This window comes from Nonomuraea sp. NPDC051941, from assembly GCF_044593615.1.
In genome coordinates, this window is record NZ_JBIUCF010000021.1 from 168,646 (window position 1) to 217,428 (window position 48,783).

The following is a 48,783-nucleotide window of genomic DNA, read 5'->3' on the forward strand; positions in this document are numbered from 1 at the left end:
CGTCCCGCTCATCGCGGCGGCCCAGCTGGGGGTGCCGCTGGTGGACGGCGACGGCACGGGGCGGGTGTTCCCGCTGCTGGAGCAGACGACGTACGCGCTGGGCGGGATGAGCCCGGCGCCCCTGGCGCTGGCGGGCGGATCGGGCGAGCTGGTGCTGCTGGAGACGGCCGGTGACCGGGTGGAGGAGCTGATGCGCCCCGTCGTGCTGTCGGTCGGCGGGTGGGCGGTGGCGGCCTGCTACCCGATGGCGGCCGGCGACCTGGCGCGGGTGCTCGTGCCCGGGACGGTGAGCCTGCTGCTGCGGGCGGGCGAGCCCGGCGCGCCCCGCTCGACCGCGGCGCCGTTCGGCGTGCGGACCCTGTGCAGGGGACGGATCCTGACGGTGGAGGGCAGCACCGGGCACGGCGCCGACGTGTCGCTGCCGTCGTTGCCGTCGAGCATCGTGGTGCAGGAGACGGAGGGGCTGCGCCGGCTGGTACGGCTGGAGGCCCACAACGAGATCGTGCTCGCCCTGGCCGACGGGGCCGCGGTGGCGATGACGCCGGACCAGATCTGCATGATCTCCACGGCCGACGGGATGGTCGTGGACGTCGACAAGGCGGTGCCCGGCCTGGAGGTGGACGTCATGGTCGTGAAGGCCGCACCGGTGTGGCACACGGATCGGGGGCAGCGGCTGGGCGGGCTGCAGGCGTTCGGGATCCCGCTGTGACGGGGCCGCGGGCGGGGTGGGAGGCGCCGGTCACGGTGGCCGAGCTGGTCAACGCCGGACCGCTGGCCGGGGCCAGGATGTACGGCTCGGGCGAGAACCCCGTGCACCAGGTGCGGATCGTGGACGAGCTGTCGGTGTTCGGGACGGTGGCGCCGCACACGGCGGTGGTCCTCATCGGGACGGCGGCCAGCGGCGGGTGGGCCGTCGAGATGGCCACCCGCCGGGCGTGGGAGCAGGCGGCGGCGTGCGTGATCGCGCCGGCGGGCGGGCTGAGCGAGGGTTCCGGCGAGGTGCTGGCGGAACGGCTCGGCGTCACGCTGATCTTCGTGGACGAGGATCCGCTCATCGTCGCGGTCCGGGTCGCCTCGGCCGCCGCCCGCCCCGAGGCGGCCCGCACCCAGCTCGTGGCCCGCTGCGCCACCCGCCTGGCCGAGGCCGGGCCCTCGGCCCGCCGCGTGCTGGGCGTCCTGAACGCCGAGCTGCCCGGCACCTCGGTGACCCTCATCGACCGGTACGGCCGGCACCTGGCCGGGGCCCGCGCCGTCGACCGGCCGGGCATCGCTCGCCTGAGCACGGAGGCCCAGGGCGCCGACGGCCGAGGGCGATCGGAGCCCTCTGGGGACGACGATCACGGCACGCCACCCGAAGGGGGTGCCCGGACCGGTGGTGGGGTGGGGGCGCGGTGGTCGGCCGAGGTGGAGGTGCCGGATCTGGACGGCGGCGTGCTGGGCACGCTCGTGGCCGCCGGGTCGTCCCGGTCGCCCGGATGGCCCGCGGCTGTCCGTACCGTGCTGAGGCTGGCGGTGGCCCCGCTGACCGCCTGGGCCGCGCAGGAGCGGCTGCGCGCCTCCCGCGACTTCGCCCTGCGGCGCGCCCTCGCCGAACGCCTGCTCGCCGAAGCCCAGCAGGAGCCCGGGGAGCCGGAGGAGGGCGGGGCGAGGGCGGAGGCGATCGCGCTGGGCTGGCCCGTCGAGGGCGCGCTGACCGCCTACCAGGTCCGGCCGACGGCGCAGGCGGGCGACGCCGCGCTGGCCGGGACGCTCATCGCCGCGGCCGTGGGCCAGGTGCCCGTGCTGCCGCGCGGCGAGGGCTGGGCGGGATGGTCGGAGCTGGACCCCGGCGAGCTGGCCGAACGCCTCCACCGCTGCCTGCGGACGATGCCCTGGCCGTGCGCCGCCGGGGTCGGCGCGCGGGTGGAGGGCCTGCGGTCGGTCGAGGAGTCGCTGCTGGGAGCCGAGGCGGCGGCGTTCGTGTCGGGACCGGGCACCGTGGCGCGAGCGGATCGGATGGGCCCGGCCGAGCTGCTGGGCGCGCTGCCCACCGGCGTCCTGCGCACCCCGGCCACCGTCGTGCTGCGGCCGCTGCTGGCGGTCGACAAGGACGGCACGCTGCTGGAGACGCTGGCCGCGGTCCTGGACGAGGGCGGCGCCTTGAAGGCGGCCGAGCGGCTGGGCGTGCACCGCAACACGATCACGACCCGTCTGGAGCGCATCAAGGCCGCGGGCTTCGACCTGGACGACGCCGCCACCCGCCTGGCTCTGCAACTCGCCTGCCACGTCCTCCTCCGCTGAGCCCGCCGACCGCCCTTCCGACGGGCGCGCCGACCGGGCGGGATGCACTGGCGGGGGCCTCCTCCTGTGCGGGCCGCACATGCGGGCGGCGTCCCCGTCGGCGTACGGTGCAGCGCATGAGCTATCGCGTCGCCATGGACATCGGCGGCACCTTCACCGACGTCGTCTGCTACGACGAACGCAGCGGGACGGTCACCGCCTCGAAGGCGCCCACCACTCCGGGAGACCTGGCCGAGGGGGTGTTCGCCGCGCTGGGCCGGGTCGTCGAGGATCCGGCCGAGATCTCGTTCTTCGTGCACGGCACCACGCAGGGGCTCAACGCGCTGCTGGAGCGCAAGGGCGCCCGCGTGCTGCTGCTGGCAGGTCAGGGCGGCCGGGACGTCTACCAGATCGCCAGGGGCAACCGCGACCGCATGTTCGACCTGCGTTACCGCAAGCCCGCGCCGCTGGTCCCGCGCCAGGACGTCATGGAGGCCGGCGGCCGGCTCGACTACCTGGGACGCGAACTCCAGCCGCTCGACGAGGAGTCGGTGCGGGCGGCGGGGCGGCGCGCGCGGGAGGAGGGGTTCGACGCGGTGGCCGTGTGCCTGCTGTTCTCCTACGCGAACCCGGCGCACGAGCTGCGGGCCGGCGAGATCCTGCGCGCGGAGCTGGGCGACGACGTGCTGGTCGTGCTCTCCCATGAGGTGGCGCGGGAGTGGCGCGAGTACGAGCGGACCTCGTCGGCGGTGCTGGAGGCGTACACCGGGCCCGTGGTGCGCCGCTACCTGGCCAGGATCGAGCGGCGCTTCGCCGAGCGGGGGCTGGCGGTGCCGGTGCACGTGATGCAGTCGTCGGGCGGGCTGGTGAACGCCTCCTACGCGATGCGCAGGCCGTTGCAGACGCTGCTGTCCGGGCCGGTGGGCGGCACGATGGGCGGGGTCGCGGCGGCCCGGTTCATGGACAGGGAGAACGCGATCTGCATCGACATGGGCGGGACGTCGTTCGACGTGTCGCTCGTGGTGAACGGGCGGCCGGACGTCAGCGCGGAGGCCCGCATCGAGGGCTACCCGGTGCTCATGCCCATCGTGAACCTGCACACGATCGGCGCGGGCGGCGGCTCGATCGCGTACGCCGAGGCGGGCGCGCTGCGGGTCGGGCCCGAGTCGGCCGGGGCCCTGCCCGGGCCCGCCTGTTACGGCAGGGGCGGCATGCGCGCCACGGTCACCGACGCGAACGTGGCGCTCGGCCGGGTGGACCCGGCCTGGTTCGCGGGCGGGCTGATGACGCTGGACGTGGAGGCGGCGGGCACGGCGGTGGCCACGCTGGCCGACGAGCTGGACATGGATCCGCTGCTGCTGGCCGAGGGGATCTGCGACGTGGCCAACGCCAAGATGGCGCAGGCGATCCGTACGCTGACCGTGGAGCACGGGATCGAGCCGCGGGAGTTCGCGCTGGTGGCGTTCGGGGGCGCGGGGGCGATGCACGCCGTGTTCATCGCGCGCGAGCTGGGGATCTCCGAGGTGGTGGTGCCGCGCTTCCCGGGGGCGTTCTCGGCGTGGGGGATGCTGGAGGCCGACGTACGCCGGGATCTGACGCATCCGTACTTCCGGTCGCAGGACGCGCTCGACGGCCCCGACATGTCCCGAAATTTCGTGACCTTGGAGGAAGATGCCCTGGCGGCGCTCTCCGCCCAGGGCGTTCCCGAGGAGCGGCACCGGGTCGAGCACGCCGTGGACATGCGCTACGAGGGCCAGGACTACACGCTGACCATCCCGCTGCGCGACGCGGCCGAGCCCGCCGAACCCGGGTTCCTGGAGACGATCGCGGCCCGCTACGCCGAGGCGCACACCGGCCGCTACGGGCACGCCACCCCGGAGGCGCCGGTGGAGTTCGTCATGCTGCGCAGCACCGGGCTCGGCTCGTTCCCGCGCACCGCCGCCGCCGCGCAGGAGGCCCCCGAGGAGCAGGCGGCGTACGTACGGGATGTGATCTTCGACGGGGCCGTGCACAGCACCCCGGTGCTGCGGCGCTCCAGCCTCGACGGCGAGCTGACCGGGCCCGCGATCGTGGTCGAGGAGACCGCGACGACGGTCATCCCGCCCGGCTGCGTGGCCACCGTGGACCCCAACGGCTTTCTCATCGTGAAGGTGAACTTGTGATCGACCCCGTCACCACGGAGATCATCCGCTGCGCGCTGCTGCAGGCGGCCGAGGACATGAACACCACCCTCATCCGCAGCTCCTACACCCCCGTCATCTACGAGGCCAAGGACTGCGCGGTCGCGCTGCTCGACCGCGACCACAACGTGCTGGGCCAGTCGTCCGGGCTGCCGATCTTCCTGGGCAACCTGGAGGTGTGCACCCGCGAGACCGAGCGCCTGTACGGGCGGGAGGTCTGGCAGGAGGGCGACGTGTGGGTGCTCAACGACTCCTACATCGGCGGCACCCACCTCAACGACGTCACGGTCTACGGGCCGATCTTCGTGGACGGGGAGCCGGCCGGTTTCGCGGCGTCGCGGGCACACTGGCTGGACGTCGGCTCCAAGGACCCGGGCGGCTCCATGGACTCCACGTCGATCTTCCAGGAGGGCCTGCGGATGGGCCCGGTCAAGGTGTACGCGGGCGGCGCGCCCTGCCGCGACCTGCACGAGGTGATCGCCCGCAACGTACGCTTCCCGCACGCCACGCTCGGCGACCTGCGCGCCCAGGTGAGCTGCGCCATGACGGGCCAGCGGCGGCTGAAGGAGATCGTGTCCCGGTGGGGCCTGGACACGGTGCTGGCCGCCCGCGACGAGATCTTCGCCCAGACCGAGCGCATGGAACGCGCGGCCATCGCGGCCATCCCCGACGGCGTCTACGAGGCCTCCGGCTTCCTCGACAACGACGGCATCGACCTCGGCACCCCGCTGCCGGTCAACGTCACGGTCGCGGTGTCGGGCGAGTCGATGCACGTCGACCTGACCGACTGCGCCGACCAGGCGCTCGGCCCGGTCAACTGCGGCGCGGCCCAGGCCGTGGCCGCCGTCCGCGTCGGCTACAAGCTGCTGGTCTCGGGCGACGTGCCGCTGAACGGCGGCTCGTTCCGCCCGCTGTCGGTCGAGACCCGGCCCGGCTCCATGCTGGCCGCCGAGTCGCCCGCCGCCTGCCAGTACTACTACTCGCACCTGGGGCTGCTCATCGACCTGGTGGTCAAGGCGCTGGCGCCGGTGCTGCCGGACAAGTCGGCCGCGGCCTCGTACGGGGACTCGATGATCGTGCAGTTCACCGGCACGGACCCGCGTACCGGCAAGCTGTACGTCTCCCAGGAGGCCACGGTCGGCGGCTGGGGCGCCTGGGACGGCGGCGACGGCGAGACCTGCCTGATCAACAACGTCAACGGCGCGCTGCGGGACATGCCCATCGAGGTGCTGGAGACGTTGTTCCCGGTCCGGGTGCGCCGCTACGAGATCCGCCCCGACACCGGCGGCGCCGGTCAGTGGCGGGGCGGGAACGGGGTGGTGCGCGAGTACGAGTTCTGCGGGGACACCTCGCTGTCGCTCTGGTTCGAGCGCTCGGTCACCCCGGCCTGGGGCCTGGCGGGCGGCGAACCGGGCGCGCCGCCCCGCGTCACCCTCAACCCGGGCACCCCGGACGCCCGCGAGATGCTCAAGGTGAACGCGCTGCCGGTCACCGCGGGGGACGTGCTGCGCTGCGAGTCGGGCGGTGGCGGCGGCTACGGCCCCGCCGCCCGCCGCTCCCACGCGGCCACGGCCACCGACCTGTCCCAGGGCCTGATCACCCGCTGATCACCCGCTGGAACGTCCCGCCGTACCGGCGCTGCCCTCTGGCGCCGGTGCGGCGGGAGGGCCGTGGCCGCGCAGCCGGTCCATCTCGCGCCACTCGGGACGCAGCCCGGTCAGGCTCGTGACGAGCGCGTAGGCGATCCCGCACGCCAGCAGCACCGGCGCCAGCCCGGCCGCCGTCACCGCAGCCCCGCCCAGCAGCCCGCCCAGCGGGATGCCGGCCCACATCACCGCGCCCTGCAGCGCGCCCACCCGGCCCAGGAGGTGCCGGGGCACGCGCTCGTACGAGATCGCGCTCAGGATCGGGTTCAGGAACCCGCCGCTGAACCCGATCACCACGGACGCCGCCACCAGCCCCCATACCGGCATGTCCACGGCGAACATGAGGAACTTCGGCGGCCCGCCGAGCAGGAACGCCACGAAGAACACCGGCCTGCGCCGCATCCGGTGCGCCACCGCGGCGGCCACCAGGCTGCCCCCGACCGAGGCCAACCCGAGCACGCTGACGCTCAGCCCGAGGACGGCGGGCCCGTGGCCGGACTCCATGGCCCACACGGGCGCGAGCACCTGGCTCCAGGCCGCGTCCAGCAGGTTCGTGGCGGCGATCATGACGATCACCGCGAGCAGCAGCGGCTCGCCGCGCAGGAACGCGAAGCCCTGGCCGAACCGCCGCCAGTAGCCCTCCTCCTCTTCGTGCGCGGGGGCATCGGGCGCACGGTGTCCGAGGTCGCGCGGCAGCACCACGGCCACGACCGCCGATCCGAGCGCGAACAGGGCGGCGCTGACGCCCAGGCCGGACAGCGAGCCGAGCAGCGTCACCATCGCGCCGCCCAGCCCCGGCCCCACGGTCACGGCCAGCCGCTCCGTCACGCCCATCAGCCCGGTGGCCCGCTCCAGCGGCACCCGCCCGCGTTCGGCCGCCTCCGGAATCATGATCTCCTTGGCCAGGTCGCCCGGCCCGCGGGCCGCGCCGATCACCGCCACCAGCGCGACGATCACGCCCAGCGGCAGCAGGCCGAGCGCGTGCAGCACGACCATCGTGGCGGCGGCCGAGGCGCTCACGACGTCGGCGACCCACGAGATCCGGCGCGGCCCCGCCCGGTCCACGAGCGGCCCCGTCAGCGCCTTGACCAGCACGTACGGCGCCATCTCCGCGAACGCCACCAGCCCCGTCCACACCGCGCTGCCGGTGCTCGTCAGCACGAACCAGGGCAGCGCGATGGCCGAGACCCGCGTCCCGGTCGTCGACACGGCGATGGCCGCCAGCAGCCCGGCCATCGGCCGTAAGGACCCGCGCGGCTCCATCATGCCTCCTCAGGGTCGTCCAGTTCGGGGATGACCTGCGTCATCAGGTAGACCCGGACCGCGTCCGCCGGCGCCTCGTCGCCGTCGCGCCGGTAGCGCGCGAAGAGCTCCGTCAGGTCCGCGCGCAGCCGAAGCGCCTCCTCCGGGGTGAGGCGGAACGGGACGGCGCTGAGGTCGAGCACGCCGCGCCACGGCTGCGGCATGGTCTGCAGCTCGTTGAGCGCCTGCTGGGTGCGCAGGTTGTAGAGGGCGGCGATGGACTGCATGTACGCCAGCACCGCCTCCGGCTCCCGGTCGGACAGACCGCCCTCGTCGGTGAGCCGGGTCGTCCGGTGGACCGAGCGCCACCAGCGCTCCCGCGCGTTGCCGCGTTCGGTGTCCTCCTCCACGAACCCGGCGGCGCCGAGCCTGCGCAGGTGATAGCTGGCCGTGCCCGAGTTCACCCCCAGGCGCTCGGCCAGGCGGGTGGCGGTGGACGGGCCGTGCTTGCGCAGCAGGTCGACGAGCTGCACCCGCAGGGGGTGGGCGAGCGCGCGCAGGCCCTTGGCGTCAAGGACGACCACGCTGTCAGGGGATGGCGTCATGGCACGAAGCCTAAACCGCAAACACTTCTTCGCAAACACTTCTTCGCGAAGAAGTGTTTGCGGTTCACGAAAAAGGCCGCCGACGGCGCCAAGCCGGCGCGGTGGTCTGCGAGGGGAGGGGCCGCTAGGTGACGATCACGTCGCGCAGGAGCTTGCGGCCGCCCGGCCGGCGCCGCCACTCACGGGGGTAGCCGAGCGACACCTCCTCGAAGCGCACGCCGTCGTACCAGGTGACGCGGGGGATGTGGAGGTGGCCGTAGATCATGGCGGCGGTCGGGTGGCGCGTGTGCCAGTCCCTGGTGGCGGTCGTGCCGCACCACTGGGCGAACTCCGGGTAGCGCAGGACGTCGGTCGGCTCGCGTACCAGCGGATAGTGGTTGACGAAGACCAGCGGCACGTCGTCCAGCCCGGCCAGCCGCCGCCCGGTCAGCTCCACCCGGGCCCGGCACCACGCCTCGCGGCTCGGGTACGGGTCGGGGTGCAGGAGATACTCGTCGGTGCAGACCACGCCGGTGCTGTGCGCGTACGCGAGCGCGCTCGCCTTGGTGAGATGGCCGGCCGGCAGGAACGTGTAGTCGTAGAGCAGGAACAGGGGCACGATCCGGACCGGCCCGCCCGCTCCCTCCCACACCGGATAGTCGTCCTCCGGCGTCACCACGCCCAGATCGCGGCACATGGCGACGAGGTGGTTGTAGCGGGCCACGCCCCGCAGCTCCGGCGGGTCTCCCGGCGGGGTCCACAGCTCGTGGTTGCCCGGCACCCAGACCACCCGCTCGAACCGCGCGGCGAGCAGGCCCAGCGTCCGGGCGATGTCCTCCAGCCGTTCGCCGACGTCGCCCGCGACCAGCAGCCAGTCGCCGGGGTCGTCCGGTTTCAGCTCCTGGACGATGGCCCGGTTCTCCTCGTAGCCGACGTGCAGATCGCTGACGGCCAGCAGCCTGCTCCCGCCTTCGCTGGGCAAGGGACGTCCCTCCTTCGCGTCAGAGGACGGAGGCGTTGTCCTCTGCCACGATCATGTCATCCGTCATCCTGGGCAACATGGCCGCGACCTCGCGGGCCAGGTGCGGGTCGGCGCGGAACGCCTCCATGATCGCCAGTTTCAACGCCGCGCGGCTCGGCTCGTCGTCCGGCTTGGCGCTCGCCATCGTCTCGATCACCTGTCTGGACGCGGCGTCACCGCGGCCGAAGACCCGCTGCAGGATGCGGGTGCCGCGGGCCACGGCCGTGTCGGCGGCCAGCTCGCGGGTCTTGGCCAGCACGCCCACGCCGTAGGCGTCGATCGCCGAGGAGACGAAGGGCATGAGGTCGTTCACAGTGTCCATGAGACCCTCCCTTAGGTCCTGATGGGATGACGAGATGGTAGCTTCCGGAGTTCGTCCGGCAAGGGCATAACCTGTCGAATGTGCCTGCGCCGTACCTGACCCTCACCTCCGTCGTCGAGCACGAGACGGAGGCGAAGCGCTCCCGGTTCATCTGCGCGCTGGCGCCCGCGCGCAGCGTCGAGGAGGCGGTCGCGTTCATCGGGGAGCGGCGGCAGAAGCATCCCGGCGCCACCCACAACTGCACCGCGTACGTCGTCGGGCAGCGCGTCCAGAAGGGCGACGACGACGGCGAGCCGGGCGGCACGGCGGGCACGCCGATGGTGCAGGCCCTGGTGGGCAGGGGGTTCAGCGACGTGGTGGCGGTGGTGACCCGCTATTTCGGCGGCACCCTGCTGGGGGCGGGCGGGCTGGTGCGGGCCTACGGCTCCGCCGTGACCGAGACCCTCGACCGGGCCGAGCCGGTGCGGATGGTGCCGGCCCGCGTCGTGCGCGTCGCGGTGGCCCACGACCAGGCCGGGCGGGTGGAGAACGACCTGCGCGCCTCGCGCCACCCGGTGCGCGAGGTGACGTACGCGGGCGAGGTCACCTTCGCCGTCTCCGTGGGCGAGGACGAGGTGGCGCCGTTCGCCGACTGGGTGGCGACGCTGACGGCCGGGCGGGCGCGCGTGGACGTGGGCGAGGAGATCCACGTCCCCGGCTGATCAGCCCTCCAGCGCGTACTGCATGACCCTGAACTTGGCCTGGGCCTCGGCCAGCTCGGCCGCCGGGTCGGAGTCGCCCATGATGCCGCCGCCCGCGAACAGGCGGGCCCGGCGGCCCTGCACGAGCCCCGAGCGCAGCGCGATGCCCCACTCGCCGTCGCCGTGGGCGTCTATCCATCCGACGGGCCCGGCGTAGCCGGCCCGGTCCATGCCCTCCAGCTCGCGGATGACCTCGATCGCGGTGGGGGTGGGGGTGCCGCCGACGGCGGCCGTCGGGTGCATGGCGGCGACCACGTCGAGGACGGAGGCCCCGTCGGCCAGCCGCCCGGTGACGTGGCTGGCCAGGTGCTGGACGTTGGGCAGCACCAGCAGCTCGGGCTCGTCCGGCGTCTCCAGCGAGGCGCAGAGGGGGGCGAGCGTCTGGCGGACCGAGGCGATGGCGCACTCGTGCTCGTGCCGGTCCTTGGGCGAGGCGAACAGCGCGGCCCCGCGGGCGAGGTCGTCGGCCGGGCCGGTGCCGCGCGGGGTGGTGCCGGCCAGCACGAGCGACTCGATCTCCTGGCCCGTACGCCTGATCAGCAGCTCGGGCGTGGCCCCCACCAGCCCCGCGACCGAGAACGTGTAGCACTCGGGATAGCGCCGGGCCAGCCGGGTGAGCAGCAGGCGCACGTCGATGGGCCGCTCGGCGGTGGCGACCAGGTCGCGCGCCAGCACGACCTTCTCCAGCTCGCCCTCGCGGATGCGCTTGGCGGCCCTGGCCACGACGTGCTCCCACTCGGGGGCGCTCAGGCTGCCGTCGCCGTAGCTGATGCGGCCGGGGTCGCGGATGGGGGAGAACGTCTCCAGCGGCGCGTCGCCGATCGTGGTGAGCCAGGCGTGGCCGTCGCGGCGGGCCAGCACGGCGCGCGGGACGACGAGAACGGAGCCGTGGGCGTCCTCGTCGAAGGTGAAGCTGCCGAAGGCGACCGGGCCGGAGCCGGGGGTGCGCACGGCGTCGTCGACGTGGGCGTCGCCGAACACGGTGGCCAGCCACTGGCGGGCCCAGGCGAACCGGCCCGGCCCCGGGGGCACGGCCACCCGTGCGGCCTGACCCCAGCCGACCAGGCCCTCGCCGTTCCTGACCCAGGCGTACGGGGCGGTCCTGGGCAGGGATGCCAGCAGGTCGCCCGGGTCGCCGACAGGGGTGGTGCGAACCGGTAGCGGGCGGGTTGTTCCGAGCGCGACACTCACCCAAGACACTCTATGCGGGAACTGAACACGTTCGACTCAGACCCCCGTGAATGCGAGGTTACGGTCAACGAACCCGGATAAAACCAGACGTTGAGCTGCATTTACCCCATCCCGATCGGGTCCGGGCTGTCAAGCGGCGATATGAAGTCGGTCCTGAAATCACAGACCTGGCCCGTATGTCATGGCCGGTCGCTGATCCGCTTCCTACCTTGGGTCCATGATCGGTCGCCTGGGCTCAGTCCTCGCCGCAACGCTGCTCGTCTCCGCCACAGGTCCGGCGCAGGCCGCCGCGGCCCAGTCCGTCCCCGAGATCATGGCCGCGCTCGGCGACTCCATCTCCACCGGCTTCAACGCCTGCGGCTTCTACGTCTCCTGCATCCCGCGCTCGTGGTCCTCCGGCGACAACCCCGGGGTGAACAGCCACTACCTGCGCCTGTCGGCCATGTCTGGAACGCTCCAGCAGCACAACCTCACCTTCGCCGTCCCCGGGGCCACCAGCGCCGACCTGCTCGGCCAGGTGCGCAAGGCCGTCGAGGCCAAGGCCGACTACGTCACGATCCTGATCGGGGCCCAGGACGCGTGCGTGCGCACCGAGCAGGCCATGACGCCCGTCGAGACGTACCGGCGGCGGATGGACGCGGCGCTGGCCGAGCTGCGGGCCGGCATGCCCGCGGCCCGGGTGTTCATCGCCAGCATCCCCGACGTGCGGCGGCTGTGGCAGGTGGGCAAGACCGTCCCGCTCGCCCGCACGTTCTGGACGGCCGGCCACATCTGCCAGTCCATGCTCGCCCAGCCCACCTCGACCAAGCGCGCCGACGTCGAGCGCCGCCAGCGGGTGCGGGCGCGGGTCATGGCCTACAACCGCGCGGCGGCCCAGGCGTGCGCCAGGTTCGGGCCCGGCTGCCGCACCGACGGGGGCGCGGTGTTCGCCTTCCCGTTCACGCTCGACCACGTCAGCAAGTGGGACTACTTCCACCCGAACATGGACGGGCAGCGGATCCTGGCCGAGCAGACGTTCGGGCACGGCTTCACCTGGGAGGACCCGCGCTAGCGGCCCAGTCAACGGCACTGGGCCAGCATCATCCTCTTGTCCGCCGCGGTGACGGGCACGTTGTACTTGAGCGCGACCTGCGCGAAGCGGGTGACGTACGCGCAGCGGACGCGCCGCTGCGGCGGTAACCAACTCGCCGGGCCGGAGGCGTCCTTCTGCTCGTTGGCGTAGCCGGCCACGGGCAGCAGGTTCAGCGGGTCGTTGGCGAAGTCGAGCCGCTTGGACATCCGCCAGCGCGGCGCGCCCATGCGCCACGCGTAGTTCAGCGGCACCACGTGGTCGACCTGCACCTCGTCCGGGTTGTCCTTGTGCCAGTGAATGGTCCGGCCGGTGTAGGGGTCGCTCAGCTCCATGGAGACGACCTCGCAGCTGGAGCCCGACCGGTATTTCACGTTCCGGCCGTCGCGGGCCAGCAGGTCGTCGCGGGTGCGGCAGCCATTGCGGGCGTACGGCACCCCGCTCGCGGTGTCGGCCCAGTTGTCGCCGTACCGGGTGCGCTCGTAGCCGGTGTTGGAGCCGAGCCCCTTGACGCGCACGCGTTTGATGAGGTCGCGTGCCTTGCCCTTGTCGGCGTCCGAGATGATGGGTGCCAGACCGGGCCGCGTCCCGCTGGTGTTGCCCAGCGGGCTGGTCGCCGTGGCCGGAGAGGTCTTGGCGCCGCCGACGAAGGAAACGACGATGATGGCTCCCGCTAGAAGGGCGATGGCGTCCTTCGTGCTCAAGCAGGCCTCCGAACATCAAAGGTTGTCTAGAGAAATTCCCGGCATCCGGTGTTTTGACACGGGGAGGGTTATGTGACTGATCGTCCGATCGACCCGGACGTCGATCTCCACATCCCGGAGCAGCGCGCCGAGCTGCACTGGCCCGTGCTCGCCGCGATCGCGGCCGGGGGCGCGCTGGGCGCGCTCGCGCGTTTCGGCCTGCAGTCGGCGCTGCCGTCCGGGCCGGCGGACTTCCCCTGGGCGACCTTCCTCATCAACGTGTCCGGGTGCCTGCTGATCGGCGTGCTCATGGTGATGATCACGGAGGTGCGGAAGGCGCACCGCCTCGTGCGGCCGTTCCTGGGGGTGGGGGTGCTGGGCGGGTACACGACGTTCTCCACGTACGCGGTCGACATCCAGCGGGCGGTCGCGGCGGGGGCGCCGCTGACGGGGCTGGTCTACCTGGCGGCCACGCTGGTGGCGGCGGTGGCGGCCGTGGTGGCGGGCATGTGGCTGACCAGGCGGATCGCCGGGATGCTGGCGGGCGTGCGATGACGGTGCTGCTCATCGTCCTCGGGGCGGCGCTCGGCGCGCCGCTGCGCTATCTCGCGGACCGGGCCGTGCAGGCGCGCCACGACACGGTGTTCCCATGGGGGACGCTGACGGTGAACGTGGCCGGCTCGGCGCTGCTGGGCTTCCTGGCCGCGCTGCCCGCCGCCGGCGGGGTGATGGCGATGCTGGGCACCGGGTTCTGCGGGGCGCTGACCACGTACTCGACGTTCGGGTACGAGACGGTGCGGCTGGTGGAGGAGGGCGCGCGCTTCCACGCGGTGGCCAACGCGGCCGCCAGCGTGGTGGCCGGGCTGGGCGCGGCCTACTGCGGGGTGGCCCTGGCGCAGGCCCTGTAAATGGTTCGCGGGTGCCGCCGCCGCGATGGCAGGATGGCCCGGCAACCGTCCGCCGACGATCAGGAGCATGAGATGCGGTGCCTCGGAATCTCCCAGCGCCCCATTGGCACGAGAGTTCCCGAGGACTTCCAGCACCGTGCACATCCTGAACATCGGCATCCTCGCGCACGTAGACGCGGGCAAGACCAGCCTCACTGAGCGGCTGCTGTTCGAGACCGGGGTCATCGACCGGCTCGGCAGCGTGGACGAGGGCAGCACACAGACCGACTCCGGCGAGATCGAGCGCCGTCGCGGGATCACCATCCGCACGGCCGTCGCCTCCTTCACCCTGGGCGACCTGCGGGTCAACCTGGTCGACACACCCGGCCACGCCGACTTCGTGGCCGAGGTGGAGCGCGCGCTCGGCGTGCTCGACGGCGCCGTGCTGGTGCTGTCGGCCGTCGAGGGCGTGCAGCCGCACACCCGGGTCCTGATGAAGACCCTGCGCCGGCTGCGCCTGCCTACACTGATCTTCGTCAACAAGATCGACCGGGCCGGGGCCAGGGAGCGGGAGCTGCTGGCCGACATCCGGCGGCGGCTCTCGCCGTACTGCGTGGCCCTGAACACCGTGCGGCACCTTGGCTCCAAGGCGGCCGCCACCGCCGGCGTCGCCTCGCCCGAGGCGGCGGCCGAGGTGCTGGCCGAGCGGGACGACGGGCTGCTGGAGCTGATCGTCGAGGGCAAGACGCCCGACTTCGGCCAGGTACGCGCCGCGCTGGCGCGGCAGTGCGCCGCCGGGCAGGCGCATCCCGTGCTGTTCGGCTCGGCGCTGACCGGGCAGGGCGTCGGCGAGCTGCTCGACGCCGTCCACCTGCTGCCCGCCGTCACCCAGCCGGCCGGGGACCCGGAGGAGGCGGCGCGGGCGACGGTGTTCGCGATCGAGCGCGCCCCGTCCGGGGAGAAGGTCGCCTACCTGCGGGTACGCGCGGGTGCGCTGCGAGCGCGCGAGCACCTCGCCTTCCACCGGGGACGCCACGCCTACGACGGCAGGCTGACCGCGCTGGCCGTCGCGGGCTCCCCCGGGCGGCGGCAGGCGGTGGCCGGGGACATCGTCAAGGTCTGGGGCGTGCCCGAGATCCGCGTCGGCGACCACCTGGGGGAGCCCGGGCCCGCGCACCAGGCCCATTTCACCCCGCCCAGCCTGGAGACCGTGGTCCGGCCCCGCGTCCCCGGCCAGGAGCCGCGCTTGCACGCCGCGCTGCTCGCACTGGCCGAGCAGGACCCGCTGATCGGCACCCGCACCCTGACCGGCGGCGAGACCTCGGTCCTGCTGTACGGGGAGGTGCAGAAAGAGGTCATCGGCGAGACCCTGGCCAGAGACTTCGGCGTCGAGGCGCTCTTCGAGCCGAGCCGGCCCGTCTACTTCGAGCGCCCGTCGGGCACCGCGGAGGTCGTCGAGGAGATCCAGCGCCACGGCCGCAACGAGTTCATGGCCACCGTGGGCCTGCGCGTCGATCCGGGGCCGAAGGGCTCCGGCGTCGGCTACCGGCTGGAGGTCGATCTCGGCTCGCTGCCGCTGGCCTACCACCGGGCCATCGAGGAGAGCGTGCGCCAGGCCCTGGGTGCGGGCCCGCACGGCTGGCCGGTCACCGACGTGCTCGTCACGGTGACCAGGACCGGCTACGCCCCGCCCCTCACGGTCGCGGCCGACTTCCGCGGCCGCGCCCGGGTCGTGCTCATGCGGGCGCTGCGGCTGGCGGGCACCACCGTGTACGAGCCGTGCCACCGGTTCGAGCTGGAGGTGCCGCCGGAGACGTTCAGCGCGGTCACCGCCAGGCTCGCCGCACTGGGCGGTGAGCTCCACGACACCGGCAGGCGCGACGACACCTGGGTGCTGGAGGGTGAGATCCCGGCGGCCGCGGTGCACGAGGTCGAGCGGCGGCTGCCGGGGCTGTCGCACGGAGAAGGGGTCTGGTGGTCCGCGCCGGCGGGTGATCGACCGGTCCGGTAGGTGGTATGTCGGGTTTCCTGGCTGGATGGGTATTAAGTGGCACAGTGCACCATTCCGGTGCGCATGTCCGTACAGGGGGGAATCCCATGGCAGACACGAAGAAGAAACCCGCCGCCAAGTCCGGCAAGTCGAAGAAGCAGGCCATCAAGACCAGCAGGCAGACCAAGGAGACGAAGCGGGAGACCCGCAAGTCGCCCTCCGGCGAGGAATGACCCGGACGGGGCAGCGGTGGCCCGGCTGCCCGGGCCGACGACCAGGCGGTCGCGGGGGGAAGTTCTTGGCCGCCGATCGGGACGACCGGGCAGTTGTGGCGAAATGTCTGACCCGGGTGATGTGATCTGACAGCCGGGGGCGCGCGCCCTCGGCTGTCGGCTCGACCAGGAGTGGCTCTCATGTCCGGCTACCTGCGCTTTCCCGCCGTCTTCCAGGACGTGGTCGTCTTCGCCGCCGAGGACGACCTGTGGATGGTGTCCGCCCAGGGCGGGCGGGCCTTCCGGCTGACCGCGGGGCTCGCCGAGGCGGGCTATCCGCGCATCTCGCCGCGCGGTGACCAGCTCGCGTTCGTCGGCCGCGAGGAGGGCCCGGAAGAGGTGTACGTCATGCCGTCCGACGGCGGCGCCGCCCGCCGGGTCACCTTCCACGGCGCGCGCTGCACGGTCACCGGCTGGGACCCCGAAGGGCGCATCCTGTACGCCAGCGACGCGGCCCAGCCGTTCGAGGCCCGCAAATGGCTGCACCGCGTCGAGCCCGGCGGGGTCCCCGAGCGGCTCCCGTACGGCCCGGCCAACTCGATCGCGTACGGGCCCGAAGGCATGATCGTGCTCGGCCGCAACACCGCCGACCCGGCGCGGTGGAAGCGTTACCGCGGCGGCACCGTCGGCGACCTGTGGATCGACCCGCGCGGCGACGGCGAGTTCCGAAGGCTGATCAGGCTGCCGGGAAACCTGGCCTCGCCCTGCTGGAGCGGCGGCCGGGTGTGCTTCATCTCCGACCACGAGGGCGTCGGCAACGTCTACTCGTGCGCCCCCGATGGCCAGGACCTGCGCAAGCACACCCACCACGACGACTACTACGCGCGCAACCTGTCGGGCGACGGGCACCGGCTGGTCTACCACGCCGGCGCCGACCTCTACCTGCTCGACCCGGGCGAGCCGGCGCACCGGCTGGACGTGCAGCTGGCCAGCTCCAGGACGCAGCGCAACCGCAGGTTCGTCGACCCCGCCGACTACCTCGACGGCGCCACCCTCAGCCCCGACGGCAGCGCGCTGGCCGTCACCGCGCGCGGCAAGGCGTACGCGATGGCCGACTGGGAAGGGCCGGTCACCCAGCACGGCTCGCCCGACGGGGTCCGCTACCGGCTCCTGACCTGGCTCAACGACGGCACGCGGCTGATCGCGGCGGCCAGCGACGACCGCGACGAGGAGCGGCTGGTCGTCCTCGAAGGCCACGAGGGCGGCGGCGGCACGGAGGTGGCCAGGCTGGGGCGGATCACCGCGCTCGTCCCCGACCCGGTCCACGACCGGGTGGCCGTCGTCAACCACCGCCACGAGCTGCACCTGCTCGACCTGGCCACCGGGCGGCCGGCGCTGGTGGAGGCCAACCCGCACGGCTCGCCCGAGGACCCGGCGTGGTCGCACGACGGGCGGTGGCTGGCGTACTCGAGCCCGCTCAACGCCCAGTCCAGCGCGATCAAGCTGCACCACCCCGAGACCGGGCGGACGCTGCAGGCCACGGAGCCGGTGCTGCAGGACTCGATGCCGGCGTTCGACCCGCAGGGCCGCTACCTCTACTTCATCGGCCAGCGCACCTTCTCGCCGGTCTACGACCAGCTCCAGTTCGACCTGGGCTTCCCGCTGGGCACGCGCCCGTACGCGGTGGCGCTGCGGGCGGACGCGCCCGACCCGTTCATGCCCCTGCAACGGCCCCTGGGGGAGGACGAGGAGGACGGCGACGAGCCGGAGCCGCTGCACGTCGACGTCGACGGGCTGACGCGGCGCGTCACCCAGTTCCCGCTGCCCGAGGGCCGCTACGAGAAGGTGGCCGGGCTCAAGGGCAAGGCGCTGATCCTGACCAGCCCGCTCGAAGGCGAGAGCTCGCTGCACCTGTTCGACTTCGCCAAGGGCAAGAAGGTGCACTTCGCCGACGGCGTCACCGACTTCGAGCTGGGCCGCGACCACAAGACGCTGCTCTACCGCGCGGACTCCAGGCTGCGGGTGGTCAAGGCGAACGAGGCGCCCGAGGACGAGGAGGCGCCGGGGCGGGAGAGCGGGTGGATCGACCTGTCGCGGATCAAGGTGTCGGTCTGCCCGGAGGCGGAGTGGCGGCAGATGTTCCGGGAGGCGTGGCGGCTGCAGCTGGAGAACTTCTGGAGCGAGGACATGGCGGGCGTCGACTGGCCGGCCGTCTACGACCGCTACCGTCCGCTGGTGGAGCGGGTCACGACCCGGGGCGAGTTCTCCGACCTGCTGTGGGAGCTGCACGGCGAGCTCGCCACCAGCCACGCCTTCGAGAGCGGCGGCGAATATCGTCCCGGGCCCGACTACACGCAGGGCAAGCTGGGCGTGGACTGGGACTACCGCGACGGCGTCTACCACATCCGCTCCATCGTGACCGGTGACCCGTGGGATCCGGAGGCGACCTCGCCGCTGAACCGGCTCGGTGTCGACGTACGTACGGGCGACGCGGTCCTGGCCATCAACGGCGCGCCCATAGGCGAGGCCGCGACCCCCAACGAGCGCCTGGTCAACCAGGCCGGCGAGGAGGTCGAGCTGACGCTGCGGCGGGAGGACCAGGTGTGCACCGTCACCGTGCGCGCCATCTCCGACGAGCGGCCGGCCCGCTACCGCGACTGGGTCAACCTCAACCGCGCCGAGTGCCACCAGCGCTCCGGCGGCCGGGTGGGGTACCTGCACGTGCCCGACATGGGGCCCGACGGGTTCGGGGAGTTCCACCGCGGGCTCCTGGCCGAGTACGACCGGCAGGCGCTCGTCGTGGACGTGCGCTTCAACGGCGGCGGCAGCGTGTCGGCGCTGCTGCTGGAGAAGCTGGCCAGGCGGCGGCTCGGCTACGACTATCCGCGGTGGGGCGACCCGGAGCCGTACCCGCCGGAGTCGCCGCGCGGGCCGCTGGTGGCGATCACCAACGAGTGGGCGGGCTCCGACGGCGACATCTTCAGCCACACCTTCAAGGTGCTGAAGCTGGGGCCGCTGGTCGGCAAGCGCACCTGGGGCGGCGTCATCGGCATCTGGCCGCGCCACCAGCTCGCCGACGGCACGGTGACGACGCAGCCGGAATTCTCCTTCGCCTTCGACGACGTCGGCTGGCAGGTCGAGAACTACGGCACCGATCCCGACATCGAGGTGGACATCACCCCGCAGGACTACGCCAGGGGCGTGGACACGCAGCTCGAGCGGGCCATCGACGTCGCGCTGGAGCTGCTGGCGGAGCGTCCGCCGCACACTCCCGATCTCCGGCATCGGCCGCGCATGCAACCTTAGTGACGTTACAGGCGTCTAAGGATCATAGGTGGGGAAAGCGCATAGGGGATGAACACGTGCACTCCGCCGAAGCGAGACAATAGGCCGGTGGCGAGATTCCTCGTCACCGGCCATGTGTGTTGAGACTTCTTCCGGGTGACAAAGGGGGATCTGTCAGGTGCGCGCATTGGCACGCAAGGGCAAGTCGGCGGTGCGCCGACTGTATCGGGGGTACAACCGGCGCAAGACGCTCAACGCGCCGCCGCCTTCGACGCGGAAGGTCCGCATTCTGCTGCTGCACGCGTACGGGATGGGGGGCACGATCCGGACCGTGTTCAACCTGGCCAGCTACCTGGCCAAGGAGCACGACGTCGAGATCGTGAGCATCCTGAAGGAGGCCGAGGAGCCGTTCTTCCCCATCGACCCGCGGGTGAAGTTCCGTTTCCTCGACGACCGGCTCAACCCGAGCGCCGACCCGCTGCGCGCGATGCTGTCGAAGATGCCGAGCCGGATCATCCCCAAGGAGGAGTCGGCCTACCACCGCTTCAACCTGTGGACCGACCTCAAGCTCGCCCGCTTCATCCGCTCGCTCGACACCGGCGTGCTGATGGCCACCCGCCCCGGTCTCAACCTGGCGGTGGCCCAGTTGGCGCTGCCCAACGTCATCACGATCGGACAGGAGCACGTGGCGCTCCGCACCCAGGCCGAGCCGATGCAGGAGCTCATCAAGTGGCGCTACCGCCGCCTCGACGCCCTGGTCACGCTCACCAAGGCCGACCTGCGCGACTATCGTGAGACGTTGCCGAAGAAGCCGAAGAAGCTGACCCGCATCCCCAACGCCGTGCCGCCGATGACGGGCGGCATCTCCAAGCTGGACGCCAAGGTCGCCATCGCGGTCGGCCGGATGACGCGCATCAAGGGCTTCCACCGGCTCATCACCGCCTGGGAGACGGTCGCCGCCGCCCATCCCGACTGGACGCTGCGCATCTTCGGCGCGGGGCCGCAGGAGGAGAACCTCGCCCAGCAGATCGCGGAGGCGGGGCTGCAGGGCAAGGTCGAGCTGCCCGGACCGACCTCCGACGTGGGGGCCGAGCTGGAGAAGGCGTCCGTCTTCGTGCTCAGCTCGCGTCACGAGGGCTTCCCGATGACGATCCTGGAGGCGATGGGCAAGGGGCTGGCGATCGTCAGCTTCAACAGCCCGCACGGGCCCAAGGAGATGATCACGGACGAGGTCGACGGGCTGCTGGTGAAGCCGCGGACCAACGCCAACCTGGCCTCCTCGATCATCCGGGTGATCGAGGACGAGCAGCTGAGGCGGGACCTGGCGGCGGGGGCCCTGGAGACGGCGCTCACGTACGACGTGGACGCGGTGGGGGAGAAGTGGGACGCGCTCCTCGACGAGCTCCTGGCCCGCCGCAACGGCACCTACGTCCGCCCCCAACCCGCCGCGGCCTCTCCCGCCCCGGGGCCGGACGCCCCGGCTTCTGCCTGAGGCGGCGCGGGCTCAGACGCCGGAGCCGGTGAGTTCCACCGGCTCCGCGATGACATCGACCAGCGCGCCGTTCCGATAGACGGTGATCGGTAACGGCTGCCCGATGGCGTCGGCGAACATCAGCCTTTGCAGGCTCTGCGCGTCCCCCACCGGGTTGCGCCCCGCGCTCAGCACGAGGTCGCCGGAGCGCAACCCGGCCCGGTGGGCGGGCGAGCCCGGCACCACCTCCACCACGCGCAGCGCCCCCGTCTGCCCGGTCCGCCGCCGCAGCGCGTCGGGCAGCGGCGCGGGCGAGGTCACCAGCCCCAGGAACGCCCGCCGTACCCGCCCGTCCCTGATCAGGGCGGCGATGATGGATCGGGTGGTGGCGTTCATGGGCACGGCGAGCCCCACCCCCACCCCGGCCACCGCCGTGTTGATCCCGACGACCCGCGCCTGCGAGTCGGCCAGCGCGCCGCCGGAGTTCCCCGGATTGAGCGCGGCGTCGGTCTGGATGACGTCCTCGATGAGCCGGACGGCCGACCCGCTGCGCGCGGGCAACGACCGTCCGAGCCCCGACACCACCCCGGCCGTCACCGATCCGGCCAGGCCGAGCGGATTGCCCACGGCCACGACGAGCTGTCCCACGACCAGCTCGTCGCTGTCGCCGAGCGTGGCCGGCGGGGGCGTGGCCGTCTGCGCCCTGATCACCGCCAGATCCGACAGCGGATCCCGGCCCACCACGATGAAGTCCCCCGAGCTCCCGTCGGCGAAGGCCACGGTGCCGTCCCGGGAGTTGCCGATCACGTGCGCGTTGGTCAGCAGGAACCCGTCGGCGGTGAACACCACCGCGGACCCGCTACCCTGGCCGGCCCGCACGCTGGCCACTTTCGGCAGCAACTCGGCCGCCACGGACGAGACGACGCGCGAGTAAGCGTCGAGTGGATCCGCCATCGTGCACTCCTTTGCTTACAGGATTACACGTTAACTCCACATGCGCCCGCGCGCATTCCAGGCGCTCGAGCATGCGGATCTCTATTGCCCGCGGCGGTGCCGTGGCAGCAGCAGGCTGACCGTCGCGATGGCCAGGCCGAGCCCGGCCGCCATGAGGAAGACCAGGTCGTAGCCGGCGGCGAGGGCGTCGACCGGGGAACTCCCGGCGGCCTCCGACGCGGCGGCCCTGGTGCCGGCGGCCGTCGCGAGCACCGCCAGCCCGATCGATCCCCCTGCCTGACTGGCGGTGTTGGCCAGGCCGCCGACGATCCCCGCGTCGCCCTCGGGAACGTCGGCGGTCGCCACCGCCATGAGGGTGGGGAAGGTCAGCCCGATGCCGACCGCGATGAGCAGGGTGGGGCCGAGCACGCCGGTGATGTACGCGCTGTCGGCGTGGCCCAGGGAGAGCCAGCCGAAACCGGCCAGGAAGCAGGCGCTGCCCGCCGTCACGAGGGGGCGCACACCCGTTCGCGGCAGCAGGGTCGCGGCCCATCGCGCGATCACCATGAACGTCACCGCCGCGGGTGTCTGCCCGAGCCCGGCCTGAAGCGCGCTGAAGCCGAGGACATTCTGCAGGAACAGCGACGAGAAGTACCACATCGCGATGGCGATTCCACCGAACAGCAGCAGCATGCCGTTCCCGACGGCCACCCCCCGGATCCTGAACAGCCGCAGCGGCACCATCGGCTGGCCGGCGAAACGCGCCTCCACCACGACGAAGACGCCGAGCAGGAGCAGACCCGCCACCACCGGCCCGGCGACCGGCGCGGACGTCCAGCCATGATCGGCGCTCCGCATGACCCCGTAGATCAGCGCCGCCAGCCCCGCCGTCCCGGTGACCGCGCCGAGGAGGTCGAGCGATCCCCGCCGGCCGGTTCTCGTTCCGGCCAGCGACATCATCGCCACGACGATCAGCACCGCGCCGATCGGCAGGTTGATGAGGAAGACCCACCGCCACGACAGGCCGGTGGTGATGGCACCGCCCGCGAGCGCGCCGACCATGCCTCCCACACCGCCCGAGGCGGACCACGCGCCGAACGCCTTGGCACGCGCGTTCGGCTCGGTGAAGGAGGTGTTGATCACGGCCAGCGTCGCCGGGGCCATCATGGCGGCCCCGATACCCTGCGCGACCCGGGCCGCCACCAGGACCTCCGGCGTGGTCGCCAGGCCGCCGGCCAGACTCGCGACGGAGAACGACAACAGCCCGGCGACCAGCATCCGGCGCGGGCCGAACAGGTCGGCGGCGCGGCCCCCCAGCAGCATGAAACCGGCGAAGCTGAGCAGATATCCGTTCACCACCCAGGCCAGTCCGGTCGCAGTGAAACCGAGTTCCTCGCGGACCGAGGGCAGGGCGACGTTCACGATGGACGCGTCCAGGATGACCATGAACTGGCTGGCGCACGCCAGCGCCAGGACCAGCCAGGGGAGGCCGGTGTACGGCCTGGCCCGCTGGGACGCGTTACTGGTATTTGTCATGACTCGCTGCTCGAGGTCGTCGCGGCCACGCTTTCGCGTACGGCGGCGTGGCCGTCCCCCAGCAGCCGGATCGTGATCCGGGCCAACCGCCGCCCCTGGTACCTGGCCGCTTCCAGCACCGCGGCGTCCGGCCCGGCTCCGTTCGGGCCGGTCACCAATGACGTGCCGTACGGGTTGCCCCCGGCGCCGTACACGACCGGATCGGTGAACCCGGGCGGCACGATCAGCGCCCCCCAGTGGTAGAAGACGTTGCTCAGCGACAAGATCGTGGCCTCGCTGCCGCCGTGCCGGTTGAACGCCGAGGTGAAGGCCGTCACCGGCTTGTCCGCCAGCACGCCTTCGCGCCACAGCCCGCCGGCCTGGTCGATGAACTGCTTGAGCTGCGCGGCCGGCGCCCCGAACCGCGTCGGCGTCCCGAACGCGAACGCATCCGCCCACGCCAGATCCTCCACCGAGGCCTGGGCGATCGAAGCGGCGACGTCGGCGTGCCGTCGCCACCGCGGGTCCTGGTCGATCGCGCTGTCGGGCGCCAACTCGGCCACCCGCCGCAGCCGTACCTCGGCCCCGGCCGAGGCGGCACCCTCGGCGACGGCCTGCGCGAGCGCGTACACGCTGCCTGTCGCGCTGTAGTAGATGACGGCGACCTTCACGGTCATGCCCGGCTCCTCGCTGTCGTGTTAAGATTAGTTATGCAGATAACTATTATCTGCATAACTAATCTGTCAAGGAGCGCCCATGGACTTCGAGCAAGCCGACGCCCTCAACCAGGCCATCCGCCTGCTGAGCCTGCGCCACCGGGCCAGGGCCGCGGCGCTGCTCGCCCCGCTCGGCCTGCACCCGGGTCAGGAGGCGCTCCTGCTCGAGCTCGACCGGACCGGCCCGAGGATCCAGGCCGAGCTCAGCGAGGCGCTCGGCTGCGAACCGCCCAGCGTCACACTCATGACCCGCAAGCTCGAAGCCTCCGGCCACATCCGCCGCAAGCCCGCCCCCTCCGACAGGCGCGCCAGCATCGTCGAACTCACCGACAGCGGCCAAGCTCTGGCCGACCAGGTCAAGCAGCTCTGGTGCGCCCTGGCGGAGGAGACCGTGACCGGCCTGCCCGCCGAGACGGTGGCGGCACTACCCGGCATCCTCAACACCTTGACCGGCAACGTGGACACCAGAGCCCACCGCCACGCCCACGCCCGCCGTCCCGGACCGGGCAAGCCCGACCAGCGCTAACGGGTGCTGCAGCTGGGATCCACCCACATCTGAGCTCATGTTCTCGTGGGCGAACCGTGGGCGCCGCATCATCGGCAGGCCGGCTTACCTACCCATGCGGCACCACGAGCTGGGTCAGGTCCACGCGGCGGGTCACCCCCAGCTTCGGGTACGCCTTGTACAGATGGTGACCGACTGTGCGGGGGCTGAGGAACAGCCGGGCCGCGATCTCCCGATTGCTCATGCCCGCCGCCGCCAGCCGTACCACTTGAAGCTCCTGGGGCGTGAGCCGGGCGAGCGGGTCGAGGGCCCGGGGGTGGGCCGAGGGCCGCTCGCCCAGGGCGGACAACTCCGCGCGGGCCCGGCTCGCCCACGTCCGGGCGCCGAGCCGCTCGAAGGCGCCAAGCGCGTCGGCCAGCTGGTCCTTCGCCTCGGTGTGGCGGCGATGCCGGTGCAGCCATCCCCCGTACGCCAGCCGGGTCCTGGCCGCGTCGTACCGGCGGGGGTCGCGCTCGTGCAGTTCCAGCGCGGTCGTGAAGTGCCCGGCGGCGGCGTCCTCGTCGGCCAGCAGCGCCGCGCAGCGGCGGGCCAGCGCGATGGCGTGCGGCCGGCCGGTCTGCTCGGCCCAGTCGGACAGGGCGGGCAGGTGGCGGGCGGCCTGCTCGGGGAGCCCGGCACGTACGGCCGCCTCGACATGATCGGGTACGGCCCTGATGAGGAAGTCGTGCCGGGCCGGGCCGCCGCACACCTCGTCCAGCCGGGCCGCGGCCTCGTCGAACCGGCCGCCGGCCAGGTGGAGCAGGCCGAGCGCCCACGAGGCCAGCGCGGCGTCGGTGGGGTGCCTGGTGCGGTGCTCCAGCACGCCGGCGGCCAGCGAGCGGCACGAGATCTCGTCGCCGCCGACCGCGGCCAGCCATGCGGCGATCGCGTTCAGCACGACGACCTGCAGGTCCTGGCCGAGGTCGGTGGCCAGGGAGACGGCCTCGGTCACGCCGGCGTCGGCGTCCATGAACCGGCCGCGCAGCAGCTGGACGATCGCCAGGGGTTCGAGCACGTACGTCAGGCGGCCCACCGTGCCCTGCTCCCGCACGTCGGCGACCAGCGACTCCAGCACTTCCGTGGCGATCTCGTCCTCGGCCACCAGCATCCCGGCGAACCCGGCGACGAGCCGCTCCACGAACCCGTCGGCCTTGCCCTGCCTGGCGGCCCCGGCCAGCTCGCGCATGGGCGGCACGCCCGCGTCGGGCCGGCCGTCGTACAGGTGCCGGAACCCGATGAGTCCTGCCACGACCGGTGCCCCGGTTTCGACGGTCTCCAGGAGGGCGGCGCACTGGCGTACCAGGTCGTGGTCGCCGGCGTCGCGGGCGTACCAGACGGCTTCGGTGAGGATCGACACGGCCCGCTCGGGGTCGGTGGCGGCGATGGAGGTGGCACCGTCCAGCGCCAGGGCGGCGGCGACGGCGGGCGAGCCGCGCTCGTACTCGACCTGAGCACGGATCCACGCCGCCTCGGCCGTCAGCGACGGGTCACGAAACGGGCGTGCGGGCTGGTCGGCGGGTTGCGGAGCCCGGCCGGCCGGCCCAGCATTGCGGTTGGCCAGCCCCAGGGCCCGATCGACCGAGCCAGTGGCCCGGTCGGGCATCCCCGCGGCCTGGTCAGCCAGTTCGACGGCGCGATCGGGGAGGCCCGCTTCGTAGGCGGCGCGGGCGGCGGCGATCAGCCGCCAGGGCCGGCGCGTCTCGTCGGTGCTGAGCTGGGCGGCGCGTTCGAACGCGCTCATCATCGCGGTCACCCCGCCCCGTCGGCCGGCCCGGCGGGCGGCCCGCTCCAACTCGGCGGCGACCTCCTCGTCCGGGCCCGGGGTGGCGGCGGCCAGGTGCCAGACGCGGCGGTCGGCGTCGTACTCGCCGTCAAGCGCCCGTGCGAACGCCTCGTGGACCTGAACCCGCCCGGCGTGCGGGGCGACCTGGTAGGCGGCGGCCCTGATCAGCGGATGCCGGAAGGTCACGCTGCCGCCCGGCGACAGCCCGTCGGACAGCACAACCAGCCGGGCCCGCTCGGCAGGCTCCAGGTCGGCCGCGGAGACGCCGAGCAGCGTGCCGACCCGCAGGATCACCGGCAGGCTCCCCGTGTCGTCGGCCGCGGCGATCAGCAACAGCAGCCGCGTCGCCGCAGGCAGGCCGGCGATCTGCGCCTGGAAGGCATCCTGGACGTGGCCCGCGGCGGGCAGCAGCGGCGCGGAACGGTCGTTGTCCTGCAGGGCGTTGAGCATGGTGGCCAGCTCGATCACGGCGAGCGGGTTGCCGCGCGACTCCGCGAGCACGCGCTCGCGCAGCGGCCCGGCCAGGCCGCGCGCGTGCGCGTCGAGCAGCGACGTGGCGCTCTCCTGGTCCAGAGCGGAGAGCCGGAGCACGTCCAGGCCCGGCACGGGCGTGGCGAACGACACCGACGCCGAGTCGCCGGCGAGAGGGACGGGGCGGACGCAGGGCCCCGCCTGGCATGGCGGAGCGTCCCCGTCCCCGCTCCTGCCCGTGAAGATCATCGCGATGGGGTCGGCGTGCAGCCGCCGGGCGGCGAACAGCAGCGCGTCCAAGGACGCCCGGTCGAACCACTGGGTGTCATCGATCAGGCACGCCAGAGGGCGATCGCCGCTCAGCTCCGACAGCAGCGACAGGGCCGCCGCGCCGATCAGGAACCGGTCGCCGACCGTCGCCTCGTCCAGCCCGAACGCCGTCCGCAGCGCCGCCGCCTGCGGGCCGGGCAGCGTGCCGAGCCGGTCGAGGTACGGACACAGCAGCAGGCGCAACCCCGCAAAGGGCAGTTCGGCCTCCGACTCGATGCCGACGCCACGCAGCACCCGCAGATCGGCCGCCGCGGCGGCGGCATAGTCGAGCAGCACGGTCTTGCCGATCCCGGCCTCACCCGTGATCAACAACACTCCGCGGCGGCCCGCACGGGCGCTCGCGAGCAGATCGTCGATCCGGGCCCGCTCGGCGATCCGCCCCAGAACCATGCGGAAACAGTAACCCACGCCACTCTCGGAACGATCTCTCCACGCGGACGTGTCCCTGGAGCGGCACAAAGGGGCGAACTTTCTGGCAAGCCCAGTGCCGATCGAGGCCCGCGGATCATGAGTCGGCTCGGTTAAGTGCCGCTCAGCGTTGTTTGTATCGCTGCGGCTGGGATTCTCCCCGCCGTCGTGCTGTATGGCGTACACCCGCCATTCGTACGGTGTCCACCGTGGCAGGCACGTTGACCATGGTCGACAGGCCGCCGTAGCTGTGCGCTCGCAGCCCGCAACCTTCATTACAGATCCTCGCCGCGCTGGCCCGCGCGCTCCGGCTGACCGATGACGAGCGCGATCACCGAGACTCCGGCGCACATCACCAACGACATCGGCGACCTGCTCGCCCGCAACCAGATGGCGGATGCGCTGCTCGGATGCCTGTGCTCGGTTCGTGAACAGGAGGACCTCCACAAGGTGGAGGTTGCTCCGCGTGCCCGGCCACGACGACTTCGGCGCTAGTCAGGTTCCAGCCTTCGCCTGGAACCGGGAGGCCAACCGATCATGCACGGTGACGGGTCACAGGAGGACTGCGCGTCGCCTGCGGTGGATCCGGATGGCTTTCGGCCGCGTACGCGGGTTGTGGTGCGGCTCCACTCCGTCGCGCTCACGTGACCTGTCGCCACATGGACGCGAGCGGTGCCCACTCATCGAGTTGGGCGAGCATCTGTGACTCTGTCCTGGCCGGGAGTAGGAGCAGGCACCGGTCCAGGCCGGCGTCGGCGAGCGTGTCGAGTAGTCGCCCGTCCGGCGGGGTGTTGAACACCGTGATCGGGATCCGTCCCCGGCCGGTGTCGGCGGCACGCCGGCGTAGTGTCACGGCACGCTCGCTCAGTTCGACAGCGTCCGCGAGCCCTTCGCATTGCGGGAACCAGCCGTCGCCGAACGCCAGAACCCGATCCTCGGCGCCCGGCCCGTTACCGCCGACCAAGACCGGTGGATGCGGCCGCTGGAGCGGCTTGGGCCAAGACCAGATCGAGTCGAAGTTGACGTACTTTCCATGGAACTCGGCCTCTTCATCGGTCCAGATCCGGCGCATCGCCTGCACTCGTTCGGCGAGCAGCGCCATCCGGGTGCGGGGGTCGGTGCCGTGGTTGGCCAGCTCCATGCGGTTCCAGCCGGCGCCGACGCCGAAGAGAAGCCGGCCGCCGGACAGCCGGTCAAGGCAGGCGACCTGCTTGGCCGTCACGATCGGGTCCCGTTGCGTCACCAGGCACACCCCGGTGCCGAGCTTGAGAGTGCGGGTGACCGCGGCGACCGCGGACAGCGCCACGAACGGGTCGTAGGTTTCGGCATAGGGCCGGGGGGAGCTCCCGTCCGGCCGCCGACTGTGCACGGGGATGTGGGTGTGTTCCGGAAAGAACAGTGACTCGAAACCGCGTTCTTCGATCGCGCGACCGATCGCGGGCGGCTCCATGCCATACGCGCCGGCGAAGGTGGTGATCCCAATATCCACGCCGTCAATCTAGAGGAGGATCGCCGCGTCGGAAACACATTTCATGGCCCGCCCGGTGTCTCGCCACACTCGCGACAGGACGCAACCCGAACCGGCAGATCTGCGTAGGTGCCCGACGGGAGCCACGCTGATCTGCCTCTATGGAGGGTGACGGGGCGAGGCCTTGCTGGGAGGTCTGCTCCGTTGCAGTGATCGACGTGTGGCGTCGGTTCTCAGGTACCGGGTTGACTCCTGGGGGAAGCTCGGGTCGGCGAACTGGTTCATGACGTTCGCCTCGATCCTGGACACCAGGGCGGGGCGTGCCCTTCAAATGTCCGGAGAATGTCCTACGGTTCCACGGGCGAAGATGGCTGAATGGCAAATGCATATTCGACCCTACATCACGATAAAGTCGTCCCTGCATAATAGGAAATAGGGAGCAACTTTATTGCTTGTAGTGGCTCGACTGATGGCACCCACCAGCCTTGATGGCGATCGCCGGCCCAATTCTGCGGTGCCATAAAAGAACTGGACCGGTGAGGTGCTACCCGGGTGTGCGGTAGGCGGCGAGGAAAACGTGGGCGGCGGCGTCGGCGTAGTGATCGAGCTCGGACGGTGGGAAGCGGATGTCGTCGCCGCAGAACATGACCTTGTTGACCGGGATCGACGAGACGAGCCAGGTGAAGTGATTGGCGGCGAGCACGGGTTCGTCGATCTTCAGCAGTCCGCGGCCTGTCAGTTGCTCGAAGCACGAGGCCAGGGCGGCGTGCACGCGCTCGGGGCCCGCCTCGAAGTAGGCGTGGCCGAGTTTCGGGAAGCGGCCGGCCTCGGCGATGACGAGGCGGCGCACGCGCAGGTGGGACGGTTGTGTGAGGGTGTGGATGAACCGGCGCGCGACCGCCCGCAGGGTGGTCTCGACGTCATCCGTGGTGGCCAGCTCGCCCATGGCGTTCTGGAAGATCTGGTCGATGCCGACGAGGCGATCGAGCACGATCTGCTCGAACAGGCTCTCCTTGGGCCCGAAGTGCTTGTAGATCGTCTGCTTCGACGCCCCCGCCGCGGTGGCGATCTCGTCGGTCTTGGCGCCGACGTAGCCGTCACGGAGGAACACCTCCAGCGCCGCATCCATGATTCGGCGTCGGGTCTGCGCATGTGGGGATGCGGCGTGTGGCATTTCGGTCCTCCTGAGTTCGCGCCGGGCGACCGTTGACATCCTCTCGAAGTGTACCGTACGGTACTGTTCGCTCTAGCGGTACAGTACCGTACGGTACAAGTTGAAGGGAACCAAGATGGGCACTGTTCAGTCCAAGGACGGCACCGAGATCGCCTTCGACGTATGGGGCGACGGCCAACCACTGATCATGATTGACGGGGCCACCGCCCATCGCGCGGTCAACCCGATCAACGCCGAGGCAGGGCAGCTGCTACGCGATGAGTTCCGGGTCTACGCCTACGACCGCCGCGGCCGCGGCGAGAGCACCGACACCGCACCCTACGCGGTGGAGCGCGAGTTCGAGGATCTTGCCGCTCTGATCGACCACGCCGGCGGGTCGGCCATCGTGTTCGGCTGGTCCTCCGGGGCCGTGCTGGCCCTGCACGCCGCGGCCGCCGGCCTGCCGATCACCCGGCTGGCGCTGTTCGAGCCGCCGTTCGTCGTCGACGACAGCCGCCCGCCGCTGCCGGCCGACTACGTCGAGCGGCTCGACGCCTGCGTCGCTGACGGTCGCCCGGGCGACGCGGTGGAGGTGTTCATGACCGCGGCGGTCGGCCTCCCGGCCGAGATGGTCACCGGTATGCGGCAAAGCCCGGTCTGGCCTCCCACGGAGGCCGTCGCGCACACCATCGCCTACGACGGACGGATCATGGGCGCCACCATGTCGGGCGCCCCGCTGCCCCGCGATCGCTGGGCCGCGGTCACCGTACCCGTCCTGGTCATGCACGGCACCGGCACCATGCCGTGGCTGATCACCGGGGCCCGGGCGCTGTCCGATCTCCTGCCCACCGCGACCCTGCGGGCGGTACCCGGCGAGAACCACGGCACCACGGCTGACGTGCTCGCCGCCGCGCTGCGGGAGTTCGCCTACAGCCACTAGACACACCGAAGAAACGCAGACGCCCTACGAGTCCTTCGCCGGCGCCTGGCCCCACTACCAAGGTCCCTTGGCCGACAAGTACAACAGCATGCCGAAGTACGTGCTCTCCAGCACCCTCACCGACCCTGAGTGGAACAACACTCGCGTGATCAAGGGTGACGTGCTCGAGGAGGTGACCAGGCTGAAGGAGGAGGTGGACGGCGAGATCCAGGTGCCCGGCAGCACCCGGCTCGTGCAGGCGCTGATCGCCGGTGACCTCGTCGACGAGATCCGCCTGATGGCCTTCCCGGTCATTCTCGGCACCGGCAGGCGACCGTTCGGGGAGACCACGCGCAAGACGACGTGGCGGCTGACCGAGTCCAAGACGGTCGGCGAAGGCATCCCGATCACGACCTTCCAGCGGGCAGGCGGATAAACCCTGCCGCGTCCGCCGGTGAGGCTCGTCACTTGCGCCAACCGTAGGCCGGGCCCGGCCTGCCTCTGGCGCAGAGGGACGGGAGGGGCGTGACTGTCGCCGGCCGAGCAAAGGCTTTCCATGGCCGGCCAGCAGCGCGAACCTCCGTAGTAGGGCTGACCGGAACACGGCCTGGGGTGCTGCCGGGAGTGTGTCACCAGGTGGTCGGCGCAAAAGTGAACCACGGGCTTTCTTTCTTTTGCATGTGGCAGGAGGAGCGGTGGATCATCTACGCGCAAGGCCGTGGACGTCCAGGAATCGAGGGCGCGGGATGCTCGCGCGAGCCGGCCGGGGCACTCTGGCGGTTGTGGCCGGGCTCGTTCTGTTATGCGGCCCCGCTGCCGCGTGGGCGGCGAACACGGATGAAGCGGGGCAGGGCGCCGTGGTCACGATCGACAGTGGCCAGGTGCGTGGTGTCGTCGCCGGGGATCAGCGATCGTTCCAGGGCATCCCGTTCGCCGCGCCTCCGGTCGGCGACCTGCGGTGGGTCTCGCCGCAGCCGGTCGTACCGTGGGCGGGGGAGCGTGCGACCACGAAGCCGGGCCCCGCGTGCGCGCAGACCGCCGGTGTGCTGGGCGAGAAGCAGAGCACGAGTGAGGACTGCCTGTATTTGAACGTGACCACACCGCGCGGGGTGAAGCGCGGCGAGCCGCTTCCCGTGCTCGTGTGGCTGCACGGTGGCGGCTTCCGGAACGGCTCTGGCGCCATGTACGGCGCGAGCCGGCTGGCCACCAGGGGTGACCTCATGGTCGTCACCGTGAACTACCGGCTCGGCATCTTCGGCTACCTGGCCCATCCTGCCCTGGAGGGAGCGAACGCCGAGAACCTGTCGGGCAACTTCGGCATCGAGGACCAGCAGGCGGCGCTCCGGTGGGTCAGGCGGAACGCCGCCGCGTTCGGCGGCGACCCCCGCAACGTGACCGTGGCCGGCGAGTCGGCCGGAGGTGCGAGCGCCTGCGCACACCTGATCTCGCCGAAGTCGGCCGGGCTGTTCCACCGGGCGATCATCCAGAGCGCGCCGTGCCTGATGACGCGCTGGCCGGCCGGGTGGAGCTGGCTGCCACGGCCGCTCGCGCAGGCGTACCAGCATGGTGAGGCCACGGCCGAGCGGCTCGGCTGCACCGACGCCCGCGCCGGCGCCGTGGCAGCGTGCCTGCGGGCCAGGACCTCGGCGGAGTTGCTGGCTCAAAGCCAGAACGAGTTCGCACCAGTGATCGGCGGGCCGCTGCTACCGCTGGAACCGGCCGAGGCCCTCGCCGAAGGACGGTTCAACCGGGTGCCGGTGATGCACGGTGTCACCCGCGACGAGCATGTCACCTTCAACCAGGAGATGGCGGGCGCGCCACCGCTCACTGACGCGGGGTACGTCCAGCAGATCAACGCCTTCTTCGGCGAACGGGCCGCCAAGGTGCTGGCCCGCTATCCGCTGGACAAGTACGGCGAACCTGGTACGAGCCGTGCGGGCCTCGCCATGCAGTCCGTTATGACCGATCACCTCTGGGCGAGTCCGGCAACCGAGACCAACCGCCTGCTCGCCGCCCGCGTGCCGACATACGCCTACGAGTTCGCGGACCGATGGGCCCCCTGGGTGAGCAGCACTCCGGTCGTGCCGAGCTTCCCCACCGGCGCCTTCCACGCCTCCGAGCTGCAGTACCTTTTCGAGGCCGATTACTTCGCCGGCCGGACGTTGTCACCGGCTCAGTCACGGTTGTCCGGCACGATGATCGACTACTGGAGCCGTTTCGCCCACCACGGCGATCCCAACGGAACCGCGACACCGCCCTGGCCCGCCGTACGCGCCGGGCAGGACGACGTCCAGCGACTCGCCCCCGGCGCGTCCGGCATCCGCCCGGTGAACCTGTGCCGGGAGCATCAGTGCCGCTTCTGGCAGTCCCTGGACAGGTGACTGAGCAACAGCTCCTGAGTCGAGTTCTCGGGAGCTTCCCCCGAAGCCCGGTAGTTGGCGTTCTCCGGCCTTGTCTGCTCACCGGCTGCCTGGATCGTGCGCGGGTGCGTGTTCTGTACGAAGAAGTCCCACTGGCCCTGCAACCGCTCGCCCGCACGCGTAGTCGTCCGGAATGGCCGCGAGCGCGTGCGCGGCGTCGTACGCATGATCAGCACGCCTAGCAGAGAGCGTGGTCGATCAGGGAGGCCGAGGCCTTGATCTGGGGAAGTGGGTCCTGATCAGGGCGGAGTGCGCTGGAGTACGCCACGGAGGCGACGCGGCGGCCGTCGGCGGTGACGGCGTTGTCGCTGATGGCGTTCCACCCGCCCCCGCCGTGGAACCAGACCCACCCGCCGCACGGCAGCCGCCGCTTCATGATCCCCAGACCGTACCCGGCATCGCGCCAGAAGGCCCGGAACGGAGTGGCCGGCACGGTCTTCGTCATCTCCGCCAGTTCGCTCGGGCGCAGTAGCCTGCCCCCGAGCAGCGCGCTGAAGAACCGGTTGACGTCGTCCGGCGTGCTGACCAGCGAATGATCGGTCCCGCCCGGGAAATACGTCGTCACGTCCGCCATCGGCCCATCCGCCGTGAACCGCTTGTACGTCGTCATGCGCGGCTGCGGCAGGAACGGCGATGTACCCGGCGCGTAGGTGTGCCGCAATCCCAGCGGCTCGATCACGCGCTCCAGGAGCTGCTGCTGCCAAGGGGTGCCAGTCACCTTCTCAATGATCATACCCACCAGGACGTAGTTGGTGTTGGAGTACGCCCAGCCCTTGCCCGGCTCGAACGCCGGTTTGTGCCGCATGGCCATCGCCACGAACTCTTCGGGCCGGTAGACGCGGAACCGCTCGCGCCGGAATCCTGACTCGCTGGTCGCTCGCTCCAGCGGGACGTCATCGGCATACTCCGGCAGACCGCTGGTCTGCCCGAGCAACTGCCGTACCGTGATCTTCGCCCCGTCGTTGCCGTTGCCCTCCACCAGTCCAGGCAGCCATCGCTCGACGGTGTCGTCCAGCCGCAGCTTGCCCTCACCCACGAGCTGCAGCGCGATCGCCGCCACGAACGTCTTGGTGGTGCTGCCGATCCGATAGTACGCATTCCACGGGACGGGCTCGCCGGTCGTCAGGTCGGCCACGCCGCTGCGGGCGGCCGAGGTGCCTCCTGGGGTCGTGGCCGCGGCCAGGACGCCGGTGGCCCCGGTGGCCTTGAGCGCGTCGGCATCGCGCTGAAGCTGCTTGGGCTGGTCGGCGGCCCAGGCCGGGGTCGCGATGGCGATGCTGGTAAGGGCCGCTGCGGTGACGAGCTTGATGTTCATGATCCCCAGCCTTCCGTCGAGGGGCGGGTTCCGCCATGAGGGATCCCCCGGTCTGATCCCTGGCCCACCCTCGGCCGAACCGGGGGTTCGAGCGCATCAAATCCCACGCCGGCGGCCACGGATCAGCACACGCAAGGTCCAATTGCCGACCTCTCGCCATAACGAGCGACTCCCCGATGGTGGTGGTCGGACAGGGCAGCTGGAGGTCCGGGCCATGACTGAGGTTGATCAAGGGGACGTGTTCACGCGTCAGGGTCCTCTCCGTTGAGCCGGCCCAGTCGCGCCCTCGGGACTGCGATCTTCTTGCCTGTCGCGAGGTCACATTCGCGATGTTCAGTCGGTCAGTGCTGTAACACGAACGGACGAACGGGTGGGGCGGATGGACGACAATCAGTGGTTGGCGGAGCGATTTGAGGCGCATCGCGCCCAGCTCAAAGCTGTGGCGTATCGGATGCTCGGATCGGTGAGTGAGGCCGACGATGCCGTCCAGGAGGCGTGGATCCGGCTGAGCCGCTCGGACGCCGGTGAGATCGGGAACCTCGGCGGATGGCTGACGACGGCGGTGGCGCGCGTCTCGCTGAATATGCTGCACGCACGTCGAACGCGACGCGAGGAGTCTCTGGACGCCGTGCACATACCGGAGCCGATCGTCGACCGCGTCGATGGCACCGACCCCGAGCATGAGGCGCTGCTGGCCGACTCGATGGGCCTGGCCCTGCTGGTCGTGCTGGAGAAGCTGAGCCCGGCCGAGCGGCTTGCCTTCGTGCTGCACGACATGTTCGCGGTGCCCTTCGACCAGATCGCGCCGATCGTCGACCGTTCCCCGGAGGCGGCACGCCAGCTCGCCAGCCGCGCGCGCCGCCGCGTGCGCGTTGAGGAGACGGTCCCCGACTGCGATCCCCGGGCTCAACGCGAGGTCGTCGAGGCATTCCTGGTGGCCGCGCGTGAGGGGGACTTCGACCGACTGGTCTGCGTGCTGCACCCGGACGCGGTGCTCAGAGCCGACGTCGGTCCCGCCCCTGGGTCGGGCGAGGTCCGCGGAGCAGAGGCGATCGCTCGCCAGGCGGTGACCTTCTCGCGGCTCGGCCTGGCCATTGAGCTGGCGCTGATCAACGGCGCGGTCGGGGTGGTCACCAGGCGGGACGGTGAGCCCGAGTCGGTCGCCGGATTCACCGTCAGGGGCGGCAGGATCGCCACGATCGACATTCTCGCCGACCCCGAGCGCCTCCGCCGCCTCGACATGACTCCGCTCGACTGGTGACCCGGAGGCCGGTGGTCACATTCGCTCGTCGCCATCGGTCATACCGGTAACGACCACGAACCCAGGAGGGACAACGATGCTGAAAGAAATCGCGTATGCGACGGTGTTCGTCAGCGACCAGGACAAGGCGCTCGACTTCTACACCAACGTGCTTGACTTCGAGCAGCGGTTCGACAATCCGACGCCCGACGGACCACGGTTCCTCACGGTCGGTCTCCCCGGGCAAAAGTTCCAGCTGGTTCTGTGGCCGGGGACACCCGGGCAGGCCCAGCCGCTCAAGAGCCACACCCCGGGGGCGTACACCATCGACACCGGAGACTTCCAGAAGGCATACCAGACGCTGAAGTCGCGCGGCGTGCAGTTCGATACCGAGGTGCTCGAGTACCCGTGGGGCTGTCTCGCGGTCTTCCAGGATCCCGACGGCAACCGGCTGCAACTGCGCGAGGTGCGGGTAGGCCGCTAGTTACCAGCCCGTCGTCGATCGAAACAGACGCCCGAGCCCAGGCTCGGGTGTCTTTCACATCGGCCGACCCTCCAGTTTCGTCGCCAGTAAGGCGGCGCTGCGGGGATCGGCCCGCTCGGTCTCACCACTGGTGACAGGCTGGACGACCTCGCCCGGCACGGCGTGGGAAACCCACTGCACCTGGAGCAGCTCAGTCAACCTGCTGGACACCGGAAGCGGGATGGATTTGCCTCGAAAAATCGGGCGGCGGATGCAGGGGGCCACTGGAGCAGTTGTCGCACTTGGTGTTGCCGCTCATTGGTGATCTAGCGTAGTGGAGGGGCAGATGCGGCGGAATGTGTCGTCGGGCGGGCCGTTCGAGGACGTGTACGGCTACAACCGAGCCGTCCGAATCGCAGACCAAGTGCATGTCACCGACATTGCTGACGCAGAGCTGGTGGCCAGGGCGCACCGCGAAGTATTCGGGGAGGTACGGCCGGCGGCTACCTTGGTTGAGGTATCAGGGCTGCTCGACCCTCGAATGAAAGTGGAGATCGAGGTATACGCGGTCGAGCCGAACTGAGCCGGCGCAATCCGGGGCAGATCGAGTAGTGGTTGGGCCGGTGGCGGCGCGGCTCGCGCATCGGTCGCAGCAGGTCCGCGCCAGCGGACCGCCTGCTCCTACGATCACCGAACAACTCGGCATTCGCCCTGCCGACCACCCATCCCGATCGCCTGGACGACAACGCCGAGCTGCGGAACATAGCGCTCGGCGTGGCCCAGCGGATTGAAGCTGGGGTTGGACCGGGTGTCGTTGCCGGTGCTCGCGACCCTCCGACTGGGCCTGCTCGCTGCGCGCGGGTTGAACGGAGGGAACAGGCCGCCGGGATGTCGCCGCATTCTGCCGGCCAGTCCCACAGGCGGGCGGCCGTGCTCCGGGTGAGGATGGCGTGGCCAGGTGCGGGGGAAGTCGGCGACGTGCTGGCGGTGCTGCCGGCGCCGTCTCATCAGGTGATCGTTGACAGGTGAACTGTTCTACTGTTGTATAACACTCCATGACCGACGTTGAGCTCGGAAGACGGCTCCGCATCGATCCCGATTCGGGCATCCCGATCTGGGTTCAGCTGCGGACTCAGCTCGAATACATCATCGCCACGGGCGAACTGCAGCCGGGGACGAACCTCCCGGCCGTGCGCGTCCTGGCGCAGCGGCTCGGTGTGGCCGTCGACACCGTGCGCCAGGCGTACGACGGGCTGGCGCAGGCCGGGTTCGCCGAGACCCGCCAGGGCGTCGGCACCCGCGTGACCCAGCCCGACAGGTCCGCCGCCCCCGGCGGCGGACCCTGGGACCTGCGGCAGGTCGCCAAGGTCGACGGCACCCTGATCGCGCTCCTCGCCGACGCGGTCCCCCCTGCCGTCGCGGGCCAGGTGGTACGCCAGCGCCTGGCCATGCTCGACCTGGGGCTGCGGGTGTCGTTCGTCGGAGTCCACGCCTCGGCCGAGCGGTACGCGGCCACCCTGACGGCCCGGCTGCCCGACGGTCTCGGAGCCATCGAGGCCCTGGACATCGAGGACTTCCGCCGGGTGGGCGCCAAAGACGTCACCCACGTGATCAGCCTGGTCTTCCACGTCAGGGAGGTCGAGGAGCGGTTGGCCGACGAGCCCGTACGGGTGCTGCCCCTCACCTCCGAGCTGGACACCGAGGTGTTCGACCGGATCCGCCGCTTCGGCCCGAAAGACCGGCTGGTCCTGGTCGCCAGGCCCGCCACCCGCCCCAGCTACGAGGCCCTGATCCAGGAGCGGCACCCCGGCATGCCGCCCATGGACTTCGTCGCCGACGATGACGAGGACGCGCTGCTGCGCGCCCTGCCGCAGACCCGTACCGTCCTGCACACCAGCACCGCCGCCGCCATGGTGCGGCGCGTCGCTCCGCGGGCCGAGCTCGTCGAGCTGCGGCACGCCCCGAGCGAACGCTCACTCAACCAAGTCCTCGACACGCTGCGCACCGACTGGGAGCTCCTGCTCCGGCTCCAGCGCGCCACCGTCACCTGAGATCACCACCGCAGCTCTTGAAAGGCCCCCACATGCTGCGTTCCCGCCTGGCGCTGCTCGCCTCCGCGGCTCTCCTGCTCACCGGCTGCTCCTCGGGCGGACAGGCCGGCGATCCCGACAAGATCACCCTGACCATCGCCTGGTGGGGCAACCCCGCCCGCACCAAGGCGACCAACGCCGCGATCGACCTTTTCAGGAAGAAGCACCCGAACATCGAGGTGAAGGTCCGCCCGTCAGCCTTCCCCGGCTACTACGACAAGCTCAACACCGAGTTCGCCTCCGGTGCGGCGCCTGACGTCTTCCAGGACGACCAGGTGCGCACGTACGCGGCCAAGGGGCTGTTGCTCGACCTCGGCGCGTACAAGGATGTTCTGCGCACCGACGAGCTGGGGGCGGAGTTCCTCGCCCAGGGCACGATCGACGGCAAGCTGATGGACGTGCCTGCGGGCACCAGCCCGATGGCCCTGGTCTACCAGCCGGCACTGCTGAAAGGCGCGGGAATGGCCGCCCCCTCGGCCGAGACGAGCTGGCAGGACTTCGCGGCCCAGGCCACCAAGCTGGCCACCGCGCTGCCGAAGGGCACCTGGGCGCTGGCCGACAGCAGTGCCCAGCACAACCACCTGCAGGTGTTCCTTCGCCAGAAGGGCAAGGACTGGTTCTCGGCAAAGGCCAACGCGCTCGGCTTCACCAAGGAGGACCTGGCCGAGTGGTGGACGCTCTGGGCCGATCTGCGTGCCAAGGGCGTGGTCCCGCCCGCCGACGTCACCACCGGCTCGGCCGGCGGCGACGTGTCCCAGGACCCGGTGGCCGCCAAGAAGGTCGCCATGAGCGTGTACGGCACCAGCGTCAGCCTCCCGAGCGAGGACTGGGCGTACGGCCCGCTCCCCGGCGAGGCCGGACGGCCCGGCGTCCACCTGATGCGTTCGGTGAGCTGGGCGGTCAACGCCAAGACCGAACATCCGCGCGAGGCCGTGCAACTGCTGGACTTCCTGCTCAACGACCCGGAGGCGGGCAAGGCCCTGGGCCTGTCGCGTGGCGTGCCGCCGAACTCCGCCATTGCCGCATCCTTGCTGCCCGCACTCGGCCCGCAGGACAAGCAGATCGCCGAGTACGTCGAACACCTGCGCAAGCCCGGCAACAGCGGTCAGGCCCCCGCCCCCGACCCGGCGGGCGGCAAGGAGGTCCGCTCCGACCTGCTCACCCGGCACACCCAGGACGTCTGGTTCGGCAAGGCGAGCGTCGAGCAGGCCGCCGCGGCGTTCTTCGAGGACGCCGGCAAGGTGCTGGGACGAGCCAGTTGATCAAGCGCGACGCGGCGGCCTACGCGTTCCTCGTCCCGTGGGCCGCCGGACTGATCCTGCTCGTCGTGGCGCCGCTCGGCTGGTCGCTGTACCTGTCGTTCACCGACTACGACCTGCTGTCCACCCCGGAGTGGGTCGGGTTCGGCAACTACCTGGAGCTGTTCACCGAGGACGACCGGTTCCTGCACTCGATCCTCATCACCGGCGGGTACGTGCTGGTCGCGGTCCCCCTGCAACTCGCCGCGGCGCTGGCCGCCGCACTGCTGCTGGTCAAGGAGCGCCGGGGCAAGGGGCTCTACCGCTCGCTGTTCTACCTGCCCTCTCTGCTGGCCGCCAGCGTGGCGGTGTCCATCACGTGGCGGGCCATGTTCGACTACGGCGGCCCGGTCAACGGCGTGCTCGGCTGGTTCGGGGTGGACGAGCGTTCCTGGATCAACGACCCCTCGACGGTGATCTGGACGATCGTCGCGCTGGAGGTGTGGCGCTTCGGCGCTCCGATGGTCATCTTCCTGGCCGGGCTCAAGCAGATCCCCGGCGAGCTGTACGAGGCCGCCGCGCTCGACGGCGCGGGCCGGCTGCGCAAGTTCGTCAGCGTCACCGTGCCGATGCTCAGCCCGATCGTCTTCTTCAATCTGCTGCTGGGCATCATCGGAGCGTTCCAGACCTTCGCCCCGGCCCAGCTCGTCGGCGACGGCAACGGCGGCCCGGCCGACTCCACGCTCTTCTACGCCCTCAATCTCTACCAGCAGGGCTTCGACCACCACCGCATGGGCTACGCCTCGGCCATGGCCTGGCTCATGCTGATCGCGCTGGCGGTCGTCGCGGCCCTGCTGTTCCGCAGCTCGCGCCGCTGGGTCCACTACGGGGACGACACCACATGAACAACCGCCTCGCCCATGTCGCGATCGTCGCGACCCTCGTGCTCATGCTCTATCCGCTGGTCTGGATGGTCATGACGGCGTTCAAGTCCACGGCCGAGATCGCGCAGAACGCCTCCCTCCTGCCCACCGACCCCACGTTCGACAACTTCGTGCAGGGGTGGGCGGGCGGTGGCGTGGAATCGTTCGGCACCTACCTGCGCAACTCGACGGTCATCGCCCTCCTGGCCGTCGCCGGGAACGTGATCTCGTGCTCGCTGGCCGCCTACGCTTTCGCGCGGCTCAGCTTCCGCGGCAGGACCGTGTGCTTCGCGCTCACCATCGGCATGCTGCTGCTGCCCAAGGACGTGCTGCTGATCCCGCAGTACTCCATCTTCCACGCGCTCGGCTGGGTGGACAGCCCGCTGCCGCTGATCGTGCCGTACTTCCTGGCCATGGACGCCTTCTTCGTCTTCCTCAACGTGCAGTTCCTGCGCGGACTGCCACGCGAGCTGGACGAGGCGGCGGCCGTGGACGGCTGCGGGCCGTTCCGCAGGTACTGGCACATCACCCTGCCGCTGATCAAACCCGCGCTGGCCACCACGGCGATCTTCACCTTCATCTGGACCTGGAACGACTACCTGCCGCAGCTGATCTACCTCAACAGCGCGGAGAAGTTCACCCTGCCCGTCGGCCTGCGCATGTTCCTTGACGCCACCGCGGGTTCCGACCTCGGGCCGATGACCGCGATGTCCGTGGTCTCGCTGCTGCCGCTGTTCCTCCTGTTCGTGTTCTTCCAACGCCGGCTGGTGCAGGGCATCGCCACCACCGGCCTCAAATGACCCACGGAGCTGACCTACTTGATCATCATCACCGCCGGAGACCATACGCCTGCCGCGCCCTACGAGCTGGCCGTCGAGCACAGCGGAGGCCTGCCGCGCATGATCACCCCTGCGCATGACACGCTCGACCTGCCCGCCGAGGCCACCGCGCTGATCCTGGCCGGCGGCGCCTCGGTCGAGCCCGCCCGCTACGAGTCGCCCGTCGAGGACGGCGTGACCGTCAAGCTCGACCTGGAACGTGACCGGCTGGAGTGGGCCATGCTCGACCAGGCGCTCGACCGCGGCCTGCCGGTGCTGGCGATCTGCCGCGGGCTGCAGCTCGTCAACGTCTACTTCGGCGGCGAACTGCACCAGGACCTCACGCGAACGCCGTACGCCGACGACCACCGCCCCGACGCGCCACGCACCCACCTCGCCCACACGGTCACCGCCAAGGGCGGACGGCTCGGCGAGTTGTTCGGCGCGGACGAGTTCGGCGTCAACAGCATCCACAAGCAGGGCGTCAAGCTCCTCGGCCAGGGCCTGGACGCCACCGTGTTCAGCGGCGACGGCCTCATCGAGGGCCTGGAGCACACCGGGCACGGCATCCTGGCCGTCCAATGGCACCCCGAAGAGCTCATCCACACCAACCCCCAGTCCTGTGTGCTGTTCACCGACCTCCTCGAAAGGGCCGCACGCGCGTGAAGAAACCCCTGATGGCCACCGCCGCGGCGCTGGTCACCGTCCTGGCCTGCACCCCGCCCGCGCACGCCTCCAGCTCCGCCATCGCGACCGGCATGTCCACCGTGGACGGCCGCCCGGTCGTCTGGAAGAACCGCGACCACTGGTCCACGCCCGACGGATGGAAGGTCGTCCCCTACCACCAGCCGGCCGACGGCAGCAGCTTCGGCAGCGGTGACCGCTACACCTCCCGCTACGGCTACACCGGGGTCAGCGCGCTCGGCTCCTCCGGCGTGGACCCCATCACCGGCGCGGCCATCCCGTGGGCGGGCGCCAACGACCGCGGCCTCGGCCTGGTGCAGGTCGCCGGCCACACCCTCACCTCCGCCTTCGCCTCCGACCGCGGCTTCCCCGTCTCCCAGGACCTGACCAAGGGCATGACCGGCGGCTACCTCAACCACCTGGTGCTCTCGCGCGCCGAACACGTCGACCAGGTGGAGCAGCTGCTGCGCGACACCAACGGCGGCGGCGGCTTCAACGGCAGCACCAGCCGCAACACCTCCACGATCATCAGCGTCTTCGACCGGTGGGGCAACGCCGCCGTGTTCGAGATCGACGGCGACAGCTTCACCCGCGACAACATCACCTCCGAGTATGTCCAGGACGCCGACGGCAACTACGCGGCCCCGCACACCGACGACAAGGACGCCGCCAACCCGGCCGACGGCGCGTACTCGGGCTACGACTGGCGCAACAACTTCAGCAAGGTCCAGTGGACCAAGCCCAGCGGGTTCCCGTACTTCGTGGACGACCAGACCACGACCGTGGAGAACGACACCGTCGTCAACAACGGCGACACGCCGGACGGCGTGCACGACTGGGAGGACTCCACCAGCGCCGTCATGCGCCACACCCGCACGGGCATCCGCATGGACGACGCGCACAAGAAGGACTACCGCTACTTCATCCAGAAGGAGGTCCGCTCGGGCGGCCTCGGCACGCAGTGGTCGATCGAGTCCCTGGCCAAGAACATCGGTGACCTGCCCGCCGCCGACAAGTCCACCGGTTACCACGTCAACCGCTTCGTCTCCACCTTCGGCACGGTGATCACCGGCTCGAAGATCGGTGACCCGTACGAGGGCAAGCTCACCACGATGTGGGTGGCCCTCGGCGAGCCCACAGTCAGCGTGTTCGTCCCGCTCTTCCCGTACGCGGGCACCACCCCGGCCGAACTCGCCGACATGTACCTGGCCACCAACGCCAAGCGCCACCTCGTCTACGACTACACCGACGACGACTCGTGCGGCTACAGCTGCGGTCGCAACGCCGACCACTCCATCAACACGGCGGCCCTGGCCGGCGGATACTACGGCGAGGGCGGCATCCAGAAGTACGCCTTCGGGATCGAGAACTGGGCCTTCGACCGGTACGACGCCTTCATCGCCGACCTGCGTACGGGCACCCGCACGCCGGCGCAGCTCAAGACCGACCTGGCCGCCTGGCAGCAGTCGATCGCGCAGACCGTGAAGACCCACTACATCAACGGCACGATCCCCACGTCCTGACTCCTCACATGCCGCGGCCCCTCCGGATCGCGGGACAGAGCCGCCGGCGCGGCTCGTACCCGGTGAGCGGCTCGTCGACGGGCTCGCGCGGCCGCGTCAGCCTCGCTGAGGCTCACGTCGCCGGGACCGCCAGGGTGAGTAGATCGCAGTCTTCCTCGACCGGGCCGGTGCCGGGATGCGCGGCGAGGTCCGCGTCCATGGTGGCGAATCCTTCGGCGATTTCCTGCTCCGTCATGTGGTCGAAGACCGAGCTGGCGCGCAGCCGCAGTCGTGCGGCGTAGTCGGCGTGACTGGCTGCCAGCCGGTGCCGGATCGAGGTGAGGGCGACAGGGCGCAAGTCGACCGTGGCGAAGGCGTCCACCACTCCGGCAACCGTGGGGAAGAGCTCTTCCTCGATGGCCCGGGCCCGTGGGAACCAGCGGTGCCACAGCGGGTCGGGCATCCGGTCGGCGAAGGCGTTGCGGATGAGCAGCCGACCACCTGGGGCCAGCACGCGGGAGATCTCCGGGGCCGCCGCGGGCAGGTCCTGGATGTGGTGGATCACCAGGTAGAGGAGGATCAGGTCGCAGTGGTCGTCCGGCAGCGGGATCTGCTCGGCGGAGCCCTGGAGATAGGTGACCGACGGGTGAGCGGCGGTGTTCGCGGCCACCTGACGCATCCGGGCGGAGGGTTCAACGCCGTACACCGGGCCGCCGAAGGTGTCGGCCAGGGCCGGGGAGAACCGGCCGGTGCCGCTGCCCAGGTCCAGGACCGTCAGCGGTCGCCGGGGAGGCGAGTGCCGGGCGAATTCCGACATCCAGGCGGCGACGACGTCGAGGGGCAGCGCTCGACCGCGCACGTACACCAGGTGCTGGCGGTCGTCGTAGTTGATGCGCTTCAGCACACTGCCGAATCTACCCCGGTCGCCGCCCAGGACGATTCCCGGGCGCTGGGGATCCGCGTGTCCTGGCCGGCATCTTCCATCCCGTCTCAGACAACCTCGCGAGAGGCTGCACGAACTAAATTTGTTCAATCCTGCGACTTGTCAGGAGGAAGCCGTGGCAACGCCACCGGATGCGGTCAGCGGAGCCCACGCCTTGATCAGAGTCGGCCATAGCGGGGAGGCCGCCGAAGTCCTGCGCCCTGGTTGCGCGAGGTGGTGTCCGATCTGCCCGAGCCTGTCATGCCGGCCGGGCAGCCCGTGGTGTCGGGGTCGGTGGTCGAGCGTTACGGCTACAACGCGACCGGTACGGACCGCTGACTCCGTACCGGTCGCTTCTCCCCGCTTGGGCGGTCAGAGCCGGGACGTGCGGAACGTGGTGAGTACGGCGGCGTGGTCCGAGGACCAGGCGTTGCCGCGGTGGTTGGGAACGGCCGTCGGCGTGCCCTCGACCAGGGCGCTGGAGCCGGTCACTCGGAGCGGGCCCGCGTAGTAGACGAAGTCGATCCGGTCCTGCGGCTCGGGCTCTCCCTTGTGCGGGTCGTACCCGTAACCGCCGGTGAACACCGGATAGATCGGCGACCAGGTGATGCCCGGCGCGGTCACCGGGTTCGGGTGCGCCACCCGGTAGGAGTCCCGCAGCCCCGCCTGCGCGGGCAGCACCGAGGTCGGCCACGGGACCGTGGTGTACCCGCACCGGCGCGTGTCCTTGGTCCAGTCCAGATGGGACGGGGCGTTGAAGTCGCCCGTCAGCAGCACCGGCGTACGCCGCGCCGCGGCCAGGTCCGGTGCCATCTCGCTCAAGACGGCCTGGATCTGGGGCGTGCGCCCCGAGCGCTCCTCGTTGGCCAGCAGCTGTTCCTGCGTCAGCTTGCCGAAGCACGTGTCGTACGGGCCGTACGGGTTGTAGCCGAGGTGGACGTTCCACACCACGACGTCCTGGCGCTCGCCGATCCGTACCCGGACCTTCGTCGCCACCGACAGCGGGCCGCTGTCCACCGGCGCCTTGCGTTCGGTGATCGGGTAACGGCTGATCACGCCGATGTCGGTGCCCGACTGGTGATAGTCCCAGCCCAGCGCTTCGGCCAGCTCGCGGGTGGAGACGGCCGAGGTCTCCTGGAGACCCACGACGTCCACATCGGACCGGAGCAGGAACCGCAGCTCCTTCTCCCGGCCGTCGTCGACCTGGCTGCCGCTGTGCCACAGGTTGAAGCTCATCGCCTTGAGCTCGGGCACCAGGTCCTGGCCCGGACGGCGGACGTCGATGCCGACCGTCGCCGTGCTGGCCTCGGCGCGCGCGTTGCGGACCTCGACCCGCAGGGGCTCCGGACGCAGCGAGTCGCGCAGGCGCGGCGTCCCGGTGACCTCGCCGTCGGCCGACACGCTGATCCACCGCGGCCCGCTGACCTTGCGGAAGGTGAGCCCGTCGGTGTCCCCCCGTACCAGACCTCCCACCCTCGCCTGGTACGGGGTGAGGGCGCGGGCGTTGCGCAACTTGAAGGCGTCGGTGATGAAGTGCAGCGGCGCGTCGCTCGTGATCCGGACCTTCACCGGCGCGGCGAGCCACTGGTAGCCGTCCTGCGCCAGAGCGAAGACGATGTAGTTGCCCGGCTCCAGCCCGTCGGTCGGCAGGGTGGCCGCACCGCTTTCCCCGGCGATGTACGTCCAGCGCACCGACGGCCCGACGAACTTCTCGTCCACCGGGCCGTCACCCGGGTCGGTGTAGAGGCCGAGCCAGTTGGTCGGATCGGGGCGGGGCGTGGTGTAGGACGCCTTGATCGGCTCGCCACGGCGCACGGTGGACGAAGCGAGCGTCAGCGCGCCGTCCGGGGCAGCGGACACCGACGCTGACGCCGGGACCGCGCCAGCGGACAGGACGAGCATCGCCGCGACGAGCGACTTGAGCCAACGCATCAGCGCCTCCTTGATCTGCACCAAGCAGCGTCGGCCGGGCCGGTGACGATCATGTAAACGGGCAGTGGCAAACCGCTGGCGGCCTGTGGAAACCCTGGGCCGCGATGCCGTTGTGCGCCGATCAAGGTCTGGTGCCCCGTCCGGCGAGACCTTGATCAACAGGAAGCTCGCGCTCCACACGACGGCGAGAGCCACGAATTACGCACCGACCGAACCGGCACACGCCGTCGAGTCCGTCAACGTCACTTCCTGCGCCGGCCCATGATCGCGTACGGGATCGGCGCGGCGAGGGCCGTGATGGTGTCGCGAGGAGCTCAGAGCAGGCGTAGCTGCTCCGGCTCGTCCGCGACCAGCGCGGGCCGGGGTGGGAGACGGCGGGCCATGGCCGCGGTGGCGCGGCCCACGCCGTGGCGCTTGGCCAGCTCCTTGACCAGGCCCGTCACCCGCTCCTGGTACGCCTTGGGCGCGTACGCGCCGCGCCCGTACAGCTCCAGATAGCGCGGCACCAGGCGCGGATGCTCGCGCGACAGCCACCCCAGCCACCACTCCCGCGCCCCCGGCCGCAGGTGGAGCACGATGGGGGCGAGGTGGGTGGCGCCGGAGGCGGCGATCTCCTTGACGGTGGTCTCCAGCTGGGTGGGGGAGTCGGTGAGGAACGGGAGGATCGGGGCCATCAGGACACCGCACGCGATCCCGTTGTCGTTGAGCGTCGCGCACACCTCGAGGCGCCTGCGCGGGTTGGGGGTGCCCGGCTCCACCGCGCGCCACGCCTCCGGGTCGACGAAGCCGACGGACACGCTGGTGCTCACGTCCGCGACGTCCGCGGCCTCCGTCAGCAGGTCGAGGTCCCGCAGGATCAGCGTGCCCTTGGTGAGGATCGAGAACGGGTTTCGCGCGTCGCGCAACGCGGCCAGGATGCCGCGCATCAGCTTGTAGCGGCCCTCCGCGCGCTGGTAGCAGTCGACGTTGGTGCCCATGGCCACGTGGTGGCCGCTCCAGCGCGGCGAGGCCAGCTCCTTGCGGGCCAGCTCGGCGGCGTTGACCTTGACGACGATCTTCGAGTCGAAGTCCGCCCCGGCATCAAAATCTAGATATTCATGCGTTTTTCGGGCAAAACAGTAAATACAGCGATGCGTGCACCCGCGGTAGGGGTTGATCGTGTACTCGAACGGGACCCGGCGGGCCCCCGGAACCCGGTTGATGATGGATCTGGCCCGGATCTCATAGAAGGTCATCCCCCTGAACTCGGGCGTGTCGAAGGTGCGGGTGACCGCGCCGCGAGCGAACAGCGGCACGGCCGGATCGTCCTGACCGGGCCCGGCCAGGCGCAGGTTGTCCCAGCGCATGCCATGATTAGAACAAGAGTTCGAGCATGATCGCAAACTGAAAAGAGGTTGCAATTACCTGGTCAGGCGGGGGCTAATGATCTTCAGGGTTGGGCAGAAAGACGTCGCAGAGCTTGCGTTCGGGAGGTGCGCCTATGGCCTGGTCGCAGGACGAGGAGCGGATGCTGGCCCAGATTGAGCAGCACCTCGTCGCCGACGATCCGCGACTCGTCGCACGACTGGAGTCGTTCAACGAGCGGGTGCGTCGCAGCGAGGCGAAGGCCAAGGGGCAACCGGGCCGCCGGAGGCGGCCACGCCGCTCGACGGTCATCATCCTGATCAGCTGGCTGCTCATAGCCACGCTGGTCGCCACGCTCCTGATCATGGTGCTTCGCCACGAGGCCGCCGGCGCGCTCGCCTTGGCCGCCGCCACTTTCTAGCCGCCCCTTCACGGATCGGCGCCTTCCGGGTCCGCATGAACCCCCTCCCACACGCTGCGTCACCGGTCGTTCTCGGCCTGTTCATGCCGCGTTCCCGGGGTCGTCGTCGATCCGTTCCGAGCGGCGGGTCGATCGTCAGCGATCTGAACAGGCAAGGTGACCGAACGACTTGCGGTGCCGGCACAGGTGAACCGGCCGCTGCCACCAAGCCACTCAAGCTGGTGCGGGCAACCCTGACGCCACTGGCGAGGGTCAGTCGCCGGCCTCGCCCTGAACGCACGTAAGAGGCCCGCCGGATGTCAGTGGCGGCGTCAGGACGGCGACGGCCCGGTATCAGAGCGGTCGGCGATCGTAGGGGCATCGAAAGAAACGCCGCACAAGGAGCACACGATGCAGAAGTTCGACACCCCCGCCCCGATCGCCGCCGTCCTGCACATCCCCGCGGGACG

Annotated in this window: 44 protein-coding genes (1 of these 44 only partly in view); 27 read left to right on the forward strand and 17 right to left on the reverse strand. The window is 71.0% G+C overall.

Annotation, left to right across the window (positions count from 1 at the left end):
- The 4 genes from ACIHFD_RS32530 to ACIHFD_RS32545 all read left to right on the forward strand — a co-directional run.
- On the forward strand, positions 1 to 709 hold the 3' portion of the coding sequence (locus tag ACIHFD_RS32530; protein WP_397370124.1) for a DUF917 domain-containing protein. The gene continues 338 nt to the left of window position 1, outside the view; 709 of the gene's 1,047 nt are visible here — the last part of the coding sequence; the start codon falls outside the window, past its left edge; its stop codon occupies positions 707 to 709.
- Positions 706 to 2,280, forward strand: a complete 1,575-nt coding sequence (locus tag ACIHFD_RS32535; RefSeq protein WP_397370125.1) for a PucR family transcriptional regulator — start codon at positions 706 to 708, stop codon at positions 2,278 to 2,280. Before ACIHFD_RS32530 ends, ACIHFD_RS32535 begins: the two co-directional genes overlap by 4 nt.
- A 116-nt stretch (positions 2,281 to 2,396) precedes the next feature.
- Complete coding sequence (locus tag ACIHFD_RS32540) at positions 2,397 to 4,421, forward strand: hydantoinase/oxoprolinase family protein (protein WP_397370126.1); 2,025 nt, start codon at positions 2,397 to 2,399, stop codon at positions 4,419 to 4,421.
- Positions 4,418 to 6,046 (forward strand): hydantoinase B/oxoprolinase family protein, encoded by a 1,629-nt coding sequence (locus tag ACIHFD_RS32545; protein ID WP_397370127.1) that lies wholly within the window; start codon positions 4,418 to 4,420, stop codon positions 6,044 to 6,046. The genes ACIHFD_RS32540 and ACIHFD_RS32545 overlap by 4 nt, the downstream gene beginning before the upstream one ends.
- On the opposite strand, the gene ACIHFD_RS32550 is transcribed toward ACIHFD_RS32545, so the two are convergent.
- The 4 genes from ACIHFD_RS32550 to ACIHFD_RS32565 form a co-directional block, all read right to left on the reverse strand.
- A complete protein-coding gene (locus ACIHFD_RS32550) occupies positions 6,047 to 7,351 on the reverse strand; it encodes an MFS transporter (RefSeq protein WP_397370128.1) in 1,305 nt (434 codons plus the stop codon).
- Positions 7,348 to 7,932 (reverse strand): helix-turn-helix domain-containing protein, encoded by a 585-nt coding sequence (locus tag ACIHFD_RS32555; RefSeq protein WP_350731975.1) that lies wholly within the window; start codon positions 7,930 to 7,932, stop codon positions 7,348 to 7,350. Before ACIHFD_RS32555 ends, ACIHFD_RS32550 begins: the two co-directional genes overlap by 4 nt.
- A gap of 124 nt (positions 7,933 to 8,056) precedes the next feature.
- Positions 8,057 to 8,893, reverse strand: coding sequence for a metallophosphoesterase family protein (locus ACIHFD_RS32560; protein ID WP_397370129.1), 837 nt, complete (start codon positions 8,891 to 8,893; stop codon positions 8,057 to 8,059).
- Positions 8,894 to 8,912: 19 nt separating this feature from the next.
- Positions 8,913 to 9,254 (reverse strand): hypothetical protein, encoded by a 342-nt coding sequence (locus tag ACIHFD_RS32565; protein ID WP_397370130.1) that lies wholly within the window; start codon positions 9,252 to 9,254, stop codon positions 8,913 to 8,915.
- Positions 9,255 to 9,334: 80 nt separating this feature from the next.
- Here ACIHFD_RS32565 and ACIHFD_RS32570 point away from each other — a divergent pair, with 80 nt between their 5' ends.
- Positions 9,335 to 9,955 (forward strand): YigZ family protein, encoded by a 621-nt coding sequence (locus ACIHFD_RS32570; protein WP_355377622.1) that lies wholly within the window; start codon positions 9,335 to 9,337, stop codon positions 9,953 to 9,955.
- On the opposite strand, the gene ACIHFD_RS32575 is transcribed toward ACIHFD_RS32570, so the two are convergent.
- The gene (locus ACIHFD_RS32575) at positions 9,956 to 11,185 is read right to left on the reverse strand and encodes an isochorismate synthase (RefSeq protein WP_363969631.1); all 1,230 of its coding nucleotides are present in this window, start codon (positions 11,183 to 11,185) and stop codon (positions 9,956 to 9,958) included.
- A 217-nt stretch (positions 11,186 to 11,402) separates the two neighbouring features.
- Between ACIHFD_RS32575 and ACIHFD_RS32580 the strand changes: the two genes are divergently transcribed.
- A complete protein-coding gene (locus ACIHFD_RS32580; protein WP_397370131.1) occupies positions 11,403 to 12,236 on the forward strand; it encodes a GDSL-type esterase/lipase family protein in 834 nt (277 codons plus the stop codon).
- An 8-nt stretch (positions 12,237 to 12,244) separates the two neighbouring features.
- Here the strand turns inward: ACIHFD_RS32580 and ACIHFD_RS32585 are convergent, their stop codons facing one another.
- The gene (locus ACIHFD_RS32585; protein WP_397370132.1) at positions 12,245 to 12,958 is read right to left on the reverse strand and encodes an HNH endonuclease family protein; all 714 of its coding nucleotides are present in this window, start codon (positions 12,956 to 12,958) and stop codon (positions 12,245 to 12,247) included.
- Between the two features lie 72 nt (positions 12,959 to 13,030).
- Between ACIHFD_RS32585 and crcB (ACIHFD_RS32590) the strand changes: the two genes are divergently transcribed.
- From crcB (ACIHFD_RS32590) to ACIHFD_RS32615, 6 genes are all read left to right on the forward strand, one after another.
- On the forward strand, positions 13,031 to 13,492 hold the full coding sequence (gene crcB / locus ACIHFD_RS32590) for a fluoride efflux transporter CrcB (protein ID WP_397370133.1): 462 nt from the start codon (positions 13,031 to 13,033) through the stop codon (positions 13,490 to 13,492).
- A complete protein-coding gene (gene crcB, locus ACIHFD_RS32595) occupies positions 13,489 to 13,845 on the forward strand; it encodes a fluoride efflux transporter CrcB (RefSeq protein WP_397370134.1) in 357 nt (118 codons plus the stop codon). The genes crcB (ACIHFD_RS32590) and crcB (ACIHFD_RS32595) overlap by 4 nt, the downstream gene beginning before the upstream one ends.
- Positions 13,846 to 13,981: 136 nt before the next feature.
- Positions 13,982 to 15,835 (forward strand): GTP-binding protein, encoded by a 1,854-nt coding sequence (locus ACIHFD_RS32600; RefSeq protein WP_397370135.1) that lies wholly within the window; start codon positions 13,982 to 13,984, stop codon positions 15,833 to 15,835.
- Between the two features lie 86 nt (positions 15,836 to 15,921).
- Positions 15,922 to 16,047, forward strand: a complete 126-nt coding sequence (locus ACIHFD_RS32605; protein ID WP_350731994.1) for a hypothetical protein — start codon at positions 15,922 to 15,924, stop codon at positions 16,045 to 16,047.
- Between the two features lie 180 nt (positions 16,048 to 16,227).
- Positions 16,228 to 19,332 carry a PDZ domain-containing protein gene (locus tag ACIHFD_RS32610; RefSeq protein ID WP_397370136.1) on the forward strand — a complete coding sequence of 1,035 codons (3,105 nt, stop codon included), beginning with the start codon at positions 16,228 to 16,230 and terminating at the stop codon, positions 19,330 to 19,332.
- A 157-nt stretch (positions 19,333 to 19,489) separates the two neighbouring features.
- Positions 19,490 to 20,803, forward strand: a complete 1,314-nt coding sequence (locus ACIHFD_RS32615) for a glycosyltransferase family 4 protein (RefSeq protein ID WP_397370137.1) — start codon at positions 19,490 to 19,492, stop codon at positions 20,801 to 20,803.
- Positions 20,804 to 20,815: 12 nt separating this feature from the next.
- Here ACIHFD_RS32615 and ACIHFD_RS32620 read toward each other — a convergent pair whose 3' ends face one another.
- The 3 genes from ACIHFD_RS32620 to wrbA all read right to left on the reverse strand — a co-directional run bounded on the left by ACIHFD_RS32620 (position 20,816) and on the right by wrbA (position 23,907).
- Positions 20,816 to 21,736, reverse strand: coding sequence for a S1C family serine protease (locus ACIHFD_RS32620; protein ID WP_397370138.1), 921 nt, complete (start codon positions 21,734 to 21,736; stop codon positions 20,816 to 20,818).
- Between the two features lie 81 nt (positions 21,737 to 21,817).
- The gene (locus ACIHFD_RS32625) at positions 21,818 to 23,251 is read right to left on the reverse strand and encodes an MFS transporter (protein ID WP_397370139.1); all 1,434 of its coding nucleotides are present in this window, start codon (positions 23,249 to 23,251) and stop codon (positions 21,818 to 21,820) included.
- A complete protein-coding gene (wrbA, locus tag ACIHFD_RS32630) occupies positions 23,248 to 23,907 on the reverse strand; it encodes an NAD(P)H:quinone oxidoreductase (RefSeq protein WP_397370140.1) in 660 nt (219 codons plus the stop codon). The genes ACIHFD_RS32625 and wrbA overlap by 4 nt, the downstream gene beginning before the upstream one ends.
- Positions 23,908 to 23,986: 79 nt before the next feature.
- Here wrbA and ACIHFD_RS32635 point away from each other — a divergent pair, with 79 nt between their 5' ends.
- Positions 23,987 to 24,472: a MarR family winged helix-turn-helix transcriptional regulator gene (locus ACIHFD_RS32635; protein ID WP_397370141.1), complete on the forward strand. Its 486-nt coding sequence runs from the start codon at positions 23,987 to 23,989 to the stop codon at positions 24,470 to 24,472.
- A gap of 88 nt (positions 24,473 to 24,560) precedes the next feature.
- Here ACIHFD_RS32635 and ACIHFD_RS32640 read toward each other — a convergent pair whose 3' ends face one another.
- Entirely contained in the window at positions 24,561 to 27,464 is a 2,904-nt protein-coding gene (locus ACIHFD_RS32640) for a helix-turn-helix transcriptional regulator (RefSeq protein WP_397370143.1), read from the reverse strand.
- A 336-nt stretch (positions 27,465 to 27,800) separates the two neighbouring features.
- Between ACIHFD_RS32640 and ACIHFD_RS32645 the strand changes: the two genes are divergently transcribed.
- Entirely contained in the window at positions 27,801 to 27,977 is a 177-nt protein-coding gene (locus ACIHFD_RS32645; RefSeq protein WP_397370144.1) for a hypothetical protein, read from the forward strand.
- Between the two features lie 145 nt (positions 27,978 to 28,122).
- Here the strand turns inward: ACIHFD_RS32645 and ACIHFD_RS32650 are convergent, their stop codons facing one another.
- Positions 28,123 to 28,971, reverse strand: coding sequence for an LLM class F420-dependent oxidoreductase (locus ACIHFD_RS32650; protein ID WP_397370146.1), 849 nt, complete (start codon positions 28,969 to 28,971; stop codon positions 28,123 to 28,125).
- A gap of 523 nt (positions 28,972 to 29,494) precedes the next feature.
- Positions 29,495 to 30,079, reverse strand: a complete 585-nt coding sequence (locus ACIHFD_RS32655) for a TetR/AcrR family transcriptional regulator (protein WP_350732010.1) — start codon at positions 30,077 to 30,079, stop codon at positions 29,495 to 29,497.
- 160 nt (positions 30,080 to 30,239) lie between these two features.
- Here ACIHFD_RS32655 and ACIHFD_RS32660 point away from each other — a divergent pair, with 160 nt between their 5' ends.
- The 3 genes from ACIHFD_RS32660 to ACIHFD_RS32670 all read left to right on the forward strand — a co-directional run bounded on the left by ACIHFD_RS32660 (position 30,240) and on the right by ACIHFD_RS32670 (position 33,403).
- On the forward strand, positions 30,240 to 31,043 hold the full coding sequence (locus ACIHFD_RS32660) for an alpha/beta fold hydrolase (RefSeq protein ID WP_397370148.1): 804 nt from the start codon (positions 30,240 to 30,242) through the stop codon (positions 31,041 to 31,043).
- Positions 30,997 to 31,458, forward strand: a complete 462-nt coding sequence (locus ACIHFD_RS32665) for a dihydrofolate reductase family protein (protein WP_397370167.1) — start codon at positions 30,997 to 30,999, stop codon at positions 31,456 to 31,458. The genes ACIHFD_RS32660 and ACIHFD_RS32665 overlap by 47 nt, the downstream gene beginning before the upstream one ends.
- A 310-nt stretch (positions 31,459 to 31,768) precedes the next feature.
- Positions 31,769 to 33,403: a carboxylesterase/lipase family protein gene (locus ACIHFD_RS32670; RefSeq protein WP_397370150.1), complete on the forward strand. Its 1,635-nt coding sequence runs from the start codon at positions 31,769 to 31,771 to the stop codon at positions 33,401 to 33,403.
- A gap of 217 nt (positions 33,404 to 33,620) precedes the next feature.
- On the opposite strand, the gene ACIHFD_RS32675 is transcribed toward ACIHFD_RS32670, so the two are convergent.
- On the reverse strand, positions 33,621 to 34,757 hold the full coding sequence (locus ACIHFD_RS32675) for a serine hydrolase domain-containing protein (RefSeq protein WP_397370151.1): 1,137 nt from the start codon (positions 34,755 to 34,757) through the stop codon (positions 33,621 to 33,623).
- A gap of 379 nt (positions 34,758 to 35,136) precedes the next feature.
- On the opposite strand from ACIHFD_RS32675, the gene ACIHFD_RS32680 reads away from it, so the two are divergent.
- Together ACIHFD_RS32680 and ACIHFD_RS32685 are read left to right on the forward strand one after the other, a co-directional pair.
- Positions 35,137 to 36,018: a sigma-70 family RNA polymerase sigma factor gene (locus tag ACIHFD_RS32680; protein WP_397370153.1), complete on the forward strand. Its 882-nt coding sequence runs from the start codon at positions 35,137 to 35,139 to the stop codon at positions 36,016 to 36,018.
- Between the two features lie 76 nt (positions 36,019 to 36,094).
- Positions 36,095 to 36,481: a VOC family protein gene (locus ACIHFD_RS32685; RefSeq protein WP_397370154.1), complete on the forward strand. Its 387-nt coding sequence runs from the start codon at positions 36,095 to 36,097 to the stop codon at positions 36,479 to 36,481.
- Between the two features lie 54 nt (positions 36,482 to 36,535).
- Here ACIHFD_RS32685 and ACIHFD_RS32690 read toward each other — a convergent pair whose 3' ends face one another.
- Positions 36,536 to 36,691 carry a hypothetical protein gene (locus tag ACIHFD_RS32690; RefSeq protein ID WP_397370155.1) on the reverse strand — a complete coding sequence of 52 codons (156 nt, stop codon included), beginning with the start codon at positions 36,689 to 36,691 and terminating at the stop codon, positions 36,536 to 36,538.
- 115 nt (positions 36,692 to 36,806) lie between these two features.
- Here ACIHFD_RS32690 and ACIHFD_RS32695 point away from each other — a divergent pair, with 115 nt between their 5' ends.
- The 7 genes from ACIHFD_RS32695 to ACIHFD_RS32725 all read left to right on the forward strand — a co-directional run bounded on the left by ACIHFD_RS32695 (position 36,807) and on the right by ACIHFD_RS32725 (position 43,736).
- Complete coding sequence (locus ACIHFD_RS32695; protein WP_397370156.1) at positions 36,807 to 37,043, forward strand: Rid family hydrolase; 237 nt, start codon at positions 36,807 to 36,809, stop codon at positions 37,041 to 37,043.
- Positions 37,044 to 37,515: 472 nt separating this feature from the next.
- A complete protein-coding gene (locus ACIHFD_RS32700) occupies positions 37,516 to 38,511 on the forward strand; it encodes a GntR family transcriptional regulator (protein WP_397370157.1) in 996 nt (331 codons plus the stop codon).
- A 32-nt stretch (positions 38,512 to 38,543) separates the two neighbouring features.
- The gene (locus ACIHFD_RS32705; protein WP_397370158.1) at positions 38,544 to 39,812 is read left to right on the forward strand and encodes an ABC transporter substrate-binding protein; all 1,269 of its coding nucleotides are present in this window, start codon (positions 38,544 to 38,546) and stop codon (positions 39,810 to 39,812) included.
- Complete coding sequence (locus ACIHFD_RS32710; RefSeq protein ID WP_397370159.1) at positions 39,809 to 40,693, forward strand: carbohydrate ABC transporter permease; 885 nt, start codon at positions 39,809 to 39,811, stop codon at positions 40,691 to 40,693. The genes ACIHFD_RS32705 and ACIHFD_RS32710 overlap by 4 nt, the downstream gene beginning before the upstream one ends.
- Positions 40,690 to 41,511 (forward strand): carbohydrate ABC transporter permease, encoded by an 822-nt coding sequence (locus ACIHFD_RS32715; RefSeq protein ID WP_397370160.1) that lies wholly within the window; start codon positions 40,690 to 40,692, stop codon positions 41,509 to 41,511. Before ACIHFD_RS32710 ends, ACIHFD_RS32715 begins: the two co-directional genes overlap by 4 nt.
- Positions 41,512 to 41,529: 18 nt before the next feature.
- On the forward strand, positions 41,530 to 42,195 hold the full coding sequence (locus ACIHFD_RS32720) for a gamma-glutamyl-gamma-aminobutyrate hydrolase family protein (protein WP_397370161.1): 666 nt from the start codon (positions 41,530 to 41,532) through the stop codon (positions 42,193 to 42,195).
- Positions 42,192 to 43,736 carry a hypothetical protein gene (locus tag ACIHFD_RS32725; protein ID WP_397370162.1) on the forward strand — a complete coding sequence of 515 codons (1,545 nt, stop codon included), beginning with the start codon at positions 42,192 to 42,194 and terminating at the stop codon, positions 43,734 to 43,736. Before ACIHFD_RS32720 ends, ACIHFD_RS32725 begins: the two co-directional genes overlap by 4 nt.
- A gap of 112 nt (positions 43,737 to 43,848) precedes the next feature.
- On the opposite strand, the gene ACIHFD_RS32730 is transcribed toward ACIHFD_RS32725, so the two are convergent.
- The 3 genes from ACIHFD_RS32730 to ACIHFD_RS32740 all read right to left on the reverse strand — a co-directional run bounded on the left by ACIHFD_RS32730 (position 43,849) and on the right by ACIHFD_RS32740 (position 47,915).
- On the reverse strand, positions 43,849 to 44,619 hold the full coding sequence (locus ACIHFD_RS32730; RefSeq protein WP_397370163.1) for a class I SAM-dependent methyltransferase: 771 nt from the start codon (positions 44,617 to 44,619) through the stop codon (positions 43,849 to 43,851).
- 390 nt (positions 44,620 to 45,009) lie between these two features.
- Positions 45,010 to 46,569 carry an endonuclease/exonuclease/phosphatase family protein gene (locus ACIHFD_RS32735; protein WP_397370164.1) on the reverse strand — a complete coding sequence of 520 codons (1,560 nt, stop codon included), beginning with the start codon at positions 46,567 to 46,569 and terminating at the stop codon, positions 45,010 to 45,012.
- 314 nt (positions 46,570 to 46,883) lie between these two features.
- A complete protein-coding gene (locus ACIHFD_RS32740; RefSeq protein ID WP_397370165.1) occupies positions 46,884 to 47,915 on the reverse strand; it encodes an Rv2578c family radical SAM protein in 1,032 nt (343 codons plus the stop codon).
- A gap of 134 nt (positions 47,916 to 48,049) precedes the next feature.
- Here ACIHFD_RS32740 and ACIHFD_RS32745 point away from each other — a divergent pair, with 134 nt between their 5' ends.
- Positions 48,050 to 48,334, forward strand: a complete 285-nt coding sequence (locus ACIHFD_RS32745; RefSeq protein ID WP_350732026.1) for a DUF3040 domain-containing protein — start codon at positions 48,050 to 48,052, stop codon at positions 48,332 to 48,334.
- Positions 48,335 to 48,783 lie beyond the last annotated feature (449 nt).

Coding starts and splice junctions, on each gene's coding strand:
- ACIHFD_RS32705 (WP_397370158.1), top strand. CDS start 38,544: ATGCTGCGTTCCCGCCTGGCGCTGCTCGCCTCCGCGGCTCTCCTGCTC.
- ACIHFD_RS32635 (WP_397370141.1), top strand. CDS start 23,987: ATGGACTTCGAGCAAGCCGACGCCCTCAACCAGGCCATCCGCCTGCTG.
- ACIHFD_RS32735 (WP_397370164.1), bottom strand. CDS start 46,569: ATGCGTTGGCTCAAGTCGCTCGTCGCGGCGATGCTCGTCCTGTCCGCT.
- wrbA (WP_397370140.1), bottom strand. CDS start 23,907: ATGACCGTGAAGGTCGCCGTCATCTACTACAGCGCGACAGGCAGCGTG.
- ACIHFD_RS32675 (WP_397370151.1), bottom strand. CDS start 34,757: ATGAACATCAAGCTCGTCACCGCAGCGGCCCTTACCAGCATCGCCATC.
- crcB (WP_397370134.1), top strand. CDS start 13,489: ATGACGGTGCTGCTCATCGTCCTCGGGGCGGCGCTCGGCGCGCCGCTG.
- ACIHFD_RS32670 (WP_397370150.1), top strand. CDS start 31,769: ATGCTCGCGCGAGCCGGCCGGGGCACTCTGGCGGTTGTGGCCGGGCTC.
- ACIHFD_RS32745 (WP_350732026.1), top strand. CDS start 48,050: ATGGCCTGGTCGCAGGACGAGGAGCGGATGCTGGCCCAGATTGAGCAG.
- ACIHFD_RS32660 (WP_397370148.1), top strand. CDS start 30,240: ATGGGCACTGTTCAGTCCAAGGACGGCACCGAGATCGCCTTCGACGTA.
- ACIHFD_RS32695 (WP_397370156.1), top strand. CDS start 36,807: ATGCGGCGGAATGTGTCGTCGGGCGGGCCGTTCGAGGACGTGTACGGC.
- ACIHFD_RS32540 (WP_397370126.1), top strand. CDS start 2,397: ATGAGCTATCGCGTCGCCATGGACATCGGCGGCACCTTCACCGACGTC.
- ACIHFD_RS32565 (WP_397370130.1), bottom strand. CDS start 9,254: ATGGACACTGTGAACGACCTCATGCCCTTCGTCTCCTCGGCGATCGAC.
- ACIHFD_RS32740 (WP_397370165.1), bottom strand. CDS start 47,915: ATGCGCTGGGACAACCTGCGCCTGGCCGGGCCCGGTCAGGACGATCCG.
- ACIHFD_RS32715 (WP_397370160.1), top strand. CDS start 40,690: ATGAACAACCGCCTCGCCCATGTCGCGATCGTCGCGACCCTCGTGCTC.
- ACIHFD_RS32655 (WP_350732010.1), bottom strand. CDS start 30,079: ATGGATGCGGCGCTGGAGGTGTTCCTCCGTGACGGCTACGTCGGCGCC.
- ACIHFD_RS32625 (WP_397370139.1), bottom strand. CDS start 23,251: ATGACAAATACCAGTAACGCGTCCCAGCGGGCCAGGCCGTACACCGGC.
- ACIHFD_RS32680 (WP_397370153.1), top strand. CDS start 35,137: ATGGACGACAATCAGTGGTTGGCGGAGCGATTTGAGGCGCATCGCGCC.
- ACIHFD_RS32620 (WP_397370138.1), bottom strand. CDS start 21,736: ATGGCGGATCCACTCGACGCTTACTCGCGCGTCGTCTCGTCCGTGGCG.
- ACIHFD_RS32605 (WP_350731994.1), top strand. CDS start 15,922: ATGGCAGACACGAAGAAGAAACCCGCCGCCAAGTCCGGCAAGTCGAAG.
- ACIHFD_RS32645 (WP_397370144.1), top strand. CDS start 27,801: ATGACGAGCGCGATCACCGAGACTCCGGCGCACATCACCAACGACATC.
- ACIHFD_RS32640 (WP_397370143.1), bottom strand. CDS start 27,464: ATGGTTCTGGGGCGGATCGCCGAGCGGGCCCGGATCGACGATCTGCTC.
- ACIHFD_RS32610 (WP_397370136.1), top strand. CDS start 16,228: ATGTCCGGCTACCTGCGCTTTCCCGCCGTCTTCCAGGACGTGGTCGTC.
- ACIHFD_RS32550 (WP_397370128.1), bottom strand. CDS start 7,351: ATGATGGAGCCGCGCGGGTCCTTACGGCCGATGGCCGGGCTGCTGGCG.
- ACIHFD_RS32700 (WP_397370157.1), top strand. CDS start 37,516: ATGACCGACGTTGAGCTCGGAAGACGGCTCCGCATCGATCCCGATTCG.
- ACIHFD_RS32580 (WP_397370131.1), top strand. CDS start 11,403: ATGATCGGTCGCCTGGGCTCAGTCCTCGCCGCAACGCTGCTCGTCTCC.
- ACIHFD_RS32685 (WP_397370154.1), top strand. CDS start 36,095: ATGCTGAAAGAAATCGCGTATGCGACGGTGTTCGTCAGCGACCAGGAC.
- ACIHFD_RS32555 (WP_350731975.1), bottom strand. CDS start 7,932: ATGACGCCATCCCCTGACAGCGTGGTCGTCCTTGACGCCAAGGGCCTG.